The sequence below is a fragment of the Salinimonas sediminis genome, from assembly GCF_003429285.1.
Taxonomy (GTDB): domain Bacteria; phylum Pseudomonadota; class Gammaproteobacteria; order Enterobacterales; family Alteromonadaceae; genus Alteromonas; species Alteromonas indica.
On the sequence record NZ_CP031769.1, the window covers coordinates 4196442 to 4240000 of the forward strand.

The following is a 43559-nucleotide window of genomic DNA, read 5'->3' on the forward strand; positions in this document are numbered from 1 at the left end:
TTAAGCCACGGTCACATTCAGTGGTATCCGCCGTCAAAAGCAGGCTTTCAAAAAGCGCTGCAACATAGTACCGGGGTAATTGCCAATGGTGGCTTTGAGCTATCCAGCGAAGCGTTACAGTTAGGTAAAAAGTTACTAATCAAACCCCTGCATGGGCAGTTTGAGCAACTGTCTAACGTTCTTACCCTGAGCCGACTGGACTTATGCCAGACTCTGTTTCAGCTGGATACCGACATAGTCGAAGAGTGGTTAGCCGCGCCGGAAAACGAACCCATTGAATTTCCCGACGACCCCGGGGTATTGATAGACTGGCTACAACGCGGTGATTTTAAAGATACCAAAGGCTTGTGTGATGCACTGTGGGCACGGGTCAAATATGGCGACAAAACCCGCGAAAAACTATTGTCTCTTGCAATTTAAATCGGCAATGCGATGATATCGGCACATTAAGCTATTCCCGACGGGACTGACGTGCTAAAAAAACCCTGTTTACTCCTTATTTTTGTGTTGTCTTCAGCCTTGCTATCTGCCTGCGGCTATCGGGGCGATTTGTATCTTCCAGACGAGGCGCAATCCAATCAGACAGAAGCACAGGACAGCACACCCGCTAACGCTGCTAAAGGCCGAGATTAATGGATTACTTCGTTTATCGCGACAATCATCTTTTTGCTGAAGACGTTGCAGTGGCAGAGATTGCCGCCCAACACCATACCCCTGTTTATATTTATTCGCGCGCAACCCTGGAGCGTCATTGGCGTGCTTTTGACGATGCGCTGGGCAGCCATCCTCACCTTATCTGCTATGCGGTAAAAGCCAACTCCAATATTGGTGTACTTAGCGTACTGGCAAAGTTGGGCTCGGGCTTTGACATTGTCTCTGCTGGCGAGCTGGCCAGGGTTATCGAAGCTGGCGGCGATCCGGCGAAGGTTGTATTTTCCGGCGTGGGCAAAAAGCATGCAGAAATCCGTTACGCGTTGGAACAGGGCATCATGTGCTTTAACGTGGAGTCTGAACCAGAGCTGCACCGTATCAATGAGGTAGCTGCCACCCTGGGAGTGCAGGCGCCGATATCATTGCGCATCAATCCGGATGTCGATGCCAAAACCCACCCGTACATTTCTACCGGGCTAAAAGCCAATAAATTTGGTATTGCTCGGGAGCGTGCGCTGGCAACCTATGAACTGGCTGCGGGTTTATCCAACCTCAATATTATTGGTATGGATTGTCATATCGGCTCCCAGCTTACCGATATCGACCCGTTTGTAGATGCCCTTGACCGGTTATTGGTGCTAATTGATGAACTGGCCGCTAAAGGGATTCATATTCATCATCTGGATGTAGGCGGCGGTCTGGGGGTAACCTATGATAAAGAATCGCCCCCACATCCTAAAGAATATGCTGCCGCCCTGGCCCAACGCCTTACCGGCCGCGACGCACTAAAGCTTATTTTAGAGCCAGGCCGCGCGATTGCAGCCAACGCCGGAATTATGGTCACCCAGGTTGAATTTATTAAAGAGGGTGAAGAAAAGCACTTTGCCATCGTTGATGCTGCGATGAACGATCTGATTCGTCCGGCGTTGTATAGCGCCTGGCAAAATATCATCCGGGTGGATACGCAGACCCAGGCGACGCCCCGGGTTTACGATATTGTAGGGCCTATCTGCGAAACCGGCGATTTTATTGGTCGCGATCGTGAATTGGCGGTAGCGCCAGGCGATTTACTGGCAGTGAGAAGCGCCGGCGCTTATGGTTTTGTAATGGCCTCCAACTATAATAGCCGGTGCCGCCCGGCGGAGATTATGGTCGATAAAAATCAGGTTATCGTGGTACGTGAGCGAGAAAATCAAAAAGATCTCTGGAAAGGCGAGTATAAACTTCCGTAAACTAGAGGCCATAACACACAGGCAGTAAAGCGGTAAATGCAAATTCAATTTTCCAAAATGCACGGACTGGGCAATGACTTCATGGTAGTGGACAACGTTACCCAGAATGTCTATTTTTCTCAGGACAAAATTCAGCAGCTGGCTGACAGGCACTTTGGAATTGGTTTCGACCAGCTACTTATGGTCGAACCTCCTTACGACCCTGACCAGGATTTCCACTACCGCATATTCAATGCTGATGGAACGGAAGTGAACCAGTGTGGTAACGGGGCTCGCTGCTTTGCTCGTTTTGTTAAACTGAAAGGCCTGATTAACCGAAATAAAATACTGGTTAGTACCAAAGCCGGAAAAATGGTGCTATACCTTGAGAAAGACGGTCAGGTTACGGTTAATATGGGTAAGCCTGAATTTGAGCCCGCACAAATTCCATTAAAAGCCAATAAACAGGAAAAAACCTACCTTATCCGGGAGGGTAATCATACCCTGTTTTATGGCGCGGTCTCGATGGGCAACCCCCATTGTGTGCTGGAAGTAGACGATGTCGATACCGCCGAGGTAGAGACCATTGGGCCACTGTTAGAAAAACATGAGCGTTTTCCTGAAGGGGTAAATGTTGGCTTTATGCAAATTATCGATCCTACTCATATTAAACTGCGTGTGTTTGAGCGTGGCGTAGGAGAAACGATGGCCTGCGGCAGTGGGGCTTGTGGCGCCGTAGCTATTGGCCAGATTCAGGAAAAGCTGGGCAAAGACGTGAAAGTAGAGTTACCAGGCGGTAATTTACGCATTCGCTGGCAGGGGCCAGGATCAGTATTAAAAATGACCGGACCGGCGGAACATATTTATGACGGACAACTGAATATATGAATGATGTGTCAGGGAAGGCTAATTCTACACTAAAGCTCACCCCGCAGTATGACGAGGCGAATCCGGTATCAGCTGAAGAGGTCAGCGCTTACCTGTTACAACATCCCGAATTTTTCACTCAACATCCGGAATTACTTGAGCGCCTGAAAATTCCTCATGCGCTCAAGGGCAGCGTATCGCTGGTAGAAATTCAAAGCGAACAACTGCGCAAAAAAGTACGTCAGCAAAATTTCAAACTCAATCAGCTGATTGGTATTGCGCGCCAAAACGAAAAAATATACCGCGTGTATACCGACCTGAATGTGCAGTTGCTTACGTGTAAAAGTGTGCCTGAGATTCAGCTTAAACTGGAAGAAGTACTACAGGAAGAGCTGGATCTGGCCTCTGTCACGCTACGTTTATTTAGTGGCCCCCATGCGTTACCCGAATTACAACGCCGGTTGTTTGTTGAGAAGCGCTTTAAGAACAGTCCTTTTTTCTTTGGCCGGTTGAGTCAACATGAACGTCAGCTACTGTTTGGTGAAGATATCGCCGAGTCGGCTGCGCTTATTTTACTAGGCGACAAACAGGAAATTGGGCTGATAGCAGTGGGGAGTCGCGATCCCAGTCACTTCACCCCGGATATGGACACTTTGTTGTTGAAACAACTACAACAGGTGCTCAATATCGTTATTCCTGATTTACTAAGATACTAATGTCCACCAGCGCGTCACCGGCTGAGCTTACAGATGCCTGCGCCTTTTGGCTGGACAAATTTCTTCTGCATTTACGCATTGAACGGGGGCTATCGCCTCACACCCTTTCCAATTACCACCGTCAATTAACCTATATTGCTACCACGCTATCGTTGGAAGATTGGTCTGGCCTTACCCCGGCTGATGTAAAACGTGTACTGAGCAGTTCGAAGCGGGAGGGCCAGCATGCGCGTAGTATCGCTTTGCGCTTGTCGGCGCTGCGCACCTTTTGCCGATATCTAATTGATCAGGAACAGTTATTCAGTAATCCGGTAGAAGGCATACAAGCGCCTAAACAAGGCCGGCCATTGCCCCGCCAGTTGTCTGTAGAGGATATGCAACATCTGCTCAATAAAGATGAAGACGCACTTCTGGCCATACGCGATAAAGCCATGTTTGAGTTATTATATGGATGTGGGATACGGCTGAGTGAATTAACCGGCCTGAATCTGATGGACTGTCAGGCTGACGGCACGTTAAGGGTGCGGGGTAAAGGCAGTAAAGAGCGGGTATTGCCCATGGGCAAAATGGCCCGCCAAGCCATGTCGCAATGGCTGGCAGTACGTCCACAATTTTGCCAACCAGACGAAAAAGCGGTATTCGTTAGCCAGCAAAAGCGTCGTATTTCTAATCGGCAAGTGGCTAACCGGTTAGAAGTTGCCGCTATTGAACAAGGTCTAGGACGCAAAGTGAGTCCTCACAAACTGCGTCACTCCTTTGCGACTCACGTGTTAGAGTCCAGTGGCGATCTTCGTGCAGTACAGGAATTACTCGGGCACGCTAATTTATCTACCACGCAAGTCTATACTCATCTGGATTTTCAGCATTTAGCCAAAGTCTATGATGCGGCTCATCCCAAAGCCCGGAAAAAAACGTAGTATTGAAGCCGTATGCTTGCGTACAGATTGTATAATTAAAGGAGCCATCATGCGCTTTTACCGTCCGTTAGGGCCTGTTAAGGCTATGACCTTTGACCTAGACGATACCCTATACAACAATGGCCCTGTTATTCGTGCAGCCGAAGTAGCATTAAAGGAATACCTGAGTAAGCACTATCAGCAGGCAGCCTTACTCACCGCCGCGAATTGGCAAAGTATCAAATACCAGCTCATTTCCGACGACCCGCGCCTAGCCAGCGATATGGGGCAATTAAGAATGCGTTCGCTGGAACAGGCATTGGGCAAGGATGTGACCCAACCCGAAGCGCTCAAAGCGGCAGCCCAGGCATGTTTCGACTGTTTTTACACCGCCCGTAGTCAGTTTGGTTTAGCCGAGGACGTTCACCATACGTTAGCAGAACTGGCTACCCGTATCCCCTTACTGGGTATAACTAACGGCAATGTTGATACGCAGGCCACAGGCCTGAGCCGCTACTTCCCCACCGTCTTGCACGCCAGTCTGGAGCGGCCCATGAAGCCTTCACGACATATGTTTGATGAAGCAGTAAGTTTATTGGATGTGCCTGCCGAACAGATTTTACACGTGGGTGATAATTTGGAAAAAGATGTGTATGGCGCGGTGGCCGCTGGCATGCAAAGCGCCTGGTTCGCCTGTAACCGGCCTATGGATATTCGTACTGAGGCAGTGCGGGTGCTCCCTCATGTGGAACTGGCCCGCCTGGATGAATTGCACACTTTACTATAGACCGACAGCGCGCTGATTTGGCCGCTAGCGTGGTTACTCCAGCGTACCGTTGTCTTCTAACACATTTTGTCTCATCGAGTCACAAGGTCGCTGGCAGCAAGGACGCCCTACTACTTTGGCTGGTACGCCTACCACGGTAGTATGGGGTGGCACGTCACTCAATACCACACTGCCCGCTCCCACTTTAGAACCCTCACCAATTTCAATATTGCCGAGAATCTTGGCCCCTGCACCTACTAATACACCCTGGCGCACTTTGGGATGACGATCGCCTGATTCATTACCCGTGCCACCAAGTGTCACGCTTTGCAATAAGGAAACGTAGTCTTCTATTACGGCGGTTTCACCGATAACTATACCAGTGGCATGATCGAACATGACACCTTTACCTATTTGTGCAGCCGGGTGGATATCTACCCCATAGGCTTCAGAATTTCGACTTTGTAAAAATAACGCCAGTTGATGACGGCCTTTTTTCCACAGATAGTTGGCCATTCGATGAACCTGAACGGCCTGGAAACCTTTGAAGTACAGCAAAGGTGTCAGATAGTTGTTCACTGCCGCATCTCGTTCGTGGACAGCTTTAATATCTTCTATTGCTGAATCCACAATAGCGGGCTCTAGCAGGTAGGCCTCGTCAAACACTTCACGAATGGCTAAAGCAGGCATCACATCATCGGCTACTTTATTTGACAGAATGAAGCTCAGCGAAGACTCAAAGTTATGGTGAGTCAAAATGCAGGCATGAATATAACTGGCCAGTAAGGGCTCGTTATTGGCTATCGACTGCGCCTCTTTTTTGAGGTCAAGCCAGAAGTCGGTAGTTTGGTTAAGTACCTGCATAGCATGTTCCTGGTGGTAGCTTCAATGAATGAGCCCATACAGTGGCATTGCTGAGAAAAAATTCAAGGTAAAGGCGAGAAAAAGCGCATGGTCAAGATAAATCGCAATTTGTACCGTTATGCTGTGGTTATTGTTCATCCGGCCGAATGAAGAATTTTTCATACAAAAATTGCGTTGTGCTATGTAAAAGGTGCACGCCTGAGCCCCAAACCGGCACCGCATTCGTGTAGGCCGACCATCTAAAATACGCACTATACCCTATATATCAATGCCTTATAAAAACATGTGGCAAGCAGGTACAGGCTATGCAGGTAACTAAGGGTGCTCGGCTCGAAAGAGCACCTATTAAAGTGTTATAAGGAGAAATGCATGAACAATGATCGCTTCGAAGGTAACTGGAAAGAGATGAAAGGCAAGGTTCAGCAGAAATGGGGCAAACTTACAGATGATGATTTGGATGTCATCGATGGCCGGCGTGAAGAACTAGTCGGCAAAGTTCAGCAGCATTATGGCAAATCCCGCGAAGAAGCTGAGCGTGAAGTAGACGGTTACTTTAACTAGCATTTTGAGGGTGTTGTACCACCGTTGTACAACACCCGCTCTTTCCCCTTTACGTCCCTCTCCAAGATAAATTCCCTACCTGCCCTGTATAAACGCACAGTTCACTGGCATAATTGCGTGGCATAAATCAATGCCCCTTATTTTCTTTTTATCAGATAACAGGTAGCCGCAAATTATGGATGTATCGTTACTGCTCGACAGCTTAAATGACAAACAACGTGAAGCAGTAGCAGCGCCGCTTTCAAACATGCTTGTTCTGGCTGGCGCCGGTAGTGGTAAAACCCGTGTATTGGTTCACCGAATAGCTTGGTTGATGGAAGTGGAAAATATTACGCCATTTTCTATCTTGGCGGTTACTTTCACCAATAAGGCCGCACGCGAAATGCGGGGCAGAATTGAAAGCCTGATGGGGCGCGGGCTCAATAGCATGTGGATTGGTACCTTTCATGGCTTAGCGCACCGCCTGCTACGTTCCCATCATGCCGAGGCTGGGTTACCTGAAAACTTTCAAATTCTGGACTCAGACGATCAGTATCGCCTGGTCCGCCGTATATTGCGCGCTATGAATCTGGATGAGAAACATTGGGCCCCTCGCCAGGTTCAGTGGTACATCAATGGAAATAAAGATGAAGGATTACGCCCTCAGCATATTGAAACCCATGGTGACGCCACCGCCCAAAAAATGCGTGAAATCTACACAGCTTACCAGGAAGCCTGCGACCGTTCCGGGTTAGTCGATTTTGCCGAGCTGTTATTGCGGGCCCATGAGCTGTGGGCAAAAAACCCTGAAGTGCTGGCTCATTACCAGCGCCGCTTTCGGGCGGTATTAGTGGATGAGTTTCAAGATACCAATAACATTCAGTACGCCTGGCTGCGCATGTTATGTAGCGGCAATACCAATAATATTATGATTGTAGGCGACGATGACCAGTCTATTTACGGTTGGCGCGGCGCCAATGTAGATAATATCCATAATTTTTTGAAAGACTTCGGTGACACATCAACTATCCGCCTGGAACAGAATTACCGTTCCACCGGCAATATCCTTAATGCAGCCAATGCGGTTATCGACAATAATTCCGGTCGCTTAGGTAAAGAGCTATGGACCGAAGATAGCGAAGGCGAGCTTATTTCGGTTTATGCGGGCTTCAACGAACTTGATGAAGCCCGCTTTATTGTTTCCCAGATAAAAAGCTGGATAGATGACGGAAATAGCCTGAACGACAGTGCCATTTTATACCGGAATAACGCGCAATCACGGGTATTAGAAGAAGCGTTGCTACATGAGGGTATTGCTTATCGCATTTACGGCGGCCTGCGGTTCTTTGAACGCCAGGAAATAAAAGACGCACTGGGCTATCTGCGTATGCTGAACCACCCGCATGACGATGCTGCTTTTGAACGGGTAGTGAATACCCCAAGCCGGGGCATCGGCGAAAAAACCATAACCCAGGTACGGGCCGCCGCCCGTGAGCAAAATTGTTCACTATGGCAGGCCAGTAACCTGCTGCTTACCGAGAATAGCCTGACGGGGCGGGCGTCTAAGGCGCTACAAGCGTTTACCACGCTGGTCAGTGAACTGGAACAAGCGGTGCATGGATTGCCGTTGGAAGAACAGGCCGACAAAGCCATTCGCCAGTCCGGACTATATGCCATGTATCAGGCCGAGCGCGGTGAAAAAGCCCAGGCCCGCCTGGAAAACCTTGAAGAGCTAGTCACTGCCTGTAAGCAGTTTATCGTGCCCGAAGAAGCCGAAGAAATGACACCTATGAGTGCATTTTTAGCCCACGCCTCGCTTGAAGCCGGAGATACCCAAGCCGACTCTGAGCAGGACGCGGTGCAGATGATGACTATCCACAGTGCGAAAGGCCTGGAGTTTGGGCTGGTCTTTTTAGCTGGGGTGGAAGAAGGCATGTTTCCCTCTCAAATGACCAATGATGAACCAGGGCGTATGGAAGAAGAGCGCCGGCTTTGTTATGTGGGCATGACCCGGGCCATGAAAAAACTGTTCATAACATACGCAGAAAGCCGCAGAGTATACGGTCAGGACAAATTTCATACGGCATCGCGGTTTATTCGCGAAATTCCGGGCGAATATGTTCAGGAAGTACGTCTTAAAAGCCAGATTTCGCGCCCGGTGCATAACCGGTTTAGCCGTATGGCTTCCCATGAAGCCTTTGAAGGTAGCGGCTTTGCCTTAGGTCAGCGGGTTGAGCATCCAAAGTTTGGTGAAGGTGTTGTACTGAATTATGAAGGCTCTGGGGATCATGCCAGGGTGCAGGTTAACTTTGATGACTTCGGTTCAAAATGGCTAGTGATGGCCTATGCTAAACTAAAGGCTAATTGAAGATAGACTGTGTTGTCGCACAATGGCCGGACACTCAACGGTTGGCGGCAGATATGCAAAAGAAAGTTCTGGTAATTGAAGACAGTAGAATGGCAATGAATATTGTTGTCAAACTCATTGAAAAAGCCGGTTTAGAAGCTGTGCCGGCGCAGTCGCTTACCGAAGCCAAACATCTGTTTTCCCACTCTATTCCCGAAGCATTTTTATGTGCGATTGTGGACTATAGCCTGCCCGATGCCGCCAATGGTCAGGCTATCGACTTTTGCCTCGACTGTGTCCTGCCGACCATCGTGGTAACTGGCCGCATGGATTATCAAACTCGCAGCGATGTACTGAGCCGTGAGGTGGTCGACTATATCCCCAAAGAAAATGCACAAACCTATGATTATTTGAGCCGCTTACTGGTGCGCCTTGAACGTAACAAACATATTGGTGTGGTGGTTGCCGGCCAGGATAGGGCCTCGGCCCGACATATGCTGTCGTTGCTGAAACGGCATAATTTTACCACCTACGAAGTAACTAATGCCGCCGATACCCAGCAGCTTCTGCGGGAAAACCGGAATATCAAAATGGTTATCACCGGGGCAGAATTCGACGACCAAAACAGTACCGCCCTGATCGCCAACCTACGGGTTGATTATGCTAAGGAACGCCTGGCCATCATCAGCGTATGTGATAACGACAATGAAATGAATTCCGCGCGTTATATCAAATCCGGGGCCAACGACTTTTTGCTTAAGCCATTTTGCCATGAAGAGTTTTTGTGTCGGATAAGCCAGAATATTGAGCTAATTGAACATGTCGAAGCGCTTACTATGATGGCCAATACCGACTTTTTAACCGGGCTGTTCAACCGCCGCTATTTTTTCGACAAGCTGGGCCCCTTGGTAAGCAATTCCCCCCAGGCGCAGGCGTTGGCCGTTATCGATTTAGATTTTTTCAAGCAAGTTAACGACACTTATGGCCACGACGCCGGCGATGGGGTGCTCTGGAAAACATCTGGCTTACTTAAACAACACTTCAGTGATGCCGTGATCGCCCGGTTCGGGGGGGAAGAGTTCTGTATCTTTCTTCCGCAAACCCCGCCAAAACTGGCATTTAAGCGGTTGGAGAATTTTCGCCGCGAGTTAGCCAGCACCCCCATGGAGATTGGCGCCCACTCGTTGTCAATTAGCACCAGTATTGGTTTGGTTACGCAGCTGTCGGCGGATTTGGGCGAGACGATAAGCCAGGCAGACAAACTGCTGTATCAGGCAAAAAGCCAGGGCCGTAACCGCATTGTCAGCGATATCGTGCTACCTGCTGCCCTATCGCGCGTCGCCTCCTGTTAAGCCAATTTGGCCAGCCGCGCTTTACGCTGGCTGCGATAAGCATTGAGCGAATCGAGGCTAAAAATCAGTAAGGCCATCCATACAAACCCAAAGGTCATCAGGCGACCCGGCGCTAACGGCTCGTTATACAGGTACACCGCCAGTAAAAACATCAGCGACGGCCCGATATACTGAAAAAATCCCAAAGTAGAATACATGATCCGCTTCGCGGCAGCGGTAAAACATAACAAGGGGGCGGTGGTCACAATTCCCGCGGCCAGTAATAAGAGGTTCAGGCTGGTAGGATTACTGGTTAAATCTGCATACTGTGACCCCATTATTACCCAATAGCCAAGGGCCAGCGGCAGTAGCATTAAGGTTTCTAAAAACAGACCCGGCAAGGGATCTACCGCAACTTGTTTACGCAATAGGCCGTAAACGCCAAAAGTAAAGGCCAGGACTAATGCTATCCAGGGCAGTTGCCCATAGCTGAAGATAAGTATACCCACCCCGATCGCGGCCAGTACCACCGCAAATTGTTGTAACGGACGAAGACGTTCGCCCAGAAACAGTCGACCTAAAAATACATTAAACAATGGATTGATATAGTAGCCCAGGCTGGCATCCAGCATATGACCATGGTTAACCGACCAGATGAATAATAGCCAGTTTCCTCCCAGCAACAACCCGGCAATAAACAGGGTAAAAATAACCTTGCGGGAAGTTAAGGCATAACGCACTTTAGGCCATTGTTTAAATGTACCAATTAATACCACCAGCACCACCACTGACCACACCACCCGGTGCATCAGTACTTCCATGGCAGGAATGTGCAGAAGCTGTTTAAAATAAATGGGTGCTATGCCCCACATGGTATACGCGGCGATAGCGCAAATTACGCCAATTTGCGTATTTCGGGCCTGTTCATCTGTGTGCATGCTGGTTGGTCTGTGTTAAGGCTAAGAAAGAGCACGCGCATTATGTTGCCAGTGTGCATCAAGGTGCAAGGATTATACGCTGATCGGTACGGCTGCGCCGATCAGCGTATATGGCCAGAAAAGCCTTAGCCTGCCCCGCGGGGGCGTAAGGACGGTTTATTACAGCAGGAACAGTGTTCCTAACCCCAAAAAGGCTACAAACCCTACAATATCGGTCACCGTGGTCAGAATCACCGAACCAGACAAGGCGGGGTCTATTTTAAATTTGTCGAGCATCACCGGCACCAGTACCCCCGCTAGAGCAGCGGCCACAATATTAAATAAAATAGCCAGGCATATCACCATACCGAGCAATGCATCGGTAAACCAAAAATAAGCAACTACGCCAATAACCACGGCCCAAATAACTCCATTCACGCCGCCTACTTTTAGCTCTTTTATCATCAATGCTTTTCGGTTGGCCGGGCTTACCTGCCCCAGCGCTAACCCTCTAACAATTAGGGTCAGAGTTTGGCTGCCGGCTATACCGCCCATACTCGCCACTACCGGCATAAGTACTGCCAGCGCTACGACTTGTTGTAATGTTGCTTCAAACAAACCGATAAACCAGGAGGCTAAAAAAGCAGTAAGTAGGTTTATTCCCAACCATAAAGCACGATTGCGAGCACTTTTAGCTACGGGTGAGAACAAATCCTCGTCTTCATCCATCCCCGCGGTGGCCATGACCTGACGTTCATAAAACTCATTAATAAGTTCGCTGGCCGAGGTAATATCCAAGCGGCCGAGCAATTTATTACTATCGTCCACCACGGGCAGCGCGGCATAACCTGAGCGCTGCACTTGTAACGAGGCGTTCGTTGACTCGTCATTGCCTTTTAGCACCGTCATGTTGTCTTCTATCAACTCCACCAGCGGCACATGTTCGGGGGAGCCAAATATTTGGGTCAGTCGAACAGCGGCGGAAAACTGGCCGGAACGGTTTACTAAAAAAATAGTGTCACAGTGTCGTGGCACATTGCGACGAATCAAACGTAAACCATCGCGCACTTTTGCATTCAGGGGCAGCACCAGTAGGTCATGGGTCAGCCAGTGCCCGACTTCGTCATCGTCAAACTGGGTTGCCGCCCGAAAGAATCGCTGTTGTTGGGCATCAAGTTCAGCATAGGCCAGATGCACAATACGATTAGGCAGCGAGTCCATCAGCTCCAGTAAGTCTTCTGCTTCGATATCTGAAAACAGTGCAACCCAGTCCGTTTCTGCGGTGGCATCTATCAAAATTTCCCGCGGGTCGCTACGCATCTCTACCAATACATCAAGCTTGCGATCCCGGGGCAAGTCCTGCCATAGCTTAATCCGGTGTTCCACCGGTAACGACTCCAGCAATGTCGCTACTGCGGTATCATCCTGGCTGGCCAGCGCCGACAAAATAGTCGCTGAATCATCCGGGGTGGAGTCCGAAACAATCTCCTGAATTAAATCCGGTAACGGTTCAGCCATAGTGACACTCCTTTAAACACACACTGGAAAATGGGAAAACGTAGCCGGCACCGCCGATCCTACCTCACCCCAGCTATATAACTTCATAGAATAACAGCAGCTTAGCAACGCGCTAAAAAGAAATTTATATTTTACCGTGAAGCGCTGGCAGAAAATGCGTAAAATCCGCTTGATGACAACAGATTCTACAGTACAGGCAGCCTCTGCCACTTTACCCGCCAATCAAGAGACCGCCCAGCAAGTCCTGGAGCGGGTTTTTGGTTATGCCACTTTTAGAACCGGCCAGCAAGATGTAATTGACCATATCATCGCCGGTCGCGATACGCTGGTATTGTTACCCACCGGCGGGGGCAAGTCGTTGTGTTACCAAATTCCTGCCATGGTACGCCCTGGCACCGGTATTGTGGTCTCCCCGCTTATCTCCCTTATGCAGGATCAGGTAGAGCAATTACAAGAAGTGGGGGTAAGTGCCGCGTACCTTAATTCCTCACTTGATGCCGACACTCAGCAAACCATCGTGCAGGCGATGCTTCACGGTGAGTATGACCTATTATATGTGTCGCCCGAACGCTTATTGCAGCCTTATTTTCAAAGTTTGCTTCAACGCATGGACATCGCGCTTTTTGCGGTAGATGAAGCGCACTGTGTTAGCCATTGGGGACATGATTTCAGACTCGATTACCGTTTACTTGGCCAGTTAAAAGCGCGGTTTAGTAATATCCCTGTGGTCGGACTCACTGCCACTGCTGATGCCGCCACTCAGGCCGATATTCTGGTTCAGCTGAATCTGGATAACCCTTTTGTTTTTAAGGGCAGTTTTGACCGCCCGAATATCCGTTATCGGGTAATGTCTAAATACAAAGGATTCGAGCAGGTTGCCGACTATGTTAAGCAACAGGAAGGCAGCGGTATTATTTACTGTAACAGCCGGGCCAAGGTAGATGACCTGTATGCTAAGCTTCACCGTTCGGGCGTCAGCTGTGCGGCCTATCATGCAGGCCTTGATTCAGACGAACGGGAACACGTGCAGCGGCGCTTTTTGAACGACCAAACCGATATTGTGGTGGCCACTGTGGCCTTCGGCATGGGGATTAACAAGTCCAACGTTCGCTTTGTGGTGCACCATGACGTACCCCGCAGCGTCGAAAGTTACTACCAGGAAACGGGCCGCGCGGGCCGTGACGGGCTGGATGCCGAAGCACTGCTGCTGTTTGATGAAAAGGATGTGGCGCGGGTAAAGCAGTGGATTGAGCAAGGCGACAAACCAGAACGAAACCAGATAGAATTGCAAAAATTTGCGGCTATGGAAGCCTTTTCTGAAGCCCAGACTTGTCGCCGGCAGGTACTACTAAACTATTTTTCGGAATTTAGCGATAAGCCCTGCGGCAACTGCGATATTTGCCTGGATCCCCCCAAGCTTATCGACGGCCTGGTGATCAGCCAAAAGATTCTATCTTGTGTATTGCGCCTTGAACAGCAGGCCGGCACGCAGTACGTCATTGATATTTTACGTGGTAAGCAGCTTAAACGAATCTTTGAGGCGGCTCATCAGGATCTTAGTACCTATGGTATTGGTAAAGAAGAGTCGGACAGTTACTGGCACAATATGATTAATCAGCTTATCCATAAAGGGTTATTACGGGTTGATTTAACGGCCGGCGCAGCGTTACGGCTGACAGAAGCCGCCCGGCCGGTGTTAAAAGGAGAAACTGCCGTACGCCTGGCGGTACCAAGACTAACCTTTAAAGCTGACAAAAAGAGCCGTCAAACCCCGCAGGTGTATGATAAGGCCTTATTCAAACGGCTTAAGCATTTGCGTAAGTCTTTGGCCCAGGAGCATAACGTGCCCCCCTATGTGGTGTTTTCAGACGCCACCTTAGTGGATATGGCCGCCCGCACACCTACCACACATAATGATATGCTGGATGTGAGCGGCGTGGGCCGCACCAAAATGGAACGCTATGGCGAGGCCTTTTTAATGCTTATCCGCGATTATCTGGAACGTACCGTTAATAACGACTTTTAATCAGGCATAGGCATATTCGCCGCCTTTTTCCAGTGCCCGTTGGTAGGCTGGGCGCTGTTGAACCCGCTTCACGTAGGCGCTGATGGCTGCATATTTATTCCCCCCACCGCGCGACATGAGCGCTTCAAGCGGGAAAATCATCTGTACATCGGCGCCGCTGGGGCCGTTCCCGGCGAACCAGTCATGAGAGGCCAGATAGGACTCTACATAACGCACGCTCTGTTCCAGGTTCGGACCATAATAAGCATCCATAATACCTTGGGTAATTTTTCGCGTAAGGGGGGCAATAAGTTTGGGTGACTTTTCTTTGGCTTTGTTCAGCACCAGGGTGGCTACCAGTGGTGGCATCAGCGAGCCCTCAGCAAAATGCAGCCAGAATAGATAATTCTGGAACTGGCCTGGTTCGGCCGGCACGGTGAACGTGCCCTGCCCGTGTTGGTTAATCAGGTACTCCACTATCGCGCCAGACTCGGCAAGCGTCCCAGTACCGGTAGTCAATACCGGTGAGCGCCCTAATGGGTGCACGGCGCGTAACTCCTTCGGGGCCAAATTCGTGGTAGGGTCGCGCTGGTACTTTTCCAGTTGATAATCCACGCCCAATTCTTCAAGTAACCACAAAATACGTTGTGAACGTGAGTTATTCAGATGATGTACGGTAAGCATAATTCCCTCAATAGCCGTTGATGTGAACGCCGTTTTCCAGTGTATTTACGTTCACCGCGAGACAGATTTTCAGTGACTGTATAATAATACCGTCAGACCAGCCCCCCAGATTACCTGTCAGGATATCTTTTGTCCCAGCTAATCTTTTGGTAGCCTTAGTTTTCTTTAAGCTGCCCCCTGTAGCGGAGTTACGTTGAAACTAACCCATCTTTATGCCACCGAACTTGCTGACCTGGTAACACCTATTCGCCCAGTATTGCCGGCAGATACACGCTTGCGAATGGTCAACAGCGAACTTGCCAGCCAATTATGCCTGCCTGAAACATGGTGGCAGGACAATAACCTGGCCACTGCGATGCAGGATGAGGATTTTGCGTTGTGTCGTCAGGCTGTCGCTCAAAAATACGGTGGCCATCAATTTGGCCACTGGAATCCGATGCTGGGTGATGGACGAGGGTTGTTACTGGCCGAAGTGGAAGATAGCCAGGGCCAGCATATTGACCTGCATCTTAAAGGAGCGGGAACCACGCCCTACTCCCGTCAAGGCGATGGGCGTGCAGTATTGCGCTCAACGTTACGTGAATACATTGGCAGCGAAGCGCTGCATCATTTGGGGATTCCCAGCTCTCGCGCTTTGGCCTTGTTTACCAGTGCCGATACCGTCTACCGCGAGCAGCCGGAAACCGCGGCAATGATGATTCGCACTGCGCCCAGTCATATCAGGTTTGGTCACTTCGAATATTACTACCATAGTCAACAACCTGAACAGCTCAAGCAACTGTTTGACCATGTGTTTATTCATCATTTCCCGGAAGTGTTGAAAAGCGATAACCCGCATTTAGCATTACTGCGCACCATTGTTTTACGCACCGCACGGATGATTGCCTTGTGGCAGGTTTACGGCTTTGTTCATGGGGTAATGAATACCGACAATATGTCTATTCACGGTATTACGTTTGACTACGGCCCCTATGCGTTTATGGATAGCTTTGTATCGAATGCGGTGTTTAACCATACCGACCAACAGGGACGCTATGCGTTTGACCAACAACCGGGGGTAGGATTGTGGAACCTGAATGCCTTGGCCCACGCTTTTTCCGACTATTGTACAACCTCGCAACTACGTGAAACGCTGTCCTTATATGAGCCCACCTTTATTCAACAGTATCAACAAATGATGGTACGCCGACTGGGCCTTGACGAGCCTACCGAGCGTAGCCTGGCGGTATTAAACCAGCTTACCGGCATGCTGGCAGACCAACAGCGCGACTATACCGTGATATTTCGCCAGTTAGCCCTGACCGACATCAGCACGGCCAATCCTGCACTACGCGACCAGTTTATTGACCGGGTAGCGTTTGATAAGTGGTGGGAAAGCTATCGGTCGCTGCGTATGGATGGGGGCGAAACAGAGGAGCAGCAAAAGCTCATGTGCAACATTAACCCTGCTGTGATTGCTCGCACGCATCACTTACAACAAGTGATTGAGGCCGCCAGAGAAGACAACTTTGAGCCCGCGCATAGTTTACTCAGCGCCTTACGCAGCCCCTTTAGCCAGAAGTGGGATGATAGCCGCTGGGCCGGCGCACCTGTCAACAACAGCCCGGTGAGCTTGTCATGCAGCAGCTAACGGCGGCAGCCTTGCGCAGTGCTATCCAGCGCAACGATAATCACCTCAGTGTAGCACTGCCGCTGCCTGCCTCGGTGGCGCAGGCTACCCACTTGGCAGAGCATATTGCCCAAAGCGGCGGATTTACGGTAGGTCCGACCCATTGGGGGGCTGACCGATTGCAGGTAATGTTAATCAAACAAGACATTAGCGCATTATTATGTATAGAATGGCTATGCGAGGCTATGTGGATTGAGCCTACCGGCACCGCCGAACTGACACAGGTATGGCAGGCGTTTCAACCTGGCTGAACCTGGCTTAACCGGCAAAAAAAGCAGCATGCTGCTTCTGCCCTTACCTGGGGAGCGTGCAAAGAATAATGATGAATACGCTACGATGTTATCGGCGTTTAGCTACACCTTTTGCCCTGTTCAGTGTCATATTGACGCTGTATGTGTCGCTGAGCCTGCGCCCAGCCCATGCTGCTATCAATATTACTGAACAGCCTCAATCAACATTATTAAACATTTCGCCAATTAGCGCGCCAGCCTATTTAGGTTATCAGGATATCCTGGCCATTACCCAGCAACAGGCTGCAGTGCCAGATGCGGCTTCGTCTTTAACCCGCTATTGGTATGTCGTTGCGCTAAACAACTCCACCGCTGAACCGCAAACCGTGTATATCAGCAACCCTCGGCTCATCCCCCTGCCCACCAGCATTTACCTGTTAGACAATAAAGACCGTATTATTAATGTTATCAACTATGGCACAGGCGATTACGAACTCCCCTATAGCTTTATACCTGGTCTAACATTGCCGGTCACCGTGTCTGCCAGTAACGCGGTCACGGTGATGTTTAGTGTTGAAGCAGCGGCCATTCCCTATTTCCCCTTGCAGCTACGTAGCGCCGCTGTCTTTACCTCGGATGTACAAAAACGCCTGGTACTACATAGTGTGGTTGCCGGCGGGTTAATTGTGCTGTTAATTTATTTTGCGTTAAGCCATTTGTACCAGCAAACCGGTGCAAGATTCTGGCTGGCGTGTAGCTGCCTGATACTCCTGGCCTTGTTGGGGAGCTTACAGGAACCGATAGCCCGCTGGTTTGAGTTTATGCAGTTTGGACATTACATTCTGGCCGCGCTTGGGGTGGTATTTTTATTAAGTATGGGCAAGTTTACCCATAGCTTGTTTTCACGTATTCCATGGTGGCTGAGGCTACTTAATTTACTGTTACCAGCAGGTATTTTACTTGCCTTAGCCAGCCCGTTAACTGGCGTGCCGGCCTTTCTCAATTTACTGTGCGTGCCTGCATACGGGGCATTTCAAATTACCATTTGTGCGTTATATCAGGATCGGCGCAACCGTTCCCTAAACCGCTTGTTAGCCGTAGCCTGGCTATTGCTAAGTCTGACGTGGGCACTGTTTTTAACCCAGTACAACCCCGGCTTGCTACCGCTGGTGCCGGCCCCGGTAAGTGCGGCCGCCGCGCTGTTAAGTGGTATGTGCGCCCTGGCTTTATGCGTATTACTGGCAGAGCGTGATTTATCGCGTCAGCAAATCCATACTCAGGCGCGTACTATTGATGATTTGAACGTGTTTTATGATTTGTTCCGCAACTCGGCTGAAGGCTTATACACATCCACTTTAGACGGCTCGCTTATTACGATAAACCCGGCTATGTGCACCCTGTTCGGCTACGCCGACGAGCCCACCATGCTGCGGGAGGTCAGCGATACCGCGTTATTTTACGCCGACCCCAATCAGCGCGATATTCTGGTAGGCGAATTACTGGAAAACAAAACCGTAATGGGGCGAGAAGTAAAAGGCCGCAAAGCCGATGGCACAGAATTCTGGTTCTCTATTTCCTGTCAGTTACATAAAGATAAAGGTAGCACCTATTTATCCGGGTCGATATTTGACATTACCGCTAAGAAGATGTCGGAAATTAACCTGACCTATATGGCCACCCACGATTCACTCACCGGCATTTACAACCGGCGTGAGTTTGAGAGTGCGTTAACCGACGCCGTCACCAACCAGGCTTCCGGCCATACGGTTATTTTGCTCTATCTTGATTTGGACCGGTTTAAAGCCGTCAATGATACCTGCGGCCATAAAGCCGGCGACAAACTTATCAAAGAATTAGCCCAGCAAATACGCGATACGCTAGGCGATAGGGGGATGCTTGCCCGCCTGGGCGGCGACGAATTCGGCGTTCTGATGACCAGCCAGACTCAGGAGTCAGCTTACATTATTGCGATGAAGCTGGTTGAAGCAGTTCGCAGTTATCGTTTCTTCTGGGAAAACCACATTTTTAATGTGGGTGTAAGTATCGGCCTGCTTAATGTGACGGAACATCACAGCGATGCCGACCAAGCGTTATTTCTGGCTGATGCAGCCTGCTATCTTGCCAAGCAACAGGGGCGCGATCAGGTTTATTGTTATCAGCGTCATGATGAACGTTTACAGCAGTATGAGCAGGAGTTGGACTGGGTTCAACTGTTGAATAAAGCATTACAGGGCGAAGGCTTTGAATTATTCTATCAGCACTACCGCCCCCTGAACTGGGAACACCAAGGGGACTGTTTTGAAATATTGTTGCGCTTGCGGTTATCTGACGGCACTTTGGCTGAGCCGGCGGACTTTATGCCGACTGCCGAGCGCTATAACGTGACCGCCCGTATTGACCGGTATGTGATCCAGCAGACGTTTAACTGGCTGCAAGATAACCCGCAATATCTTGCGCAGGTTAAATGTTGTAATATTAACCTTAATGGGCAATCGCTGGCCGATCTTGACCTGCGGCGGTTTTTACTGAGCCTGTTTGAGCGTAGCGTGGTGCCTTACGATAAGATTTGGTTTGATATTTGTGAAACAACTGCTGCAGCGCATAAACAACAAATACAGGATTTTATTCAAACCTTTGCCGCCTTAGGCTGCCATTTTGCGCTGGATAATTTTGGCAGTGGTTTTTCATCCTACGGCTGCATGAAAGAGTTACCGGTACACTGCATTAAAATTGACGGCAGTTTTGTTAAAGGTTTGCTGGATAACCCGTTGGACTCAGCGATTATAAGTTCATTTAAAGATATCGCCCAGGCCAGAGACATTATTACCGTGGCTGAGTGTGTAGAAGATGAGTCTACCCTTACCCAACTGGGCAAGTTAGGCATTGACTACGCTCAGGGTAACGCGGTGGCCCCACCAGCGGCGCTTAAAGACTACACACCGCTATAAATAAACCGGTAAGAGACAGCAGCCGTTTTGAGTGTTATAATATAACAATTACTTGGATTTTTATCAGGCAGCCCCATAATCAAGGCTTCCTATATCACGGTTAAGATGTGTCATGACCAGTAAGCAACCAAAATACGAATATGTTAGTTCTGCCCGTTTACCAACCCGTTTTGGTAATTTCACTATTCATGGCTTTGTAGAAGCCAGTGGCCAGGAGCACGTTGCGCTATCGTATGGCCAATGGGAAGCAGGCGATACAGTGCCTATTCGTATTCATTCTGAATGCCTGACCGGCGATGCTTTATTTAGCACCCGTTGCGATTGTGGTTTTCAACTGGAAAAAGCGCTACAAAACATTGTTGAACACGGCCGTGGTGTACTGCTGTATTTACGCCAGGAAGGTCGGGGAATAGGATTGTTGAATAAAATTCGAGCCTATAATCTTCAAGATAGTGGTATGGACACAGTTGAAGCTAACGAGCATTTGGGCTTCGATGCTGACTTACGAAGTTACGATATTTGCCAACTTATGCTCGATACTTTGACGGTGAGTAAAGTTGAATTAATGACAAATAACCCGCGCAAGCTGGATGCCCTGAAACAACTGGGTATTGATGTTGTAGCACGGCGGCCGATTGATCATGGCATAACCAAAGACAATAAACTGTACCTGAAAACCAAAACTGAAAAGTTAGGTCACGCTTTTGACCCTCACTTATTTAAATAACAGCTTTGTTTAGCCCTGATTCAGGTTCGGTTAATCCTTAATCCGCTATAACTACTCCATACTGTCACTGCCTGCTTGCGCAGTGACATCATCAGCAGGTCGGTACGCTTACTGACCGAAGGAGTATTTATGAAATTAACCAGCCTTGCCTTGGTGGCCTGTATGTCACTGGGCGCTGTAACATTGTCTCCCCCTCTTGCTGCACAATCTTATTCGACGGCGCAGAACAGCCATTACAGCGACAGCGAACTGGCTGAATTGGATAGCCTGTTAGCGCCGGTGGCGTTGTATCCAGATACGGTACTTACCCATGTGCTGATTGCCGCCACTGCCCCCCTTGATGTAGTTGCTGCGGACCGCTGGCAACAGCAAAATAGTCAGCTGAGCCCGACGGCAATAGAAGCGGAAGTGGCGCAATACGACTGGGATCCGAGCGTTAAAGCCTTACTGTTATTTAGCGATGTACTGCACACCATGGCAAGCGACCTACGATGGCTGGATAATTTAGGTCAGCATGTAACAGCCAGCCAGTCTCAGGTGTTGGCCCGGGTGCAGGTATTGCGAGACCAAGCTATGAATGCCGGAAATTTGCGCTCAAACAGTTATCAGCAGGTGAGCCGCAGCGACAGCACGGTAATTATTTTACCGGTGAGTGCCCACACCGTGCATCTGCCATATTATGATACACGCGTGGTTTATGGTCACTGGCAACATCATTATCAGCCGGTATACTGGCACCGGCCGGCACACTACCGGCAGGCTGGTTCGCTTTACTGGAGCCCCGGCATCCACTTTTCGGCAGTCTTTGATTTTGGCGCTATCCACTGGCGTAACCTCTATGTTGTGGTGAATCGTTTACCCATTAAACGCTATCGGTATCACTCACCGGTGAAACGGGTTTCTTCCCGCGATTTCCAGCGCTGGCAGCCCACCATGCGGGTGGTGCATACCAAACGGGTAGTACGCTCGACGCCAGCCCCGGTGGGCAAAATTAGTCACACCCGTCAGGTAGACCGGCAGGTTATCAAACATAGCAGCCGAACGGATCAGCGCACCGTTAAAAGCACTATCACCCGCCAGTCGGATAAGCCCCTAAACAGGGCTGCGCCGGAAAAGTTACGCCAGGCAAATGCTCACCAGTACCGGGTTAGTCCATCTGCATATGGCGAACGCCGCCCCACCACTACCAGGCAGCGGGCCCATCGCCAGGCGCCGGCATCCTCCCGCGGGCCCACGGGGCAGCATCGTGACGGCCGTACCATTAATCGTTAGTCACTGGTGGTACGAGCGAGTGCAGAGGCTGGAGTTAGCGTTCCAGGTAGCCCAGCATAGCCTCGACAAACCGTCGGGGCGCCTTGCTGTCCAGATTAAAGTACAGCGACGGTTCAATTAGCTCAACTTCCATAATGGCCCAGTCGCCAGCATGCCGCACCATATCGATGCGGGCGTACAAAGCGGGCACGGGTAGCGCGGCTAACGCTTGCTGCGCAATATATTGCATGCGCTCATCGGCCTTCATCGACTGTAACTGCCCGCCGTGCTCTTCCTGAACCCTGAAATCATTCTTCGCCGGGGTTTTTAATATGCTATGGCTAAGTTGGTCGGCAAAATAAAACAGTGAATACTCACCCTCTTCTACTATGGCATTTTCAAAGGGCTGAATCATATGAGGTCGTTGTGAGAAAGTGTTTTGTAAGCGGGATTCGTAGGCGCCAAGACTCTCTTTTGTAAGTCGATAGGTGTCGTCTGCATTAGCACTTACGGTGGGCTTTATTATTAAGGTATCCACCGCAAACTCATCGAATGCCTGAAGCAATGTCCGAGGCTGAAATTGCTCCATCCAAAGGGTGGGGATAACCGGTACACCGTCGGCTTGCAGCGTCTGCAGGTAGCGCTTATCCAAGTTCCATTGCATAAGCGCTAAAGGATTTTCCAACCGGGTTTGTTGGTTTATTTCTTCCAGCTTTTGCATAAACCGTTCTGGTTGCTGTTGATAGTCCCAGGTACTTCTGACAATGACCAATGCATAGTCCGCCCAATTTACGTTATCAGCATGCCATGAAATGGTTTGGGTTTGCCAGCCGTGCTCAGCCAGCGGTTCAGCCAACATATCATCGTAAACAAAGAAATCTTCCAGGTTATCAGTAGAAAGCAATGCAACACAGGGCATCAGAGCTCCTTAAAAACGTACGACAAGGTGATGATCTTCTATGGTGATATCAGTGGGCACCTGATTGCCTAACAAGGGCAGCTGGACCTTGTTAAAATCCAGCAACAAGATAAAGGGCGCCGGCTGATGTTGCAATGACTTGATTGAGTCTAATAATTCAGAGCCCGTCGTTAACTGCTTCTCTATAACCTCGAAATCGGTCAGTTCGGGGCGGATAATTTGTAAGCTTCGACCGGCTTTATCGTAATTTAACTGGCCCGACAAACTGGCGCGTACCGTAGCAGACTGTTGTTGCTGACGGCCACGAATCGTCAAGGTAACATTTACCTGATTTGCCGTTCCCAGCCCTAAAGAGGGTTCCGAAAAAACCATATCAATCCCCTGATATTGATGGGTCTGGGGAAAGGCCATTTTAGCCATCTGATTCACATCACTTTGCGACAACCGCATATTGAGCGCCGCCACTTGCGCTGAGAACGCCACGGTCATCAACAAAACGAGTTTAATTGTCCAGTTATGTAACATAAATACCTCACTGTATAGTTGGTGTGTACTTTAGCACAATTGCCCTGAGTCTATGGTAATGGATAATACGCACAGCTATGATAGCCCTATTACTCATGTCATGATTTTACACTCACACACTTATGCTGGATAACATTCAGGCTCTGCTGGCAACTACGCTGTTTTCGCTTTACGAACGTCCATTCACAGTGGGCGAAGTTTTGCTTGTTCCCCTCTTGCTGATAATGGGTTGGTGGGGCGCCGACAAATTAGCTCATTTAGCAACCTTCAGGCTGCGTAAAAGTGGTGCCAGCGCCGACTCGGTCCACCTGTTCAAACGTATTTTTTATATTATTGCGCTCGCGGTATTGGCGATAACCACGTTGGATGTGTTGAATGTGCCTCTTACCGCGTTTGCGTTTTTATCCGGGGCTATCGCTATCGGCTTTGGTTTTGGCGCCCAAAATATCATTAATAATTTTATCAGTGGCTGGATACTCATGTGGGAACGCCCTATCCGAATCGGCGATTTTCTGGAAGTAGACGGTGCCAGGGGCTCGGTAGAAGCAATTAACACCCGCTCTACCCGCATTCGTCGTATAGATGGCGTGCATATGCTGATCCCCAACAGCAAACTGCTTGAAAACACCGTAATCAACTGGACCCTGATAGATTATTTAACCCGTACATCCGTGCGTGTTGGGGTGGCTTACGGATCCGACTGTACACTGGTGGCCGACCTTATCCGCCAGGCTGCCGATGAACAGGAGCATATCCTTAAAGACTCCAAGCCCGTGGTCATTTTTGAAGACTTTGGTGACAGCGCGCTGATTTTTGAGGTGTACTTTTGGGTGAATGCCACTGTAGAACGCGACCTGAGATTAATTCGGAGTGAACTACGTTTTGCGATAGACCGAATATTTAATGCGCATAAGGTAGTCATTGCCTATCCTCAACGCGATGTGCATATCGACGGCGACCTGGTACTACGCCGGGAAGCGCGCTCTTAATACGCTAATAAACAGGGTAAGTAGGCTTTGTCGCCCAATTAATAGCAACATTACTTAATTTTAATTCCCCGGAATCAGGCTCTGAGGGCCTGATTTAGCGCGTTCCTATTAACCTTCATAACCTTATACCAAAGTTCATAACCTTTTTAGTATTCAGGTGCTTATACTGGGTATATCTGGCATTGGCCACTATTAGGACTTACTTGATGTACCCTTGGATAAAAGATGGTTTATTGATTTTCCGCTACCTGCTATTGGTACAGTTTATAGTTGCCATTGTAATTGGCTTTATTACCAATGATCTGGCCCCGGCGTTTATCTTTGGTCTGCCAATTATTGTTGTGCCACTGCTACTTACCCAATTACAGCCCGCCAGCTTACTATGCCGTATTAGTGTGGCAGTAGGGGTTCAGCTAATGGCGGCACTGCATATTCACCAAACCTTCGGGTTAATCGAAATGCATTTTCAGGTGTTTGTATTACTGGCATTTCTGGCCTATTTTCGCGATTGGAAAACCATGGCGGCCGGTACCCTCACTGTAGCGACTCATCACATCGGCTTCTTTGTCCTTCAGGTACAAGGAACGCAAGTTTATGTCTTTGAAGAAGGCCATGTGACCTTTGGTATGCTGATACTGCATGCGGTATTTGCATTAAGTGAAGGTTTATTACTTATGCTGATGGCCCACCGGGCGAACCAGGAAGGGATTGCCGGGCTGGAAGTTCGTCAGGGTATAGAAAAAATACTTAAAGAAGATGGCTTAATAGATCTGAATACCAAAACAGGCACCACCAGCTTAAATGGTCAGCACTTCGCAGCCCTGATAGAAAAGATCGCGCAGTTGGTATCTCGTTCAGATACGCTAACCACCGATTTAAGCCAGGTTAGCAGTACTATGTTGCAAGCCGCAGGCATGATGCAGCAAACCAGCATCAACGCCAGTGCCGAGATTACCAATATTTCGGCAGCCTGTGAGCAAATTGCGGTAGGTATGGGTCAGGCTTCAGAACGTATTCATGAGGCCAATGAGCTGACCACCTTTACTCAGGAGCAGATTTTACAGTCTCAGACGGTCATCAAAGCGGCAGGCGGAACTATTGCCTCTTTGAAAGATACGTTATCAGATGCAGCCTCTACCAATGCTGAGCTAAACCGCCGGTGTAGTGCTATCGCGGATGCTATGCGCTCAATTACTGCGGTGGCGGAACAAACCAACTTACTGGCGCTAAACGCCGCCATTGAGTCGGCCCGGGCAGGCGAGCATGGCCGAGGTTTTGCGGTCGTCGCCGATGAAGTCCGCACGCTGGCGATACGCTCGAAGGAAAGTGCAGACGAAATTTCCACGGTAACCGAACAACTGGTAAGCAGCACCGCTCGTTCGGTTACCCAAATGGAAGCCTGTATCGGCTTGGTAGGCAAAGCCTATGATGAAAGTAATCAGGTATCCGACGCGATGAGCAATATTGTGGCTAAAATTGGTAAATCTACCGACTTTATGGCTGAAGTATCAGCCGCGGCGGTGGAGCAAGAGGCCGCTACCGCCGCCATTGCAGAAAGTACCACTCGTATATCTGATGTAGTCGAACTAAGCTCGGGCAGTGCCACCGAGCTACAGCATCAGGTTGAGCAATTAAACCAGCTTAGCGCGGATATGCAGGCAGCATTGAAAAGCTTTATTATTCGATGAAAGCCGCGCTGGGGTATGTGTTGATTGCCTGTTGGGCTAGTGCTTTGCTGGGCGGCATGTGGCTGTATAGCCGTACCCAGCTAAGTGAGTTCGACCCTGCCCTGCAATTAAATTCGGCTGCTGCTGAACCGGGTTTCGACGAACGCGTGGTTGAGGCTTTGATAGCGGCAGGAGCGACCCCGGGCAGCGTAATACATTTTGCCAGACGCCAGAACTGTTTTTGTGAAACCCTCACTCAGCCCCATCGCCAGCAACTACTCAGTGCGCTGGCAGGTTTTTCAGCCATCACCCTCGACCCTGATAATATTGCGTTTTTGTCTGCGTTTTTAAGCCATACCCCGGCGGTAGCCGTCATTGATCGCCAGCGGCGTTTACGCTACCTGGGGCCTTATGCACAAGGTTACGGATGTATGACCGGGCGTACGTTTGTGGAGGCTATTATCAGTAGTGTTACCACCCGCTATAACCCGGCGGCCGTGGTGAACAGTAATGCTACAGGATGCTTTTGCCAGCGCTGAATACGCTCAGGCGCCGCCGGTTTCATTCGCATCACCCCCCAATCCTTTAAGATGGGCCACTACGCTACGCCCTAAAGCACTTAAGTCGTATCCCCCCTCCAGGCTGCTGACTATTCTGCCATCACAGCATTCATCTGCCAGGCGCCGCAGGGCGTGGCTCACCCACTTATAATCATCTTCGGTAAGGCGTAAATGGGCCATGGGATCTTCTGCATGGCCGTCAAAACCTGCCGAGACTATAATCAGACCAGGTTGAAACTCTCTGATGGCCCTAAACCAGCCTTCAATAGCTTGCCTAAATTGCTCGCCAGTTGCCCCCGGGGGAAGCGGTATAGCCACTGTATTGGGGCTGGCTTTATCATTGTCGCGATAAGGATATAACGGGTGTTCAAAAGAGGAGCACAGCAAAATCCGTTCATCGCCTTCAATAATATGCTCAGTGCCGTTACCGTGATGCACGTCAAAATCTACAATGGCCACCCGCTGCAACTGCAACGGGTAGTGAGTTAGCGCATAGCGTGCGGCCAGAGCCACATTGTTGATAAAGCAAAAACCCATTGCCTGGTTTTTTTCAGCATGGTGGCCGGGCGGGCGAACCATACAAAATGCCTGGCGGTCCTGCCCGGCCATCACCCAATCCACGGCGTCGCACACCGCACCAGCTGCATAGCTTATCGCGCTTAGCGTACTGCTCATCATACCGGTTTCGTCATCCAGCCATTCCACTGTATCGGTAGGGGTGCGGGCAAATAAATTATCGATATAGGTCTTATCGTGCGCTAAATAAAGTTGTTGTTTGGCCACCGGTTTCGCATCTGCATGCTCGCAAGTCATCTCTAATCCGGACGCAATTAACTGGTCATTGATAGCATACAAGCGATCCGGGCTTTCAGGATGCGCAGCGCCTAAGTCATGCAAGGTACAGTCTCGCCCTCGGTAAATTCTAACCGTCATACGTTAGCGTCCTCCAGCTTCAGCACCAACTCCACCTCGGTGGGATCATCGCTAAACACCCGGGTAAAGTTGTGCTGCTCAAAAATAGTGATCATCGGTTTGTTAGCCGCCCGTACATACGCCATCATCTTTGCAATACCGCGCTGGCGTGCAATATCAATTAAACGTGCCAGCAGACGGCTGGCCATGCCTTTACCCTGGTGGGTTTCACGGGTCACAAAAGCCGCCTCACAACTGTTGTCTGCCGGGTAATAATAAAATCTACCTACCGCATGGATAGTAACTCTGGAACCATCCTGGCGGACAATACACAAGGCTGCATCACTGCTTTGATCCACGCTAACCAGGTTACAGGATTTTTCCCGCGACATTTGTTTAGGGTCGTAGTTGTAACGTAGCCGGAGGGTTTCCTTGGTGTGTGAATAAAAGAACTCCTGCAGGCGTCGTTCATCGGCCGGGTTGAGCGGACGCAAATAAAATGTTTCGCCTTGTATAACCAGTTTTTGTAGCTGAATTCCCCCCAATTCAGGGATATCAGTGGGGTATTTTTCCTGGTAATGCGGCACCCAGTAATGGGTACGTACTTCTTCCAACAACTGCGCTCGAAACTTCGGGTGCGCTACCCGGATAAGTTCTAAGGCCCGTTCGCGAATGCTTTTGCCTTTTAACGATGCTACGCCATACTCAGTAACCACATAATGTACATTGCCCCTCGAAGTTACGACCCCGGCCCCTTCGGTAATACTGGCGACAATCCGTGACACAGTTTCATTTTTCGCTGTAGACGGCAGTGCAATTATTGGTTTGCCTCCCCTGCTTATTGATGCGCCGGTAACAAAGTCGACCTGACCGCCGATGCCTGAATAAAAATCATACCCGATAGAGTCCGCCACTACCTGGCCGGTTAAGTCCACCTCCAGGGCACTGTTGATGGCAATCATATTGTCATTTTTGGCGATGTTCGTAGGCTTGTTTACATAACTGCTGGCGTAAAACTCAATGTGCGGATTATTATCGATAAAGTCATACAACTTACGGCTGCCAATCGCAAAACTGGTAACCACTTTGCCCGGATGAAAGGTTTTTTTCCGGTTGGTAACCGCCCCCGACTCCAACAGTTCAATAATACTGTCGGTGAGCATTTCGCTGTGGATACCCAGTTCTTTGTGATTGCATAAATATTTGAGGGTAGCACTGGGGATTTTGCCGATGCCAAATTGCAACGTTGCGCCGTCTTCCACCAGCATTGACACATACTGTCCAATCCGTTCAGCCTGCGTATCAATAGGCGGTGGCGTCACTTCAATCAGCGGCTCGTCGGCCTCAATACAAGCACTAATTTCGTTAATGTGCACATAGGAGTGCCCGGCCGTTCTAGGTACATGCCGATTAATTTGAGCAATGACCAGCTTAGTATGGCGCACCGCCGACATGCAGATATCCACACTGGCGCCCAGTGAACAATATCCGAACTCATCCGGTGGGCTAACATTGATCAATACCGCATCCAGCGCCAGCGTGCCATCGGTAAACAAACTGGAAATTTCTGATAAGAAGCAGGGAGTGTAGTCTGCCCGGCCTTCATCTACTGCCCGCCGTACTTCGTCACCGCCAATAAAAAAGGTATTCACTTTAAACAGTTGCCGGTATTCCTCTTTCGCCCACGGGGTATCGCCCAGGGCCAGTCCGTGCACCAGCTCAATATCGCTGAACCCTTTGCTGTTATCAATCAGGTTTTGTACCAGGGCGTGAGGCACCGAAGCGTGCCCGCCCACAAACACCCGACAACCTGATTTCAACATGGAAGGCCAGTTTGGTGGCCCGGGTAAGCTAAAATCCATCGCAGCACTCCGTGTGTGGCATTTGCCCTATCATGCCATAAAACACAAGGGCAGGTAGTGGCCGGAGCAAGTAAATATATCAGCGATTAGTCGTAGAACCCTGCATAAAAAAGGCAGCGATAATCGCTGCCTTTTAAGGGGGTACATGTGGTTAAACGTTAATCTTTGTGTTCGTGCGACTCAACTTCTTTACGGTCAAACAAACGCTCTACAAATACATAGAACATAGGCACAAAGAAAATAGCCAGGAAGGTAGCGGCAAACATCCCGCCCATCACCGCAATACCTATCGCGTTCTGACTGGTCGCCCCTGCTCCGCTGGCCAGCGCCAACGGCGTCACTCCCAGAATAAATGCCATAGATGTCATCAAAATAGGTCTGAAACGCTGACTGGCGGCGGTGGATACCGCGGTCATCAAGTCTTCACCTTCTTCGAATTTTTCTTTGGCAAATTCGACGATCAGAATAGCGTTTTTAGCCGCTAATCCTACGGTGGTCAGGAACGCCACCTGCAAGTACACATCGTTAGGCAAATTGAATAAAAACGCGGCCACTACCGAACCTAAAATACCCAGCGGCACCACCAGCATAACCGCAAAGGGCACCGACCAGCTTTCATACAGCGCGGCCAGACACAGGAATACTACCAAAATGGAGATAGCATACAGCATAGGCGCCTGCGACCCAGCCGCACGTTCTTCATAGGATAACCCAGACCATTCCAACACAAAGCCATCGGGCAGCTTTGTGACCAGATCCTGCATAATCGTCATTGCTTCACCGCTAGACACACCTGGTGCTGCGCCGCCCTGAATATTTACCGATGAGGTGCCGTTAAAACGCTCAAGCTTAGGTGAACCATAATCCCAGGTTGAGGTGGAAAAGGAGCTGAACGCGACCATCTCACCATCGCTGTTGCGCACATACCATTTATCCAAATCTTCTGGTTTCATGCGATGCGGCGCATCGGCCTGCATATATACCCGTTTTATGCGCCCATCATCAATAAAGTCATTGACGTAAGCAGATCCCCAGGCAATTTGCAGCGCGTTATTGATATCACTTAACGATACGCCAAGAGCCGAGGCTTTCTCGTTATCAATATCAATTTTAAATTGCGGGACATCACTTAGCCCATTTGGCCGCACCCCTGCTAATTGCGGATTTTGGGCTGCCATGCCCAATAGCTGGTTACGCGCGTTCATCAGAGCTTCATGCCCGTTACTACCCCGGTCAACTAACTGTAAGTCGAAGCCGGTAGCATTACCTAACTCGCGAATAGGAGGCGGTAGGATAGGGAAAGCTTGCGCGTCTTTAATCTGACTGAAGGCCCCAAAGGCCTGGTTCAGTACAGCAAAGGCACTTTGCGACTCATCTCGTTCATCCCAGTCATTCAGGTGAACGAAGCCCATTGCAGCATTTTGGGCCGCGCCTGCAAAGCTAAAGCCGACAACGGTAAACAGGTCGTGAGTAACATCTTTTTTCTCTTCCAGGAAGAAATGTTCAACCTGTTTTACCGATTCCAGCGTACGCTGGGCCGTGGAGCCAGGCGGGGTATTAACCAACACCATCAACGTGCCCTGGTCTTCATCCGGTAAAAACGCCCCGGGCAAACGCATAAAGATAAACACCATGCCGGCTACCAGTACGCCATATACCACCAGATAACGCTTAAACCGTTGCGCTATATGGGTAGTGGCTTTTTGGTAGCGATCGCGCCCTTTATTAAAATTACGGTTGAACCATCCAGCAAAGCCTTTTTCTTTATCTTTGTTCGGGTCGTGTTTTTTCAGTAGCGTGGCACACAATGAAGGAGACAATACTATGGCCACCAGGACGGAGAACGCCATGGCCGACACGATAGTGATAGAAAACTGACGATAGATAGACCCAGCCGAGCCGCTAAAGAACGCCATAGGAATAAATACAGTAGATAGCACCGCGGCAATACCTACCAGAGCACTGGTAATTTGGCCCATGGACTTACGGGTCGCTTCTTTGGGCGAGAGACCCTCTTCTTCCATAATACGTTCGACGTTTTCCACCACTACGATGGCGTCATCTACTAATAAACCGATGGCCAGGACCATAGCGAACATAGTCAGTACATTAATACTAAAGCCAAAGGCATAAAGCACGGCAAACGTACCCAATAAAACCACCGGTACCGCTATAGTAGGAATCAGCGTGGCCCGCCAATTTTGTAAAAACAGTAGCATAACCAGGAATACTAGTACGACTGCTTCTATTAAGGTATGCACCACCGACTCTATGGATAGTTCAATAAAGGGCGAGGTGTCGACTGGGAAAACAACTTCCACGCCGGCCGGTAGCTGGCCGCGAAGATCTTCCACCCGCGCTTTAACCGCTTCGATGGTCGACAGTGCATTAGCGCCAGAAGACAGGCTTACCGCCATCCCAGAAGCGGGCTGACCTTTATAGCGGGTAATATAGCTGTAGTTTTCCGAACCTAACTCTACCCGGGCAACATCTTTTAAGCGAACCTGGGAACCATCGGTATTCACCCGCAGAATAATATTTTCGAAATCTTCTTCTGTTTGCAGCAGTGACTGTGCCTGAATCGTGGCATTAATTTGCTGGCCTTCAATGGCCGGCATACCGCCAAGCTGACCTGCTGAAACATCAGTATTTTGGGTTTGCACCGCCGCCTGCACATCTACCGGCGTCATATTAAAGCTGTACAGTTTGTCGGGGTTTAGCCATATACGCATGGACCGCTGGGCGCCAAATACCCTAACGTTACCCACCCCGTTGACACGCGAAATAGGATCTCTGAATTCAGAAACCAATAAGTCACTTAAATCGAACTGGGTTTGGTTGCCATCCGTTGAATAAAACCCGATAACCAAAGCAAAAGCATCGTTAGACTTGGTTACGGTTACCCCTTGTTGCTGAACCGATGTAGGTAACAGTGACACAGCGCTTTGTACTTTGTTCTGCGTTTGTACCTGGGCGGTGTCGGGATCCGTGCCGGGCTCGAAGGTTAGCGTAATTGCCATACTTCCGCGCTGCGAACTAGACGAAAAATAACGCAGATTATCGATACCGTTGAGGTTTTGCTCAATGACCTGAGTAACTGAGTTTTCGACTGTTTTCGCTGACGCACCTGGATAGGCTGCATCAATTTGAACCGACGGGGGCGCAACTTTCGGGTATTGTTCCACCGGTAAGTTGTTTATTGCCAGCACCCCGGTCAGCATAGTGATAATTGCCAGAACCCAGGCAAATACCGGACGATCAATGAAGAAACGTGCCATAAATCTAAATTTCCTGCCTGTTAGTTAATTAACCGCCCTGCTGGGCCTGGTCCCATGGCTGAGGGGTTACCTTTGCGCCAGGTTTTACTTTTTGGTAGCCGGCCACAATGACTTGTTCGCCTTCGCTAACACCACTGGTTACCAGATACTGATTTTTATAACTACGCGGGGTTTCTATCGTGCGCACTTCCACTGTGTTATTACTGCCTACCACATAGACGGTCAGTGAACCGTCTTGCTGACGGGTAGTCGCACGCTGGGGGACTAACAGCCCCTGGTCATTGGATTTAATCACATTGGCTTTGACAAACAGGCCGGGCATGAGCACGCTGTCAGGGTTTGGCATAACAGCGCGCAGGGTTACACTGCCGGTGGTTTCATCAACAGTGACCTCAGAAAACTTCAGCATGCCTTGTTTTTCGTATTTGGTATTGCTGGCTTCATCAAGGATAATTTCTACCGGCATTTCTTCACGGCCCTGCATGGAACGACGCAGCTCAACTATCGCTTTACCTGAATTCTGCATATCCACAAATACCGGGTCCAGTTTGGTTATGGTGGCCAACTCCTGGGATTGATTCGCGGTGACCAGCGTGCCCACCGTCACATATGAGCGACTTATCTGGCCGCTAATGGGTGCATACACCTTGGTGTAGTCTACATTTACCTGGGCTAGCTCAATAGCAGCTTCGGCCACAGCAATCTGAGCCTCGGCCTGGTCACTTTGTGCCACCACATCATCATATTCCTGTTCGCTGATAGAATTACGCGACAGCAAATCTTGGTAGCGCTTTTCTTTTGCTTTAAGGGTTTTAAGGTTTGCTTCAGCACTTTTTAAATCTGCTTTTGCGCTGGCCAACTCGGCTTTGTAGCGGGCATCATCAATGTGATAAAGCTGCTGGCCTTTTTCTACTACCGCACCTTCTTCAAACAGGCGTTCGGTAATGACGCCGGCTACCTGGGGGCGTACCTGAGACTGGCGAAAGGGGGTTATCCTTCCAGGTAAGGATAAAATATCAGGCACTGATGTGCTTTTGATAGTTACCACCGACACAGCGGTAGGGGGTTGCTGCTGCGCGCCTGCCCCTGCCTGTTCAGCACTTTCTGTGCAGCCTGTAACAATCAAAATCGACAAAACCGTCGCCATCGACAAGAAGATTTGCTTCATAGTATTTACTTTCCCGAATATACGCTGGACAAAATGGTCCCAAACCTTTACATTTTTAAAGATACGTTCTTGTATGTATGTTGTCAAACTAAAGCAGGACTCGCCTGATGCGCCGAACCAAAGAAGAAGCCGAACAAACCAAACAAGCCATCCTGGATGCTGCGATAGATGTTTTTTCCGAACGCGGTGTAGCCAAGGCATCACTGGAAGAAGTGGCCAAAGCTGCCGACGTTACCCGAGGTGCGGTGTACTGGCATTTCAAAAACAAAATCGAAATATTCGACGCTTTGCATGAAAACCTGCATACCCCATTTATCGAGCAAATCCTTGAGGGATTAGAGGTTGAACACCCTAACCCGGTAGGTCAGTTACAATCCATTTGTACGAAACTCATACTGGCACTAGATCAGGATAAGAAGCTCTGTAAAGCCATTCAACTTTTTATGTTCAAATGCGACTATTCGGGCGATTTTGAACAATGCAAAGTACGCTTTAATAGACAAAAGCTTGAAAAGCTTCAGGCTTTTGAAGCCTACTTCGATAAAGCCAAACAACAGGACACCCTTCCCGCTGATGCTGATCCCAAAATTCTCGCCCTGTCGGTTAACTGCTTCATCCGTGGTGTAGTAAGCGAATACCTTGATTCACCAGAAGAATTCAACCTACAGCATGACTTGCCCCGAATGATGCAACTTTTCTTTGACAGTATCCTTAAACCGGCAGCGTAAATCGGTCAGTGGTGCAAAAAACACCATGAACGGAGATTCTATTGAGCTACGGATTACCGGTGGCTTTCATTAATGTCTGATAGGCCCATGTTAAGCGCTGGGCACTGCGCAGATCGCCGCCTTTATCAGGATGATACTGATGCTGCAGCTTTCGGTATTGGCGCTTTACTGTGGCTGAGTTACGCCAGTCTTCTTCGGCCAGCTGTAATAGTGCACAAGCTTGCTCAATATCCTGCGGCCCTACCTTAACGTTAGTGTAGGTATGCATATTCTGCCAAAATGAATCGAGCATTTGCTCTACATCCTGACTTTGGGTCGTGCCAAAGTGCTGCCAGTCCAAATAGTAGCGCTGCAGGGAATCATCCGTGGAGGCGCACGCCAATGCGCCATGCTGTCCGGAACTGCGGCTGGAAGGAAAATCACGCAGCTGAATGTTCAGTGCACTTACCGTTAGGTCACCGCTGTGTTGTTCAGCCCATTTCAACTGAAGCCGGTACAGACAGTGGAATAATACAAAGTGGGTTTGAAATAAGGTTAGCGGCTCGCGCAATGCGTCTGGGTCAAATAAGTGATAAGGCGCTTCACTCAATATTTTTATAAGTGAGTATTCACTTATGCCCTGACTTAATGTATCCCACTCGGCTTCCAGCGCCTGCGTCACCGAGGTGACCAATGGATGCTCCTCTATAGCCACCCTATATCTCCTGGTTATAAAAAAATTCGCTATATTACCCCTTGTTAAAGCGGCAATTTGCTAGTGAATAAGGTAATTTAATAATATGCATACAACAATAAAAAGGATAACACCTTGAGAACCCTAGTTGCTTTAACCAGTATTGTCAGTTTTTTAATGGTGCTATTGCCCGGTCCGCTATACCAGTTCATTGGCTTGCCATTAAGCACGGCTTTTACCCTATTGCGCTATGGGGTATTCGTAGCCGGTGCAGCACTGATTTTGATTATTCTGCAAGTCTTGGTAGCACGAAAAAGTGTGCGGTGGGGCAGTACGCTTATTTATGCCGTGATGGCGCTGGTGGCGGTCGGCCTGCCCTTAAGTATGATGGGCAAAGCCAGTACCGTACCGCCTATCCACGATATCACTACCGATGTCACCAACCCACCAGAGTTTGTTGCCATCGCACCGTTACGCAAGAATGCGCCGAACCCTCTAGACTACGAAGGCGGTGCGGTTACTACGCAGCAGCTTAAGGCTTATCCAGAGCTCAAAACACAGTTATTTGCTCAACCGATAGAGCAGGTGTATCAGGCTGCTATAGATACTGTTGATGCATTAGGCTGGGAACGGGTTACCCAAAACGCTCAACCACATACTATTGAAGCGACGGACACAACCTTGTGGTTTGGTTTTAAAGATGACGTAGTCATCCGTTTACGCGCCAAAGACGATGACACCCTGGTTGATGTTCGCAGCAAATCCCGGGTTGGGAAAAGCGATTTAGGTAAAAACGCCGAACGGATCCAGACATTTATTGATGCTTTGCGAGAGCGTACCGATGCGTCCGTTAACTAAGCACCGCTAGTGCCGCCCCTATCAATAGGTTGGGGCGCTAGCTGCGTAACCCCGAACAACGGTTGCGGCTCAAAATTAAATGCCCTTACGTTTTTCCCGAGGCGTTAGGCAATAGTAATAAAAGTAATAATAAGGGTACTGCACCCTGAGTAAGCCATCGTGCCGGGTTACCCCGGCGCTGGTTATTTACCATCGGTAACGGTAATTGTTTCAGGCAGGTCTTCCCCTTTCCGAATTCGCGGTAAACTAGCGCAAAATTCGCCGTAACCCCCTCCACTTAAGATTAGACTGGGAACAATCTCGCTGAGACTGCGATATACCAAGCCTTTGCGCTGGGTGAGCTTTCCGAACTGGGGTATTGGGGTACTGGGGTACTGGGGTACTGGGGTACTGGGGTTATAGGATTATGGCTATTCAGCGCATAACTGGTAGCTGTTTTCGGCTTACAAGGTGCTAATTAAAAACCTCAGGCATTACGACCAGCAGCCAGCTCTCGTTAACCTGCCTTTCGCACTTATGGCATAACATTGGTGAGGCACACTGTCAGATAGTTTACTCTACCAGCGGGTAATAGCATGCCTGGTTCGTGGGCGTTCTTACTGTTGACGGTAGCGACATATCAATCTGCATTAAGAATCACCTTTCAGTGTTTGATACCTTTTGGCGATTAGGATTACATAAATAGATTATATAGATTGTTTTAATGCATTTTGATTCTTTGTGCCTATCATCTATTATTCCTGCACATCGAAAAGGGCTGAGCCCTTTTGGTATTACGACAGATAGTGGAGGAACCTATGTCGAATAAACGCTGTCCTATGACCACCAGTGCAGGTGCACCAGTAGCAAATGATAATCAAAGCCGCACGGCAGGCGCACGCGGTCCGGTAACATTTGATAACCATTATCTGTTTGAAAAGCTGGCGCACTTTAACCGTGAACGTATACCGGAGCGGGTTGTACATGCCCGCGGTAGTGCTGCATACGGTACATTTACCCTGACCAAAAGCTTAAGTGACTATACCGTGGCCGATTTTTTACAAGAGCCTGGTCAGCAAACAGATATCTTTTTACGTTTTTCCACCGTGGGCGGTGGCCAGGATTCCAGCGATTATGCTCGAGACCCCCGCGGCTTTGCCCTTAAGTTTTATACTGACAGAGGAAATTGGGATATCGTAGGTAATAACACCCCGGTGTTTTTCCTGCGCGATGGAATTAAGTTTCCTGACTTTATCCACAGTCAGAAAAAGAACCCAAGAACGAATTTGCCAGACCCTCAGGCTATATACGAATTTTGGGCGAACAATCCCCAGTCGTTACACCAGTCGACTATTTTGATGTCTGACCGGGGTATTCCCTTGTCGTATCGGCATGTGAATGGTTATAGCTCGCATACACTTAGCTTGTGGAATGAAAAGGGCGAGCGATTCTGGGTGAAATGGCACTTTAAAACCAATCAGGGCATTAAAACCCTGACCAATGAAGAAGCCGCCACCCGACCGGCGTTCGGCGCGCAGCAAGATTTAGTCGAGAGCATAGACAAAGGTGAGTTCCCGTCATGGACCGTAAATGTGCAAATCATGACTGAGGAAGAAGCAAAAAATTATCGAATTAATCCGTTTGATGTGACAAAGGTATGGCCGCACAGTGATTATCCGTTAATCGAGGTGGGTCAGCTTGAGCTTAACCGTAATGTAGATAATTTCTTTGCCGAAAATGAACAGGCAGCATTTGCGCCAAGTAATGTGGTTCCGGGTGTAGGTGTATCGCCCGACCGGATGCTACAGGCTCGTCTACTGGCTTATCAGGATGCTCACCGTTATCGGATTGGTGCTAACTACAACCAGATTCCAGTCAATGCGCCGCGCTGCCCGGTTCATAACTATCAGCGCGATGGCGCCTTTGCTGGCATCACCCCAAGTATCGCGGGTAGCGGTGCGAACTTTTATCCCAATAATCGGGGCGATAATGGTGCACCCGCTGAAGTGCCTGACGTTCAAGAACCGCCGATGGCGTTGGAGCACGATGCCTGGTTAGATATTTATGATAACCGGGATGATGATAACTTTAGTCAGGCGGGTGATTTGTTCTGCATGATGAGTGAAGATCAGAAAAACCAATTAGTGAATAATATCGCTGACGGGTTGAGCCAATGTACACTGGATGTTCAACAGGCAATGTTTGAACAATATGATAGCGCACACGAATACTATGGCAAGCGGGTTAGACAAGAGGTGCTTAACCGTCTTGGCTAAGACTGACCGCACCAATAGAAGCGAAGCCTATTAACGCTTTGTCCTTATTAATACAACAGCCTGGCAGATACGCCGGGCTGTTTTATATGGGCCGGTAAAGCCAACATAGAGTCAATAGAATACGTCACGGGCTACGGTTTCAAAACTTTCGAACTGTGGCTTACCAAAGAAGTATCCTTGTTGCTTAACCACCCCCATCTCAGCCAGGGTATCGCGTTCAGCTTTTGTTTCTACGCCCTCTGCCAGTACATCTATCCCCAACTGTCGACACAATGAGGTGAGTGCATTAACAATCGCTTTCTTTTTACGATCGCTATCTATATTTCTAATTAGGTGCATGTCAATTTTTATACTGTCAGGGGCTAAGTCAGCCAGCCAATCGAGATTAGCGTAACCTGAGCCGAAATCGTCCAGAGCAGTGGCAAAGCCCATTTCCTTATAATAATCGATAATTCGCTGCAAGTGAGCCGTGTCATTTATGTGAGCGCTTTCAACTACTTCAAAAGTTATATTAGATAGTGGAAAGCCATACAGCTGGGCCGCTTTTAACGTTGTCTTTATACAAATATCCGGTCGGTAGATTGCCCCGGGCATAAAGTTGATATTAAGACGCTCCGTGATGCCAGCGCCGGCTGCCAATGCAATTGCTTTTACCCGACAAGCTTGATCAAAACGGTAAATATACTCAGCGTTAACTTTTTCCATAATAGTATAGGCGGGTTCATTGTTTACGCCCCGTACAAGACCTTCATAACCAAATACAGAACGCTGCTCCAGGTCAACTAATGGCTGGAACGCCATCGAGAAATCGAAAGGTAACGCCTGGCCGTTACGACAGCCTTCGCAGGGTAATTCTTTGGCGTTCTCTTCAATAATGTACAACGGGAGATCGGTAGCCGATACGTTTGAAAATTTCCTCATGGTGAAGTCGAAATTCCAATTTTATGAGTTTGAAACAAGCCTTTTAAGAGGTAAGGCAATTTATGCTATCTGCAAACGATCGTATTGTGTGGTTATGCCTAATACATTTACCGTTTGGTCACGCGCCAATATTGTAGGGAAGAGTACTCTTTAGCCGATTGCTACAATATTCCATAGTATGGCGTAGCAAGGGGTAGCCCCTAGTTGAGCTGTTAGCCGCTTGCCACGTTACGCTATTACTGTACCGTATTTTCAGCCGCTTTTATTTTGCGTAATCCTACCTTACCATTTACCGGATCTCACCATTGAAATGCTATGTTGAGGAATAGCGATCCTATTATAGGGATTACATTCTATAACTTTTGATTGGGCTCCCCTTAATAATATGACGGCACATCTGTTTGCCCGCCGTGCACGTTGTAGCAAGAGATCTAGGCAATGTGATGCCCCAATGTGAACTATTACGTAGCGTGTAAGCAGTAAGGTTCAGCGAAGTGGCGGCTGTGCTACCGCTCTGCATACAGCGCTTACATGAGATTGGGCCCCCAGTGGGCTTTATTCGGTATTCCAGGACGATAAGGAATGACTGATGTATTTTTCAAAAGTACAGAAAGGTCAGACTCTGCGAGAACATAAGGAATTGGCTTTGGCGTGGATGAATGCGAGAAGCAAACCTAACCAAATTACCATCCCTACTTCGATTTTGTCACAGCCACAAAGAAGCCCCTGTCTTTCGACAAGGGCTTCTTCATAGAATGGGACTGCTTCACAGCGAGTCGTGGCGGCTGTGCGACACAAAACACTATCCTGACACCTTATGCTTTATTTTGTCACGGCCACAAAAAAGCCCCTGTCTTTCGACAAGGGCTTCTTCGTAGAATGGGCCTGCTTCACAGCGAGTCGTGGCGGCTGTGCGACACAAAGCGCTTTCCTGATACCTGAGAGAGCAGTCGGGTGCTCTGACAAATGGGTAAGTCTGCTCAGGCACGGCTTTGCTGCACTGAATCGCGAAATTACTCTGGCTAATCTACTGGCCGTAAAAACGAAAAAAGCCCCTGTCTTTCGACAAGGGCTTCTTCGTAGAATAGGCCTGCTTCACAGCGAGTCGTGGCGGCTGTGCTACACAAAGCACTATCCTGAACCTTATGCTTTATTTTGTCACGGCCACAAAAAAGCCCCTGTCTTTCGACAAGGGCTTCTTCGTAGAATGGGACTGCTTCACAGCGAGCCGTGGCGGCTGTGCTGCACAAAGCGCTTTCCTGATACCTGAGAGAGCAGTCGGGTGCTCTGACAAATGGGTAAGTCTGCTCAGGCACGGCTTTGCTGCACTGAATCGCGAAATTACTCTGGCTAATCTACTGGCCGTAAAAACGAAAAAAGCCCCTGTCTTTCGACAAGGGCTTCTTCGTAGAATGGGAGTCTGGCGGTGTGCTACTCTCACATGGGGAAACCCCACACTACCATCGCCGCTAATACGTTTCACTTCTGAGTTCGGAATGGGATCAGGTGGTGCCGTATCGCTATGGCCGCCAGACAAAAACTTTTTGTGCAGAATACGTTTTATATCCTGCGTAAGGAGGACCTGCTGTGCGCTTAAGCGCGCGGCCTGTCAGCCTTACTTTAAAACTTAACAATTCGGGAAATCTGATATTCAATCAATCATTGAGTAACGTTGCTACTCTCACTTATTTTAGCTTGTCTCTACCACAACCCGTCGCGCATGAAGCCGCTTAGGGTTGTATGGTTAAGCCTCTCGGGCAATTAGTACAGGTTAGCTTAACGCCTTACAACGCTTCCACACCCTGCCTATCAACGTTGTAGTCTACAACAACCCTTCCGGACTTTAAAAGTCAGGGATGACTCATCTTGGGTTCGGCTTCCCGCTTAGATGCTTTCAGCGGTTATCCGTTCCGAACGTAGCTACCGGGCAATGCTATTGGCATAACAACCCGAACACCAGCGGTTCGTCCACTCCGGTCCTCTCGTACTAGGAGCAGCTCCCCTCAATCATCCAACGCCCACACCAGATAGGGACCGAACTGTCTCACGACGTTCTAAACCCAGCTCGCGTACCACTTTAAATGGCGAACAGCCATACCCTTGGGACCGACTTCAGCCCCAGGATGTGATGAGCCGACATCGAGGTGCCAAACACCGCCGTCGATATGAACTCTTGGGCGGTATCAGCCTGTTATCCCCGGAGTACCTTTTATCCGTTGAGCGATGGCCCTTCCATACAGAACCACCGGATCACTATGACCTACTTTCGTACCTGCTCGACGTGTCTGTCTCGCAGTTAAGCTAGCTTATGCCATTGCACTAACCTCACGATGTCCGACCGTGATTAGCTAACCTTCGTGCTCCTCCGTTACTATTTGGGAGGAGACCGCCCCAGTCAAACTACCCACCAGACACTGTCCACAATCCCGATAAGGGACCTATGTTAGAACATCAAACATACCAGGGTGGTATTTCAAGGTCGGCTCCACGCAAACTGGCGTCTGCGATTCAAAGCCTCCCACCTATCCTACACAAGTAGGTTCAATGTTCAGTGCCAAGCTGTAGTAAAGGTTCACGGGGTCTTTCCGTCTAGGTGCGGGTACACAGCATCTTCACTGCGATTTCAATTTCACTGAGTCTCGGGTGGAGACAGCGTGGCCATGGTTACACCATTCGTGCAGGTCGGAACTTACCCGACAAGGAATTTCGCTACCTTAGGACCGTTATAGTTACGGCCGCCGTTTACCGGGGCTTCGATCAAGAGCTTCTCCGAAGATAACCCCATCAATTAACCTTCCGGCACCGGGCAGGTGTCACACCCTATACGTCCTCTTTCGAGTTTGCAGAGTGCTGTGTTTTTAATAAACAGTCCCAGCCACCTGGTCACTGCGGCCCTCATTCGCTCAAGGAGTAAATCCTATCACCAACAAGGGCGTACCTTCTCCCGAAGTTACGGTACTATTTTGCCGAGTTCCTTCACCCGAGTTCTCTCAAGCGCCTTAGTATTCTCTACCTGACCACCTGTGTCGGTTTGGGGTACGGTTTATATAATCATAAGTTTAGAAGCTTTTCCTGGAAGCAGGGCATCAACAACTTCACTCCCTTGGGAGCTCGTCTCGTGTCTCGACTTTAAGTGTCCGGATTTACCTAAACACTCGGTCTACGCACTTTCACCTGGGCTACCAACGCCAGGCTTGCCTAGCCTTCTCCGTCCCTCCATCACTGATTATACAAGTACGGAAATATTAATCCGTTTCCCATCGACTACGCATTTCTGCCTCGCCTTAGGGGCCGACTTACCCTGCCCTGATTAGCATGGGACAGGAAACCTTGGTCTTCCGGCGTGGGGGTTTTTCACCCCCATTATCGTTACTCATGTCAGCATTCGCACTTGTGATATGTCCAGCAAACCTCTCGATTCACCTTCATCCACTTACACAACGCTCCCCTACCCAGAGGACATCCTGAATGCTACTTCTTCGTTCTTTATCTTCACCACCTTGTGATGAACGCTTTACCAGCGGCTGCTTACGCAGGTCGCTGTTAGCTTAAATAGCATTGAGTGATGTCCTCTGCCGCAGCTTCGGTATATTGCTTAGCCCCGTTACATCTTCCGCGCAGGCCGACTCGACTAGTGAGCTATTACGCTTTCTTTAAAGGGTGGCTGCTTCTAAGCCAACCTCCTAGCTGTCTGTGCCTTCCCACATCGTTTCCCACTTAGCAATATTTTGGGACCTTAGCTGGCGGTCTGGGTTGTTTCCCTCTCCACGACGGACGTTAGCACCCGCCGTGTGTCTCCCGGATAGTTCTCATTGGTATTCGGAGTTTGCAAAGGGTTGGTAAGTCGGGATGACCCCCTAGCCTTAACAGTGCTCTACCCCCAATGGAATTCGTCCGAGGCTCTACCTAAATAGATTTCGGGGAGAACCAGCTATCTCCCGGTTTGATTGGCCTTTCACCCCCAGCCACAGGTCATCTCCTAACTTTTCAACGTTAGTGAGTTCGGTCCTCCAGTTGATGTTACTCAACCTTCAACCTGCCCATGGCTAGATCACCGGGTTTCGGGTCTATACCTAGCAACTAAACGCGCAGTTAACACTCGCTTT

At 49.3% G+C, this 43559-nt stretch carries 34 protein-coding genes and 2 rRNA genes (2 of these 36 cut by a window edge); 22 read left to right on the forward strand and 14 right to left on the reverse strand.

What is annotated here, in order from left to right; genetic code table 11:
• The 7 genes in view from D0Y50_RS18395 to D0Y50_RS18425 are tightly spaced (at most 51 nt apart) and all read left to right on the forward strand, a layout consistent with a single transcriptional unit that may run on beyond the window.
• Positions 1-420, forward strand: the final stretch of a protein-coding gene (locus D0Y50_RS18395) for an MJ1255/VC2487 family glycosyltransferase (protein ID WP_117318382.1). 648 nt of this gene lie to the left of the window's left edge; the window shows 420 of its 1068 coding nt (coding positions 649-1068); the start codon falls outside the window, past its left edge; it ends in the stop codon at positions 418-420.
• Between the two features lie 51 nt (positions 421-471).
• Positions 472-633, forward strand: a complete 162-nt coding sequence (lptM, locus tag D0Y50_RS18400) for an LPS translocon maturation chaperone LptM (RefSeq protein ID WP_170145550.1) — start codon at positions 472-474, stop codon at positions 631-633.
• Positions 633-1883, forward strand: a complete 1251-nt coding sequence (gene lysA, locus D0Y50_RS18405; RefSeq protein WP_108566667.1) for a diaminopimelate decarboxylase — start codon at positions 633-635, stop codon at positions 1881-1883. The genes lptM and lysA overlap by 1 nt, the downstream gene beginning before the upstream one ends.
• A gap of 36 nt (positions 1884-1919) precedes the next feature.
• A complete protein-coding gene (gene dapF, locus D0Y50_RS18410; protein ID WP_117318384.1) occupies positions 1920-2750 on the forward strand; it encodes a diaminopimelate epimerase in 831 nt (276 codons plus the stop codon).
• Entirely contained in the window at positions 2747-3445 is a 699-nt protein-coding gene (locus D0Y50_RS18415; RefSeq protein ID WP_108566665.1) for a DUF484 family protein, read from the forward strand. Before dapF ends, D0Y50_RS18415 begins: the two co-directional genes overlap by 4 nt.
• Positions 3445-4362 carry a tyrosine recombinase XerC gene (gene xerC, locus D0Y50_RS18420; protein WP_108566664.1) on the forward strand — a complete coding sequence of 306 codons (918 nt, stop codon included), beginning with the start codon at positions 3445-3447 and terminating at the stop codon, positions 4360-4362. The genes D0Y50_RS18415 and xerC overlap by 1 nt, the downstream gene beginning before the upstream one ends.
• 49 nt (positions 4363-4411) lie before the next feature.
• Positions 4412-5128, forward strand: coding sequence for an HAD-IA family hydrolase (locus D0Y50_RS18425; protein ID WP_108566663.1), 717 nt, complete (start codon positions 4412-4414; stop codon positions 5126-5128).
• Positions 5129-5161: 33 nt separating this feature from the next.
• Here the strand turns inward: D0Y50_RS18425 and cysE are convergent, their stop codons facing one another.
• The gene (gene cysE / locus D0Y50_RS18430; RefSeq protein ID WP_108566662.1) at positions 5162-5971 is read right to left on the reverse strand and encodes a serine O-acetyltransferase; all 810 of its coding nucleotides are present in this window, start codon (positions 5969-5971) and stop codon (positions 5162-5164) included.
• Positions 5972-6340: 369 nt separating this feature from the next.
• Here cysE and D0Y50_RS18435 point away from each other — a divergent pair, with 369 nt between their 5' ends.
• From D0Y50_RS18435 to D0Y50_RS18445, 3 genes are all read left to right on the forward strand, one after another.
• Positions 6341-6532, forward strand: a complete 192-nt coding sequence (locus D0Y50_RS18435; RefSeq protein WP_108566661.1) for a CsbD family protein — start codon at positions 6341-6343, stop codon at positions 6530-6532.
• Positions 6533-6707: 175 nt separating this feature from the next.
• Positions 6708-8879 (forward strand): DNA helicase II, encoded by a 2172-nt coding sequence (gene uvrD, locus D0Y50_RS18440; RefSeq protein WP_108566660.1) that lies wholly within the window; start codon positions 6708-6710, stop codon positions 8877-8879.
• Positions 8880-8932: 53 nt separating this feature from the next.
• Positions 8933-10210 carry a GGDEF domain-containing response regulator gene (locus D0Y50_RS18445; RefSeq protein ID WP_108566659.1) on the forward strand — a complete coding sequence of 426 codons (1278 nt, stop codon included), beginning with the start codon at positions 8933-8935 and terminating at the stop codon, positions 10208-10210.
• Here D0Y50_RS18445 and rarD read toward each other — a convergent pair.
• Both rarD and D0Y50_RS18455 read right to left on the reverse strand, forming a co-directional pair.
• Positions 10207-11127, reverse strand: coding sequence for an EamA family transporter RarD (gene rarD, locus D0Y50_RS18450; RefSeq protein WP_108566658.1), 921 nt, complete (start codon positions 11125-11127; stop codon positions 10207-10209). The genes D0Y50_RS18445 and rarD overlap by 4 nt on opposite strands.
• 159 nt (positions 11128-11286) lie before the next feature.
• A complete protein-coding gene (locus D0Y50_RS18455; RefSeq protein ID WP_108566657.1) occupies positions 11287-12624 on the reverse strand; it encodes a magnesium transporter in 1338 nt (445 codons plus the stop codon).
• A 172-nt stretch (positions 12625-12796) separates the two neighbouring features.
• Here D0Y50_RS18455 and recQ point away from each other — a divergent pair, with 172 nt between their 5' ends.
• On the forward strand, positions 12797-14650 hold the full coding sequence (gene recQ, locus D0Y50_RS18460) for a DNA helicase RecQ (protein WP_117318850.1): 1854 nt from the start codon (positions 12797-12799) through the stop codon (positions 14648-14650).
• Here the strand turns inward: recQ and D0Y50_RS18465 are convergent, their stop codons facing one another.
• A complete protein-coding gene (locus tag D0Y50_RS18465) occupies positions 14651-15313 on the reverse strand; it encodes a glutathione S-transferase family protein (protein ID WP_108566656.1) in 663 nt (220 codons plus the stop codon).
• Between the two features lie 193 nt (positions 15314-15506).
• Here D0Y50_RS18465 and D0Y50_RS18470 point away from each other — a divergent pair, with 193 nt between their 5' ends.
• The 5 genes from D0Y50_RS18470 (at position 15507) to D0Y50_RS18490 (ending at position 22159) form a co-directional block, all read left to right on the forward strand.
• The gene (locus tag D0Y50_RS18470; RefSeq protein WP_108566655.1) at positions 15507-16943 is read left to right on the forward strand and encodes a protein adenylyltransferase SelO; all 1437 of its coding nucleotides are present in this window, start codon (positions 15507-15509) and stop codon (positions 16941-16943) included.
• Positions 16931-17233, forward strand: a complete 303-nt coding sequence (locus D0Y50_RS18475; protein WP_108566654.1) for a DUF3630 family protein — start codon at positions 16931-16933, stop codon at positions 17231-17233. The genes D0Y50_RS18470 and D0Y50_RS18475 overlap by 13 nt, the downstream gene beginning before the upstream one ends.
• Positions 17234-17301: 68 nt before the next feature.
• The gene (locus D0Y50_RS18480) at positions 17302-20160 is read left to right on the forward strand and encodes an EAL domain-containing protein (protein WP_108566653.1); all 2859 of its coding nucleotides are present in this window, start codon (positions 17302-17304) and stop codon (positions 20158-20160) included.
• Between the two features lie 112 nt (positions 20161-20272).
• Complete coding sequence (gene ribA, locus D0Y50_RS18485; protein ID WP_117318386.1) at positions 20273-20887, forward strand: GTP cyclohydrolase II; 615 nt, start codon at positions 20273-20275, stop codon at positions 20885-20887.
• Positions 20888-21016: 129 nt separating this feature from the next.
• Complete coding sequence (locus D0Y50_RS18490) at positions 21017-22159, forward strand: DUF3300 domain-containing protein (RefSeq protein ID WP_117318388.1); 1143 nt, start codon at positions 21017-21019, stop codon at positions 22157-22159.
• 34 nt (positions 22160-22193) lie between these two features.
• On the opposite strand, the gene D0Y50_RS18495 is transcribed toward D0Y50_RS18490, so the two are convergent.
• Both D0Y50_RS18495 and D0Y50_RS18500 read right to left on the reverse strand, forming a co-directional pair.
• Positions 22194-23057, reverse strand: coding sequence for an ATP-grasp domain-containing protein (locus D0Y50_RS18495; protein WP_108566650.1), 864 nt, complete (start codon positions 23055-23057; stop codon positions 22194-22196).
• Between the two features lie 9 nt (positions 23058-23066).
• Entirely contained in the window at positions 23067-23582 is a 516-nt protein-coding gene (locus tag D0Y50_RS18500; protein WP_108566649.1) for a DUF1439 domain-containing protein, read from the reverse strand.
• A 122-nt stretch (positions 23583-23704) separates the two neighbouring features.
• Between D0Y50_RS18500 and D0Y50_RS18505 the strand changes: the two genes are divergently transcribed.
• From D0Y50_RS18505 to D0Y50_RS18515, 3 genes are all read left to right on the forward strand, one after another.
• Entirely contained in the window at positions 23705-24571 is an 867-nt protein-coding gene (locus D0Y50_RS18505) for a mechanosensitive ion channel family protein (RefSeq protein ID WP_108566648.1), read from the forward strand.
• Positions 24572-24777: 206 nt separating this feature from the next.
• Entirely contained in the window at positions 24778-26259 is a 1482-nt protein-coding gene (locus D0Y50_RS18510) for a methyl-accepting chemotaxis protein (protein WP_108566647.1), read from the forward strand.
• The gene (locus D0Y50_RS18515; protein WP_108566646.1) at positions 26256-26777 is read left to right on the forward strand and encodes a DUF6436 domain-containing protein; all 522 of its coding nucleotides are present in this window, start codon (positions 26256-26258) and stop codon (positions 26775-26777) included. The genes D0Y50_RS18510 and D0Y50_RS18515 overlap by 4 nt, the downstream gene beginning before the upstream one ends.
• Positions 26778-26783: 6 nt before the next feature.
• On the opposite strand, the gene D0Y50_RS18520 is transcribed toward D0Y50_RS18515, so the two are convergent.
• From D0Y50_RS18520 to D0Y50_RS18535, 4 genes are all read right to left on the reverse strand, one after another.
• On the reverse strand, positions 26784-27731 hold the full coding sequence (locus D0Y50_RS18520; RefSeq protein ID WP_117318391.1) for a histone deacetylase family protein: 948 nt from the start codon (positions 27729-27731) through the stop codon (positions 26784-26786).
• Positions 27728-29572: a GNAT family N-acetyltransferase gene (locus tag D0Y50_RS18525; protein WP_108566644.1), complete on the reverse strand. Its 1845-nt coding sequence runs from the start codon at positions 29570-29572 to the stop codon at positions 27728-27730. Before D0Y50_RS18525 ends, D0Y50_RS18520 begins: the two co-directional genes overlap by 4 nt.
• Before the next feature lie 158 nt (positions 29573-29730).
• Positions 29731-32850 (reverse strand): efflux RND transporter permease subunit, encoded by a 3120-nt coding sequence (locus tag D0Y50_RS18530; protein ID WP_117318393.1) that lies wholly within the window; start codon positions 32848-32850, stop codon positions 29731-29733.
• Positions 32851-32878: 28 nt separating this feature from the next.
• Positions 32879-34018: an efflux RND transporter periplasmic adaptor subunit gene (locus D0Y50_RS18535; RefSeq protein ID WP_108566642.1), complete on the reverse strand. Its 1140-nt coding sequence runs from the start codon at positions 34016-34018 to the stop codon at positions 32879-32881.
• Between the two features lie 107 nt (positions 34019-34125).
• Here D0Y50_RS18535 and D0Y50_RS18540 point away from each other — a divergent pair, with 107 nt between their 5' ends.
• Positions 34126-34746, forward strand: a complete 621-nt coding sequence (locus tag D0Y50_RS18540) for a TetR family transcriptional regulator (protein WP_108566641.1) — start codon at positions 34126-34128, stop codon at positions 34744-34746.
• Between the two features lie 46 nt (positions 34747-34792).
• On the opposite strand, the gene D0Y50_RS18545 is transcribed toward D0Y50_RS18540, so the two are convergent.
• The gene (locus D0Y50_RS18545; RefSeq protein WP_170145552.1) at positions 34793-35440 is read right to left on the reverse strand and encodes a DNA-J related domain-containing protein; all 648 of its coding nucleotides are present in this window, start codon (positions 35438-35440) and stop codon (positions 34793-34795) included.
• Positions 35441-35554: 114 nt separating this feature from the next.
• Here D0Y50_RS18545 and D0Y50_RS18550 point away from each other — a divergent pair, with 114 nt between their 5' ends.
• Positions 35555-36277: a DUF1499 domain-containing protein gene (locus D0Y50_RS18550; RefSeq protein WP_108566639.1), complete on the forward strand. Its 723-nt coding sequence runs from the start codon at positions 35555-35557 to the stop codon at positions 36275-36277.
• Between the two features lie 797 nt (positions 36278-37074).
• Positions 37075-38532, forward strand: a complete 1458-nt coding sequence (locus D0Y50_RS18555; RefSeq protein ID WP_117318395.1) for a catalase — start codon at positions 37075-37077, stop codon at positions 38530-38532.
• Between the two features lie 111 nt (positions 38533-38643).
• Here the strand turns inward: D0Y50_RS18555 and D0Y50_RS18560 are convergent, their stop codons facing one another.
• The 3 genes from D0Y50_RS18560 to D0Y50_RS18575 all read right to left on the reverse strand — a co-directional run.
• Positions 38644-39453, reverse strand: a complete 810-nt coding sequence (locus tag D0Y50_RS18560) for an EAL domain-containing protein (RefSeq protein ID WP_108566637.1) — start codon at positions 39451-39453, stop codon at positions 38644-38646.
• A gap of 1418 nt (positions 39454-40871) precedes the next feature.
• Positions 40872-40987, reverse strand: a 5S ribosomal RNA gene (gene rrf, locus D0Y50_RS18570).
• A 206-nt stretch (positions 40988-41193) separates the two neighbouring features.
• Positions 41194-43559: ribosomal RNA gene (locus D0Y50_RS18575) — 23S ribosomal RNA — on the reverse strand; it runs 616 nt beyond the window's last position.

What these genes read in the sequence shown, in the direction of transcription:
- rarD (WP_108566658.1), bottom strand. Translation starts at nt 11,127, where the DNA reads ATGCACACAGATGAACAGGCCCGAAATACGCAAATTGGCGTAATTTGC.
- D0Y50_RS18480 (WP_108566653.1), top strand. Translation starts at nt 17,302, where the DNA reads ATGATGAATACGCTACGATGTTATCGGCGTTTAGCTACACCTTTTGCC.
- ribA (WP_117318386.1), top strand. Translation starts at nt 20,273, where the DNA reads ATGACCAGTAAGCAACCAAAATACGAATATGTTAGTTCTGCCCGTTTA.
- lysA (WP_108566667.1), top strand. Translation starts at nt 633, where the DNA reads ATGGATTACTTCGTTTATCGCGACAATCATCTTTTTGCTGAAGACGTT.
- D0Y50_RS18455 (WP_108566657.1), bottom strand. Translation starts at nt 12,624, where the DNA reads ATGGCTGAACCGTTACCGGATTTAATTCAGGAGATTGTTTCGGACTCC.
- recQ (WP_117318850.1), top strand. Translation starts at nt 12,797, where the DNA reads ATGACAACAGATTCTACAGTACAGGCAGCCTCTGCCACTTTACCCGCC.
- dapF (WP_117318384.1), top strand. Translation starts at nt 1,920, where the DNA reads ATGCAAATTCAATTTTCCAAAATGCACGGACTGGGCAATGACTTCATG.
- D0Y50_RS18465 (WP_108566656.1), bottom strand. Translation starts at nt 15,313, where the DNA reads ATGCTTACCGTACATCATCTGAATAACTCACGTTCACAACGTATTTTG.
- D0Y50_RS18510 (WP_108566647.1), top strand. Translation starts at nt 24,778, where the DNA reads ATGTACCCTTGGATAAAAGATGGTTTATTGATTTTCCGCTACCTGCTA.
- D0Y50_RS18415 (WP_108566665.1), top strand. Translation starts at nt 2,747, where the DNA reads ATGAATGATGTGTCAGGGAAGGCTAATTCTACACTAAAGCTCACCCCG.
- D0Y50_RS18560 (WP_108566637.1), bottom strand. Translation starts at nt 39,453, where the DNA reads ATGAGGAAATTTTCAAACGTATCGGCTACCGATCTCCCGTTGTACATT.
- D0Y50_RS18500 (WP_108566649.1), bottom strand. Translation starts at nt 23,582, where the DNA reads ATGTTACATAACTGGACAATTAAACTCGTTTTGTTGATGACCGTGGCG.
- D0Y50_RS18540 (WP_108566641.1), top strand. Translation starts at nt 34,126, where the DNA reads ATGCGCCGAACCAAAGAAGAAGCCGAACAAACCAAACAAGCCATCCTG.
- xerC (WP_108566664.1), top strand. Translation starts at nt 3,445, where the DNA reads ATGTCCACCAGCGCGTCACCGGCTGAGCTTACAGATGCCTGCGCCTTT.
- D0Y50_RS18425 (WP_108566663.1), top strand. Translation starts at nt 4,412, where the DNA reads ATGCGCTTTTACCGTCCGTTAGGGCCTGTTAAGGCTATGACCTTTGAC.
- D0Y50_RS18525 (WP_108566644.1), bottom strand. Translation starts at nt 29,572, where the DNA reads ATGGATTTTAGCTTACCCGGGCCACCAAACTGGCCTTCCATGTTGAAA.
- D0Y50_RS18495 (WP_108566650.1), bottom strand. Translation starts at nt 23,057, where the DNA reads ATGCCCTGTGTTGCATTGCTTTCTACTGATAACCTGGAAGATTTCTTT.
- uvrD (WP_108566660.1), top strand. Translation starts at nt 6,708, where the DNA reads ATGGATGTATCGTTACTGCTCGACAGCTTAAATGACAAACAACGTGAA.
- D0Y50_RS18505 (WP_108566648.1), top strand. Translation starts at nt 23,705, where the DNA reads ATGCTGGATAACATTCAGGCTCTGCTGGCAACTACGCTGTTTTCGCTT.
- D0Y50_RS18445 (WP_108566659.1), top strand. Translation starts at nt 8,933, where the DNA reads ATGCAAAAGAAAGTTCTGGTAATTGAAGACAGTAGAATGGCAATGAAT.
- D0Y50_RS18535 (WP_108566642.1), bottom strand. Translation starts at nt 34,018, where the DNA reads ATGAAGCAAATCTTCTTGTCGATGGCGACGGTTTTGTCGATTTTGATT.
- D0Y50_RS18555 (WP_117318395.1), top strand. Translation starts at nt 37,075, where the DNA reads ATGTCGAATAAACGCTGTCCTATGACCACCAGTGCAGGTGCACCAGTA.
- D0Y50_RS18475 (WP_108566654.1), top strand. Translation starts at nt 16,931, where the DNA reads ATGCAGCAGCTAACGGCGGCAGCCTTGCGCAGTGCTATCCAGCGCAAC.
- cysE (WP_108566662.1), bottom strand. Translation starts at nt 5,971, where the DNA reads ATGCAGGTACTTAACCAAACTACCGACTTCTGGCTTGACCTCAAAAAA.
- D0Y50_RS18520 (WP_117318391.1), bottom strand. Translation starts at nt 27,731, where the DNA reads ATGACGGTTAGAATTTACCGAGGGCGAGACTGTACCTTGCATGACTTA.
- D0Y50_RS18435 (WP_108566661.1), top strand. Translation starts at nt 6,341, where the DNA reads ATGAACAATGATCGCTTCGAAGGTAACTGGAAAGAGATGAAAGGCAAG.
- D0Y50_RS18515 (WP_108566646.1), top strand. Translation starts at nt 26,256, where the DNA reads ATGAAAGCCGCGCTGGGGTATGTGTTGATTGCCTGTTGGGCTAGTGCT.
- D0Y50_RS18530 (WP_117318393.1), bottom strand. Translation starts at nt 32,850, where the DNA reads ATGGCACGTTTCTTCATTGATCGTCCGGTATTTGCCTGGGTTCTGGCA.
- D0Y50_RS18490 (WP_117318388.1), top strand. Translation starts at nt 21,017, where the DNA reads ATGAAATTAACCAGCCTTGCCTTGGTGGCCTGTATGTCACTGGGCGCT.